This is a genomic window from Novosphingobium sp. HII-3 (assembly GCF_002916655.1).
GTDB lineage: Bacteria > Pseudomonadota > Alphaproteobacteria > Sphingomonadales > Sphingomonadaceae > Novosphingobium > Novosphingobium panipatense.
On sequence record NZ_PPSM01000012.1, the window covers coordinates 1 to 56,697 of the forward strand.

52 protein-coding genes and 1 pseudogene are annotated in these 56,697 nt (G+C 63.1%); 21 read left to right on the top strand and 32 right to left on the bottom strand.

Going from position 1 to position 56,697, the window contains the following annotated elements; translation table 11 throughout:
- Positions 1–525: 525 nt before the first annotated feature.
- The 6 genes from C2R25_RS03205 to C2R25_RS21270 form a co-directional block, all read right to left on the bottom strand.
- Positions 526–2,520 (bottom strand): protein-L-isoaspartate(D-aspartate) O-methyltransferase, encoded by a 1,995-nt coding sequence (locus C2R25_RS03205; protein ID WP_103727852.1) that lies wholly within the window; start codon positions 2,518–2,520, stop codon positions 526–528.
- A gap of 4 nt (positions 2,521–2,524) precedes the next feature.
- Complete coding sequence (locus C2R25_RS03210; RefSeq protein ID WP_103727853.1) at positions 2,525–2,713, bottom strand: DUF3008 family protein; 189 nt, start codon at positions 2,711–2,713, stop codon at positions 2,525–2,527.
- A gap of 258 nt (positions 2,714–2,971) precedes the next feature.
- Positions 2,972–3,469 carry a hypothetical protein gene (locus tag C2R25_RS03215; protein WP_103727854.1) on the bottom strand — a complete coding sequence of 166 codons (498 nt, stop codon included), beginning with the start codon at positions 3,467–3,469 and terminating at the stop codon, positions 2,972–2,974.
- Between the two features lie 3 nt (positions 3,470–3,472).
- The gene (locus C2R25_RS03220; protein WP_233203739.1) at positions 3,473–3,847 is read right to left on the bottom strand and encodes a hypothetical protein; all 375 of its coding nucleotides are present in this window, start codon (positions 3,845–3,847) and stop codon (positions 3,473–3,475) included.
- A gap of 51 nt (positions 3,848–3,898) precedes the next feature.
- Complete coding sequence (locus tag C2R25_RS03225) at positions 3,899–4,288, bottom strand: four-helix bundle copper-binding protein (protein ID WP_103727855.1); 390 nt, start codon at positions 4,286–4,288, stop codon at positions 3,899–3,901.
- 508 nt (positions 4,289–4,796) lie between these two features.
- A complete protein-coding gene (locus tag C2R25_RS21270) occupies positions 4,797–5,099 on the bottom strand; it encodes an integrase core domain-containing protein (RefSeq protein ID WP_146049607.1) in 303 nt (100 codons plus the stop codon).
- A gap of 714 nt (positions 5,100–5,813) precedes the next feature.
- Between C2R25_RS21270 and C2R25_RS03240 the strand changes: the two genes are divergently transcribed.
- From C2R25_RS03240 to C2R25_RS03270, 7 genes are read left to right on the top strand one after another with little or no spacing between them, the layout of a single operon-like run.
- Positions 5,814–6,932: an NAD(P)-dependent alcohol dehydrogenase gene (locus tag C2R25_RS03240; protein ID WP_103727857.1), complete on the top strand. Its 1,119-nt coding sequence runs from the start codon at positions 5,814–5,816 to the stop codon at positions 6,930–6,932.
- A gap of 44 nt (positions 6,933–6,976) precedes the next feature.
- Positions 6,977–8,053 (top strand): L-dopachrome tautomerase-related protein, encoded by a 1,077-nt coding sequence (locus tag C2R25_RS03245; protein WP_233203740.1) that lies wholly within the window; start codon positions 6,977–6,979, stop codon positions 8,051–8,053.
- Positions 8,054–8,075: 22 nt separating this feature from the next.
- Complete coding sequence (locus C2R25_RS03250) at positions 8,076–8,867, top strand: SDR family oxidoreductase (RefSeq protein ID WP_103727858.1); 792 nt, start codon at positions 8,076–8,078, stop codon at positions 8,865–8,867.
- On the top strand, positions 8,864–9,946 hold the full coding sequence (locus tag C2R25_RS03255) for a catalase family protein (protein ID WP_103727859.1): 1,083 nt from the start codon (positions 8,864–8,866) through the stop codon (positions 9,944–9,946). The genes C2R25_RS03250 and C2R25_RS03255 overlap by 4 nt, the downstream gene beginning before the upstream one ends.
- Positions 9,943–10,476: a (2Fe-2S)-binding protein gene (locus C2R25_RS03260; protein WP_103727860.1), complete on the top strand. Its 534-nt coding sequence runs from the start codon at positions 9,943–9,945 to the stop codon at positions 10,474–10,476. The genes C2R25_RS03255 and C2R25_RS03260 overlap by 4 nt, the downstream gene beginning before the upstream one ends.
- Positions 10,473–11,489, top strand: coding sequence for a xanthine dehydrogenase family protein subunit M (locus C2R25_RS03265; protein WP_103727861.1), 1,017 nt, complete (start codon positions 10,473–10,475; stop codon positions 11,487–11,489). The genes C2R25_RS03260 and C2R25_RS03265 overlap by 4 nt, the downstream gene beginning before the upstream one ends.
- Before the next feature lie 11 nt (positions 11,490–11,500).
- Positions 11,501–13,759 carry a xanthine dehydrogenase family protein molybdopterin-binding subunit gene (locus tag C2R25_RS03270; RefSeq protein ID WP_103727862.1) on the top strand — a complete coding sequence of 753 codons (2,259 nt, stop codon included), beginning with the start codon at positions 11,501–11,503 and terminating at the stop codon, positions 13,757–13,759.
- A 26-nt stretch (positions 13,760–13,785) separates the two neighbouring features.
- Here the strand turns inward: C2R25_RS03270 and C2R25_RS20840 are convergent, their stop codons facing one another.
- The 5 genes from C2R25_RS20840 to C2R25_RS03290 all read right to left on the bottom strand — a co-directional run bounded on the left by C2R25_RS20840 (position 13,786) and on the right by C2R25_RS03290 (position 16,597).
- A complete protein-coding gene (locus C2R25_RS20840; RefSeq protein WP_103727863.1) occupies positions 13,786–13,926 on the bottom strand; it encodes an S-adenosylmethionine decarboxylase in 141 nt (46 codons plus the stop codon).
- Positions 13,868–14,080: a hypothetical protein gene (locus tag C2R25_RS20845; RefSeq protein ID WP_233203741.1), complete on the bottom strand. Its 213-nt coding sequence runs from the start codon at positions 14,078–14,080 to the stop codon at positions 13,868–13,870. Before C2R25_RS20845 ends, C2R25_RS20840 begins: the two co-directional genes overlap by 59 nt.
- The gene (locus C2R25_RS03280) at positions 14,070–14,273 is read right to left on the bottom strand and encodes a hypothetical protein (protein ID WP_103727864.1); all 204 of its coding nucleotides are present in this window, start codon (positions 14,271–14,273) and stop codon (positions 14,070–14,072) included. The genes C2R25_RS20845 and C2R25_RS03280 overlap by 11 nt, the downstream gene beginning before the upstream one ends.
- A 222-nt stretch (positions 14,274–14,495) precedes the next feature.
- Positions 14,496–15,497 (bottom strand): glycosyltransferase family 4 protein, encoded by a 1,002-nt coding sequence (locus C2R25_RS03285; RefSeq protein WP_103727865.1) that lies wholly within the window; start codon positions 15,495–15,497, stop codon positions 14,496–14,498.
- Positions 15,497–16,597 (bottom strand): glycosyltransferase family 2 protein, encoded by a 1,101-nt coding sequence (locus C2R25_RS03290; RefSeq protein WP_103727866.1) that lies wholly within the window; start codon positions 16,595–16,597, stop codon positions 15,497–15,499. The genes C2R25_RS03285 and C2R25_RS03290 overlap by 1 nt, the downstream gene beginning before the upstream one ends.
- Positions 16,598–16,818: 221 nt before the next feature.
- Between C2R25_RS03290 and C2R25_RS03295 the strand changes: the two genes are divergently transcribed.
- Entirely contained in the window at positions 16,819–18,159 is a 1,341-nt protein-coding gene (locus C2R25_RS03295; protein WP_103727867.1) for an MFS transporter, read from the top strand.
- On the opposite strand, the gene C2R25_RS03300 is transcribed toward C2R25_RS03295, so the two are convergent.
- The gene (locus C2R25_RS03300) at positions 18,148–19,407 is read right to left on the bottom strand and encodes an O-antigen ligase (protein ID WP_158250608.1); all 1,260 of its coding nucleotides are present in this window, start codon (positions 19,405–19,407) and stop codon (positions 18,148–18,150) included. The genes C2R25_RS03295 and C2R25_RS03300 overlap by 12 nt on opposite strands.
- Positions 19,404–19,802, bottom strand: coding sequence for a hypothetical protein (locus tag C2R25_RS03305; protein WP_146049608.1), 399 nt, complete (start codon positions 19,800–19,802; stop codon positions 19,404–19,406). Before C2R25_RS03305 ends, C2R25_RS03300 begins: the two co-directional genes overlap by 4 nt.
- Before the next feature lie 359 nt (positions 19,803–20,161).
- Between C2R25_RS03305 and C2R25_RS03310 the strand changes: the two genes are divergently transcribed.
- Positions 20,162–20,926, top strand: a complete 765-nt coding sequence (locus C2R25_RS03310; protein WP_158250609.1) for a Crp/Fnr family transcriptional regulator — start codon at positions 20,162–20,164, stop codon at positions 20,924–20,926.
- Here the strand turns inward: C2R25_RS03310 and C2R25_RS03315 are convergent.
- Positions 20,919–21,155, bottom strand: a complete 237-nt coding sequence (locus C2R25_RS03315) for a hypothetical protein (RefSeq protein WP_103727871.1) — start codon at positions 21,153–21,155, stop codon at positions 20,919–20,921. The genes C2R25_RS03310 and C2R25_RS03315 overlap by 8 nt on opposite strands.
- Positions 21,156–21,354: 199 nt before the next feature.
- On the opposite strand from C2R25_RS03315, the gene C2R25_RS03320 reads away from it, so the two are divergent.
- The 3 genes from C2R25_RS03320 to C2R25_RS03330 all read left to right on the top strand — a co-directional run bounded on the left by C2R25_RS03320 (position 21,355) and on the right by C2R25_RS03330 (position 24,420).
- On the top strand, positions 21,355–22,959 hold the full coding sequence (locus C2R25_RS03320; protein ID WP_103727872.1) for a sensor histidine kinase: 1,605 nt from the start codon (positions 21,355–21,357) through the stop codon (positions 22,957–22,959).
- Entirely contained in the window at positions 22,956–23,546 is a 591-nt protein-coding gene (locus C2R25_RS03325) for a response regulator transcription factor (RefSeq protein ID WP_103727873.1), read from the top strand. Before C2R25_RS03320 ends, C2R25_RS03325 begins: the two co-directional genes overlap by 4 nt.
- A gap of 349 nt (positions 23,547–23,895) precedes the next feature.
- Positions 23,896–24,420: a hypothetical protein gene (locus tag C2R25_RS03330; RefSeq protein ID WP_103727874.1), complete on the top strand. Its 525-nt coding sequence runs from the start codon at positions 23,896–23,898 to the stop codon at positions 24,418–24,420.
- 110 nt (positions 24,421–24,530) lie between these two features.
- On the opposite strand, the gene C2R25_RS03335 is transcribed toward C2R25_RS03330, so the two are convergent.
- From C2R25_RS03335 to C2R25_RS03405, 14 genes are all read right to left on the bottom strand, one after another.
- A complete protein-coding gene (locus tag C2R25_RS03335) occupies positions 24,531–25,196 on the bottom strand; it encodes a hypothetical protein (protein WP_103727875.1) in 666 nt (221 codons plus the stop codon).
- A 102-nt stretch (positions 25,197–25,298) separates the two neighbouring features.
- Complete coding sequence (locus C2R25_RS03340) at positions 25,299–26,279, bottom strand: sterol desaturase family protein (RefSeq protein ID WP_103727876.1); 981 nt, start codon at positions 26,277–26,279, stop codon at positions 25,299–25,301.
- A 471-nt stretch (positions 26,280–26,750) separates the two neighbouring features.
- A complete protein-coding gene (locus C2R25_RS03345; RefSeq protein ID WP_103727877.1) occupies positions 26,751–27,083 on the bottom strand; it encodes a UrcA family protein in 333 nt (110 codons plus the stop codon).
- Positions 27,084–27,838: 755 nt separating this feature from the next.
- The gene (locus C2R25_RS03355; RefSeq protein WP_103727878.1) at positions 27,839–28,777 is read right to left on the bottom strand and encodes a LysR family transcriptional regulator; all 939 of its coding nucleotides are present in this window, start codon (positions 28,775–28,777) and stop codon (positions 27,839–27,841) included.
- Positions 28,778–28,881: 104 nt separating this feature from the next.
- Positions 28,882–29,817: a YncE family protein gene (locus tag C2R25_RS03360; RefSeq protein WP_103727879.1), complete on the bottom strand. Its 936-nt coding sequence runs from the start codon at positions 29,815–29,817 to the stop codon at positions 28,882–28,884.
- Between the two features lie 33 nt (positions 29,818–29,850).
- The gene (atzF, locus tag C2R25_RS03365; RefSeq protein WP_103727880.1) at positions 29,851–31,632 is read right to left on the bottom strand and encodes an allophanate hydrolase; all 1,782 of its coding nucleotides are present in this window, start codon (positions 31,630–31,632) and stop codon (positions 29,851–29,853) included.
- Positions 31,629–35,225: an urea carboxylase gene (gene uca / locus C2R25_RS03370; RefSeq protein ID WP_103727881.1), complete on the bottom strand. Its 3,597-nt coding sequence runs from the start codon at positions 35,223–35,225 to the stop codon at positions 31,629–31,631. Before uca ends, atzF begins: the two co-directional genes overlap by 4 nt.
- Positions 35,222–35,857 carry an urea amidolyase associated protein UAAP2 gene (locus C2R25_RS03375; RefSeq protein ID WP_103727882.1) on the bottom strand — a complete coding sequence of 212 codons (636 nt, stop codon included), beginning with the start codon at positions 35,855–35,857 and terminating at the stop codon, positions 35,222–35,224. Before C2R25_RS03375 ends, uca begins: the two co-directional genes overlap by 4 nt.
- Before the next feature lie 13 nt (positions 35,858–35,870).
- Positions 35,871–36,695, bottom strand: coding sequence for an urea amidolyase associated protein UAAP1 (locus C2R25_RS03380; RefSeq protein WP_103727883.1), 825 nt, complete (start codon positions 36,693–36,695; stop codon positions 35,871–35,873).
- Complete coding sequence (locus C2R25_RS03385; RefSeq protein WP_103727884.1) at positions 36,692–37,171, bottom strand: CopG family ribbon-helix-helix protein; 480 nt, start codon at positions 37,169–37,171, stop codon at positions 36,692–36,694. The genes C2R25_RS03380 and C2R25_RS03385 overlap by 4 nt, the downstream gene beginning before the upstream one ends.
- Positions 37,172–37,183: 12 nt before the next feature.
- Positions 37,184–37,957, bottom strand: a complete 774-nt coding sequence (locus tag C2R25_RS03390; protein WP_103727885.1) for an ABC transporter ATP-binding protein — start codon at positions 37,955–37,957, stop codon at positions 37,184–37,186.
- Complete coding sequence (locus C2R25_RS03395) at positions 37,954–38,769, bottom strand: ABC transporter permease (protein ID WP_103727886.1); 816 nt, start codon at positions 38,767–38,769, stop codon at positions 37,954–37,956. The genes C2R25_RS03390 and C2R25_RS03395 overlap by 4 nt, the downstream gene beginning before the upstream one ends.
- Before the next feature lie 40 nt (positions 38,770–38,809).
- On the bottom strand, positions 38,810–39,889 hold the full coding sequence (locus C2R25_RS03400) for a putative urea ABC transporter substrate-binding protein (RefSeq protein ID WP_103727887.1): 1,080 nt from the start codon (positions 39,887–39,889) through the stop codon (positions 38,810–38,812).
- Positions 39,890–40,029: 140 nt separating this feature from the next.
- The gene (locus tag C2R25_RS03405) at positions 40,030–40,494 is read right to left on the bottom strand and encodes a CopG family ribbon-helix-helix protein (RefSeq protein WP_369825687.1); all 465 of its coding nucleotides are present in this window, start codon (positions 40,492–40,494) and stop codon (positions 40,030–40,032) included.
- 511 nt (positions 40,495–41,005) lie between these two features.
- Between C2R25_RS03405 and C2R25_RS03410 the strand changes: the two genes are divergently transcribed.
- Together C2R25_RS03410 and C2R25_RS03415 are read left to right on the top strand one after the other, a co-directional pair.
- Complete coding sequence (locus C2R25_RS03410; protein ID WP_103727901.1) at positions 41,006–41,965, top strand: sterol desaturase family protein; 960 nt, start codon at positions 41,006–41,008, stop codon at positions 41,963–41,965.
- A 184-nt stretch (positions 41,966–42,149) separates the two neighbouring features.
- Positions 42,150–44,558 (top strand): TonB-dependent receptor, encoded by a 2,409-nt coding sequence (locus C2R25_RS03415; RefSeq protein WP_103727889.1) that lies wholly within the window; start codon positions 42,150–42,152, stop codon positions 44,556–44,558.
- A 37-nt stretch (positions 44,559–44,595) separates the two neighbouring features.
- On the opposite strand, the gene C2R25_RS03420 is transcribed toward C2R25_RS03415, so the two are convergent.
- A complete protein-coding gene (locus C2R25_RS03420; RefSeq protein ID WP_103727890.1) occupies positions 44,596–46,173 on the bottom strand; it encodes a sulfotransferase in 1,578 nt (525 codons plus the stop codon).
- A 239-nt stretch (positions 46,174–46,412) separates the two neighbouring features.
- Between C2R25_RS03420 and C2R25_RS03425 the strand changes: the two genes are divergently transcribed.
- The gene (locus tag C2R25_RS03425; protein ID WP_103727891.1) at positions 46,413–46,847 is read left to right on the top strand and encodes an MgtC/SapB family protein; all 435 of its coding nucleotides are present in this window, start codon (positions 46,413–46,415) and stop codon (positions 46,845–46,847) included.
- A gap of 75 nt (positions 46,848–46,922) precedes the next feature.
- Here C2R25_RS03425 and C2R25_RS03430 read toward each other — a convergent pair whose 3' ends face one another.
- From C2R25_RS03430 to C2R25_RS03440, 3 genes are all read right to left on the bottom strand, one after another.
- Complete coding sequence (locus C2R25_RS03430; protein ID WP_103727892.1) at positions 46,923–49,718, bottom strand: EAL domain-containing protein; 2,796 nt, start codon at positions 49,716–49,718, stop codon at positions 46,923–46,925.
- A 104-nt stretch (positions 49,719–49,822) separates the two neighbouring features.
- The gene (locus tag C2R25_RS03435) at positions 49,823–50,821 is read right to left on the bottom strand and encodes a 2-hydroxyacid dehydrogenase (RefSeq protein ID WP_103727893.1); all 999 of its coding nucleotides are present in this window, start codon (positions 50,819–50,821) and stop codon (positions 49,823–49,825) included.
- 112 nt (positions 50,822–50,933) lie between these two features.
- Positions 50,934–51,737 (bottom strand): DUF1206 domain-containing protein, encoded by an 804-nt coding sequence (locus C2R25_RS03440; RefSeq protein ID WP_158250610.1) that lies wholly within the window; start codon positions 51,735–51,737, stop codon positions 50,934–50,936.
- A gap of 198 nt (positions 51,738–51,935) precedes the next feature.
- Between C2R25_RS03440 and C2R25_RS03445 the strand changes: the two genes are divergently transcribed.
- The 6 genes and pseudogenes from C2R25_RS03445 to C2R25_RS03470 form a co-directional block, all read left to right on the top strand.
- Entirely contained in the window at positions 51,936–52,295 is a 360-nt protein-coding gene (locus tag C2R25_RS03445; protein WP_103727895.1) for a DUF4440 domain-containing protein, read from the top strand.
- Positions 52,296–52,444: 149 nt separating this feature from the next.
- Entirely contained in the window at positions 52,445–52,696 is a 252-nt protein-coding gene (locus C2R25_RS03450) for a hypothetical protein (protein WP_103727896.1), read from the top strand.
- Positions 52,697–52,891: 195 nt separating this feature from the next.
- Positions 52,892–53,515 (top strand): TetR/AcrR family transcriptional regulator, encoded by a 624-nt coding sequence (locus C2R25_RS03455; RefSeq protein WP_103727897.1) that lies wholly within the window; start codon positions 52,892–52,894, stop codon positions 53,513–53,515.
- A gap of 369 nt (positions 53,516–53,884) precedes the next feature.
- Positions 53,885–54,265: a hypothetical protein gene (locus C2R25_RS03460; RefSeq protein ID WP_103727898.1), complete on the top strand. Its 381-nt coding sequence runs from the start codon at positions 53,885–53,887 to the stop codon at positions 54,263–54,265.
- Positions 54,266–54,552: 287 nt separating this feature from the next.
- Positions 54,553–56,139, top strand: coding sequence for a mechanosensitive ion channel family protein (locus C2R25_RS03465; RefSeq protein ID WP_103727899.1), 1,587 nt, complete (start codon positions 54,553–54,555; stop codon positions 56,137–56,139).
- A gap of 78 nt (positions 56,140–56,217) precedes the next feature.
- Positions 56,218–56,571: pseudogene (locus C2R25_RS03470) on the top strand (HD domain-containing protein); the annotation flags it as partial.
- Between the last annotated feature and the right edge of the window lie 126 nt (positions 56,572–56,697).

Here is a 56,697-nt window from a genome sequence, read left to right on the forward strand (position 1 = left end):
TTCTGATAAAGCTCCACTCTCTTCATCCTTCCACCTCCGCACAAAAGCGAAGGTCTAACAGGACTGGCCCTTTTTTATCCCGGTGCTCCGGTCCGGTCCGTGGCCCCTTTTATTCCCGGTGTTCTCAGCAGGCGTTCAGCCGACTCGGCAGTCTCTCAACGAGGATCGTCTGGGACGCCGCGCCCGTTTGGGCAATCCGATCTCTCCTGATGCCTCGCCTCGCGGTGAACGATTTCGGCTAAGGTGTTCGCCCAAGCTTGCGACGGAAAGCACGAACAGCGCAATACCGGATGCAAGCACGAGCAGGCGATCTGGCCGGGGCCGGCCGTAATGGCGGCATTGCGCTCGAACGCGTGGTCTTGCGCGATCAACAAGGCCGAGATTGTACTGGCGGCTGAACTTAGGGCAACCAGCGCGTGCGTGCTCAGCCCCGCATGATGCCCCCCGGCACTCGCGTTCGAAACTCAGCAAATCCGAGGCATGCGGCAATCGCGTACCAGTCTCCTGCCGTGAGTTCCGGCACGCTCATTGCCCGAAGGGATAGGTCTCGGGCACACCGCGGTGATGCTCCGGGCCGAGTGGCGTCACTGCCTCAGTCTCGTCGAACCACACGTAGGCATCGAGCTGCTCAGGCAGGATCGCTTCGCTGTAGTGGCTCCAGCGCTCTGTTTCTGGACGATAAATCACGCCGATGAACCGCTCCAGCCGCGGCTCCATCAGTGCGCGACGCAGCGCCTCGTGCTTGCCCGGCCCAAGATCGAGCAGGAAGTGCTCGACGCCGCTGTCGTGGCAAAGTCGCTCATAGCTGTCGCGCCGTGACGGATTGACTCGCTTCACTTCCATGTCGCCATCCCAATCGGTGGCGGCCGCGACCGTCCCGGTGTGGGTACCAAATCCGATCAGGGCCGCTTGATCGCCGAACGTCTCGCGGCAGAGCTGGCCGATATTCAGTTCGTCGCGGGTTTGCCCCATGTCTGTCGCGCGCGCATCGCCGATGTGGCTGTTGTGCGCCCAGACGATCGCTTTGGCGTTTGGTCCCATAGCGTCAAGCAGATGCTGAAGGGTCTCGAACATGTGCGTATCGCGCAGATTCCAGCTCTCCGCGCCGCCGTAATACATGATCCGGTAATAGCGCTCGGCCGACGCGATCAGCCGGGCGTTTTGCGCCGCGTCGAGGAAGGCCTCGCCGTCGCGCTCTGCATATTCGAGCCGCTTCTGAAGCAGCGCCTGGCATTGCTCGATCACCGCTTGCTCGCACTCGGCATAGCCTCGGTTCAGTGCGGAGCGACCGTAAGTGGCGGGGTTCTTTTGCCACGGGGTCAGACAGCCGTAGCGCTCACGGGCGACCTTTGCCGCTTCCGGATCGACCCGGTCGAGATAGTCGAGCACGGCACCAATCGACGCCGACATGTTGTAGATGTCGAGCCCGTAGAAGCCGACGCGGCGGCTCATTTCGGCGACGCCCGCGTTGTGCTCGTGCATCCAGTGGATCAGTGCCTGAACATCGGTGTTGCGCCACATCCAGGTCGGAAATCGCTCGAACGGCTTCTCGGCGCCCGCGCGCGGCTCGCGGTGGCGGACATAGCGGTCCACCGTCGCCGCATCGGGCCAATCCGCTTCAACCGCCACGATGGTAAAGCCATGATGCGCGACGAGATGGCGGGTGATCGCCGCGCGCGCCCGGTAGAACTCGCTCGTCCCGTGACTCGCCTCACCAAGCAGCACGACGCGCCGATCGGCGTAGCGGTCGAACAGGCGACCGAAGGCAGGATCGTCGAAGTCGGGCAGAGGCTCCGCCGCCTCGCCGATCATCTCCGGCAACGTGAGCTTGCGCGATGCGCCGGGACGGTGGTCGCTCGCCGTGCGGCGGCCGTCTTCGGGCCAACCCTGCGCGCCGATCAGCGGCACGAATTTGACTGCACCCAGGCTCTCCTGCTCAAAGCGATCTTTCGCCACGCGCGTCACCTTGCAAAGCGTCTGAACGTCCGGCCCTCCGACCGGCATGACAAGCCGCCCGCCGATCTTAAGCTGCCGCTGAAGCGCGTCCGGCACTTCCAATCCGCCGGCCGCGACAAGAATCGCGTCGAACGGTGCCTCTTCCGGCAGCCCGAGCGTCCCGTCCCCCTCGCGCACATCGACATTGTCATAGCCGAGATCGGACATCCGCGCACACGCGGATCGCGCCAACTCTCGGTGTCGCTCAATCGCGACGACACGACCGGCCACCTGCCCCAGCACCGCTGCCGCGTAACCGGACCCGGCGCCGACCTCGAGCACATGGCTTCCCGGTTCGATCTCGGCAGCCTCGACCATGGCAGCAACGATATAGGGTTGGGAGATGGTCTGCCCCGCCTCGATCGGCAGCGGGCCATCCTCATACGCGAACTCTGCGAGCCCATCGGGCACAAACCGCTCTCGCGGCACGGTGCGCATTGCATCGAGCAACGCGGCGTCGCGGACGCCGCGTCGGGCGATCTGGACGTCGACCATCCGTCGTCGCGTCTCCTGATAGTCGGTCACGACGCTAACTCTTCGACTTGTGCTCCGGCTTGTCCTTGCGCTTGGTGTGAGCAAGCTCCTCGAGCTGCTTCTCGCTCATGGATTTCTCCATGCTCTTGGACGCGCCCTTGAGCTTTGCCTTGGGTTGATCGCCACGCTTCGCGCTGAGCGCGGCGCCGGCGGCCTTCTGTTGCGCGGCGGATTTGGCAGGCATCTTGGCTTCTCCTCTTCTTAAAGGCAACGCGTCAGTGGCAAGGCGGTGCCCGGGGCTGATCCAGGTAGGTCAACTCGCGAAAGCTTCGGAGATCCGTCCAGCCGTCCGGACAACGGATTTGCCGGGTGCTGCCTAGGAGCGATCGACGCCGCGCAAAGTGCCACCTCGGATCCGGGAACGAGCAGGTATGACCGACATGATCGCCCTGCCGCGCCGGGCAAGCTGGACTTCGACCTCCCGACCCACTGTTCCGCAAAATCAGCCATGGGTCGCCTCCTCCGGTGGAACCCTCACCGGCACGCCGAGCGCGCTCAGTTCGAAGAGGGTCTGCTCGGCGCTGCGGTGATGAACGAAAGTACCGCCCGCGCCCTGCCAGAGATGGGCGTGCTTCAGTTGATCGTCGACCAGGATGTCGCCGGACTGGCAGTGGTTGCGCTTGTCGACCGCCATTACCGTCAGGATGCGGGTGCCCGGAAAATGCTCGGCCGCCCAGCGCACCTTCTGCGGGGCGGCCCATTGGCCTCGCGGCAAGCCAGTCAAAATGATGGGATCGAGGTGCCGCACCGCCTCGAACAGGACCATCGCGTCATCCATCAGCGGCAGGGTACCGTAGAAGTCAGGATGGCGGGCGATCTCCCGCCAAAAGGCCGGGAGGCCACGCCGTTTCTCGAAGACACGCGGCGGCATGCCGAGCAGCTCGGTTGCGCCGTGATCGAAGTCGGCCAGTACGCCGTCGCAGTCGAGATAGAGCTGCATCGGCTAGAACCTTGCCGGCTCGATTTCGACCTGGACCGGCACAGGCAATGGCTCCCAACCCCGTTCAGCTATCACGTCATTGCTTTGAACAGCCTTGCGGCCGCGGCTTCGGTCAAGCGACCAGGTGATGTGGTAGGTGCTGCCATCGGGCCGGTCCGTGCTGCCGCCGATTGAGACGATCAACGCCTGCAGACCTTCGCCGTCGTCGACGCTCCCGACGATTTCGGCAGCCTTCTGCAGGGGCAGCGGCTCTTTGGACGAAGCATGTGCCTTGAGCGTGACATGATCGGCGATTACGTCAGGCCAGGTCGGCGGAAATTGGTCGAGCAACTGCGCCCGCTCATCGGGCTTCAGTTTCCATCCTATCACAGGCATCATTCAGACCTTCAAGCAAGGAGACAAGGGCCGCAAGTCGTCTCCCTTGTTCTGTCACTGCACGGTGGGAAGAGCCTTCCGGCAATCGCTGGCGCATTCGCGGCACATCTCAGCGCAGAGCCGGCAATGCTCGTGCTCGTGGCGTGCGCATTCTTCCGCGCACAGTTCGCATGCCCTGGCGCAAGTCTCGAGCATCAGCCGCAACATCTCGACATTTTGCGCGGTGCGCCGGATCGCCAGCCGACCCGTCGCCGCACACACATCTGCGCAATCGAGGCATGAGCGGATGCACTGCGCCATGTCCATCTTCTCGGCAACGCAAGCGTCGGCACAGTAGGTGCACATCTCCGCGCAGAACATCGCGTGACGCGCCGCAGTCGCGAGCGCTTCGTTGAAGTCGTCGCCCACATCGGGATGAAGAGAGATCATTTTGTGAATGGACATGGCAACCTCCTAGATGATCGGCTTTGCCGCCGCAGGCTCCTTGGGCTGCCCTGGCCGCCCGAACGGCGCGTTTTTTTCCGAACTCCTCCACCTGGTCTGGTGACAGGGGGGGCGGAAGCAGCGGGGTCCAGACCAGCCGCGGGGCGCCGCAGTTGACGCGGATCTTCTTCTCGCCGAGCAGCTGCGCCAAGCCGCCGATGAAGTTCTGCATCGCGCTTTGCCCACAATCCGCTGTTGCTGCTCCAGAAGAGGAGATTCTACCGCTTTGCGGGCTTCATCGCTCATGGCCAGGATACTCCTTGGACGCTCTGCGAAGAAGCGGCTTTCGAGCGGCTCAGTTCCCTCGCAAGGAGCTCAGACAGATTGATTGCAGCCGAACCGTGCCCCTTACGTGATCATTGACGCTACTGGATCACATGGATCAGTAGAACGCTCGTCTGGCGACCTTGCTCCGTAATTGTCACCGGCCGGAAGTGGACTTCCGGCCATGAAGCAAGTTCGTCCGGTGTCATGACCCTGGAGATGTGTGAAGTCGGGCCTTGTTGAAGTCCGTCCGCCACGCCTTGATCTTGCTCCTGGCGTCATCTGAAGACAAGAACCAGTGCGTGTTCAGGCATTCATCGCGCGGCCGTCCGTTGAAGCTTTCACATAAGCATTGTCCGTCGACTTCCGAGCCAATCCACGACATCAACCACCTGTTCGCCTTTGATCCCCTGAGCGATGCGGATCGCCAGGCACTGGCGCGTATATGCATCGACGTCAGGGCGCGGAATCGCTTGCCGTTGAACAGGGCATCGGACACAGAGTCCATCGCCCAGATCTTATCCCTGCGCGAAGGCAGCGGCCGCTCCACCGGCCATTGAGTGGTTTTCGTCTTTACAAGCTGGCTGAACGATCGGCTACTTCGACACCCCAGTCGAAAACCTGCCAATCGGCTCCCGACCCGCCTTCTGTCATTCTGCGATGACGGTCAGGCCACCATCGAATGCCAGCTATCGACAGAAGCTGCCGTTCGACCGTCCGCTTCTCTAATCTGCATGAAATCTTTGACAAGCGTAAGCCTGCGGAAACGTGCAACTGTTGCTGGTGTGAGAACCCTTAGGTCATGCCCAGGAGGACGACCGGCTTCCAAGAATTTCGCTCGCCCGGTCGAGGTCCAAAACGCTGTCGAGGTGATTTGCATCAATCATCAGACGTCGCGGGAACAGCATTGCGCCTGCAAACATTATGAACTGTCCGCTTGTGACCCACGGGCCGGCTTGCAGCCTTTTCAGGGTTCATCACCTTTCGGGAGAAATTCATGCCAGCACCACCGTGCGCAATAGCGATACTATCGAAAAGCCGATCAAAAATGAGGAGCAGGTCCACTGTGATCTGATCGACACGTTGCGCTGATCGCCGAGACGACGTCGAAGGACTAATGTTCACGCGGTCCGCAGCGTTCACGCCAAGGCACCGGTTATTGCCTGCCTCGGCAGACGAGTGAAGCGCTCGCGATCCATCTGCGCGCCCTTCTGGAGGGAGAATGCTCGTGAAGATCACCGCCGCCGTGATGGAAAAGGCAGACGGACTGGTAACCCGCCGCTCGATCGCGCTCGAAGAGGTCGAACTCGAGGGACCGCGCGAGGACGAGGTGCTGGTGCGCGTCACCAGCTGCGGGGTATGCGGCACCGACCGCGGCTGCCTGCACGGGCAGGAGCCATATCCCACACCCGGCGTGCTCGGCCACGAGGGCGCCGGCACCATCGAGGCAGTTGGCAGGCTGGTCGACAATGTTCGCGTCGGCGATCGCGTGATGATGGGCTTTCCTTTCTGCGGAACCTGCAGGAGCTGTCGCCGCGGCCAGCAGCGTTATTGCATACATGGCGGGGCGCTGATGTTCTCCGGCCACCGGCTCGATGGCTCCTCGCCAATGCAGAAAGCGGACGGCACGCCGCTCGCCGGACGGTTCTTCCAGCAATCTTCCTGGGCTACCCATACCATCGCGCTTGCGCGTCAGGTGGTGAAGGTGCCGGACGGCATCGACGCCGACCTGATGGGGCCGCTCGGTTGTTCGATCACGACCGGCGCGGGAACGGTGTTCAACGAGTTGAAGCCTCGGCCGGACAGCTCCATCGCGGTGTTCGGCGCAGGCAATGTCGGGCTGGCGGCGATCATGGCGGCGAAGCTCTCCCCGGCGACCCGCATCATCGCCATCGACACCGAACAGAGCCGGCTCGCTCTGGCGCGTGAACTCGGCGCGACCGACGTGATCGAACATGGGCGCGACACGGTACAGGCCGTGCGGGATCTCACCGACGGCGCGCTCGACTACGCAATCGAGGCGACCGACGGCTCCAACCTCGTGTCCGAGGCGGTTGAGAGCCTGGGCCAGCTCGGTGTCTGCGCGATGGTCGGCGGCGCGAAGGCGAGCGCGTCGGTGTCGTTCAACCACACCGGCGTCCTTACCACCGGAAAGACGATTAAGGGCGTGCTGGGCGGCGGCGGCACTACGCCCGACTTCCACCTGGCGCTCATGCGTCTTCACGCAAACGGCCGTTTCCCGCTCGACCGGCTCGTCCGCCGCTATCCCTTCGCCGAGATCAACCAGGCGATCGACGACAGCGATGCGGGCACCACGATCAAGCCCATCCTGATGATGTGAGAGGATCCATGAGGAAAAACCCCTTTTTGCTCGGAATTGGCGCCGTGACGGCGGTCGCCGCATTGGCAGGTACCGCGGCGCTCGCGCAGCGTGCCGGATCGGCCCTCACGCAGGTCGCTCAGTTCGACCATCAGGTCACCGGAGTTGCCGTGACGCCAGACGGACGGCGCTTCGTCAACTTCCCTCGCTGGACTGACGATGCGCCGATATCTGTGGCAGAGGTGATGAAGGACGGCTCGCTGCGGCCCTATCCCGATGCCAGGTGGAACGAATGGCGCAACGCGCGGGCGAACGAATTGTCAGTCGCTGACCATTTCGTCTGCGTCCAGTCCGTCGTCGCCGATGGCCGCGGGAATCTCTGGGTGCTGGATCCCGGCGCGCCGGGAAACGAGAAGATCCTGCCGGGCGCACCAAAGCTTGTGAAGATCGATCTGAAGACCAATGCCGTCGCCAAGATCATCCCCGTGCCTGAGGATGTCGCGCTACAGGGTACCTATCTCAACGACATCCGCTTCTCGCCCGATGGGAACCTCGGTTACATCACCGACAGCGGCACGCGCGGCGCGATCATCGTCGTCGATCTGGAAAGCGGCAAGAGCTGGCGGACGCTTGATGGCCATCCCTCGACGCAGGTCGACAAGACTGTCAACGTTATGCTGGATGGCAAGCCGCTGCGCCGCCCCGATGGCCGACAGCCGATGTTCGCATCCGACGGCATCGCCATTTCGCAGGACGGTAAGACGCTCTTCTACCAGGCGCTGACCGGAAAGACGCTGTACTCGATCAATACCGACCTGCTGCGACCGGACGTGCCGGAGAACCAGCGCGCCGCAGCCGTGAAGACAGTCGCGCAGACGCATGTCGCGGATGGCTTGTGGATGAGCAGGACGGGCGTGCTCTATCTCACCTCGCCCACGGATTACTCGATCAAGCGGCTGAACGGCGCGGCGATCGAGACCGTGCTGACTGATCGTCGCCTGCGCTGGCCCGACACCTTCAGCGAAGGGCCGGATGGCCGGATGTATGTCACCGCCAGCCACATTCAGGATACGCAATGGTTCACGCCAGGCGCGCCGCCCTCGATCAAGACACAGCTCTTCTCCTTCCCGCCCGTTCGCTGACCGGCACGACAAGGATCATCCCATGACCGACCCTATTCATCGCCCCTTCGCCGTCATCACCGGCGGCTCCAACGGCATCGGGCTCGAGCTTGCCCGACAATTCGCCGATCACGGCTATGACCTCCTTATTGCTGCCCAGGACGAGCAGCACCTGCGCGATGCAGCGCTGACGCTTGGCGCCGGCGGCGTGCAGGTGGACACCTATGCCGCCGACCTCGGCCAGGCGGAGGGCGTGGACGGGCTCTACCGCGCCATCGCGGGGCGACCGGTCGATGCTTTGTGCGTCAACGCCGGGATTGGTCTTGGCGGACCTTTCGTCGAGACCGATCTCGCGACCGAACTCCAGATGATCGATCTTAATGTCCGCGGCGCGGTGCAGCTGACCAAGCTGGTGCTCAAGGACATGGTCGCGCGCGACAGCGGCAAGATCCTCTTCACCTCTTCGATTTCCGCGACCATGCCCGACCCTTTTGAAGCGGTCTATGGCGGCACCAAGGTATTCCTGCGCTGGTTCGGCGAAGCGCTGCGAAACGAGCTGAAGGACACCGGCGTGACCGTCACCGTGCTGATGCCGAGCATGACCGAGACCAACTTCTTCCACCGAGCCGACATGGACGACACCCGCGCCGGTCAGGCGAACAAGGACGATCCGGCCGTCGTCGCCAAGGCGGGGTTCGATGCCTTGATGGCCGGCGACGACAAGGTCGTGCCCACGTTCAAGAACAAGGTGATGGGAGCAATCGCCGACGCGCTGCCCGACAAGGTGGCCGCGCAGGTTCATCGCGGCCTGTCAGAGCCGGGTTCCGGCCAATGACTTATCTGCGCTACAATCCCGGCGTCGAGCAGCCGGAGGCCGACGAGCAAGCCACGATCGACAATATCATTCAAGCCATGACCCGCCAGAGCGAGACGGTCGAAACGCGCGAGCAGCATGCGGTCCGCGCCAGCCACGCCAAGAGCACGGCCTGCGCGACCGGCGAATTGGTCATCCCCGATGATCTGCCGGAAGAGCTCGCCCAGGGGCTGTTCGCCAGGTCCGGCACTTATCCGGTCGCGGTCCGCTTCGCGCAAGGCCCCGGTGAGACGCTCGGCGACCGCGTTTCGACCCATCGCGGCATGTCGATCAAGGTCTTCGGCGTGGAGGGGGAGAAGCTGCCGGGGCATCATGCGCCCACGCAGGACTTCGTGCTGGCGACCGGGCCGACCTTCCCCTCCGGCACGGCCAAGGGCTTTTTACGGGACGGAAGCCTGATCGGCAAGTCGGCGGGCTTGCCGGAAAGGGCCAAGAGCGCAGTCTCCAGCCTGGCCCGCAACCTCAACAAGGTGCTGAACACCGTCGGCAAGCCGAGCGCCGTGGCCGACTTCTTCGGTCATCCGTTCAGCCATCCGCTCGGCGACAGCTATTTCAGCCAGGCGCCGATGCGCTGGGGCGATTACATCGCCAAGGTCGCGGCCTTTCCCTCCTCGGTCTACCAGGACCAGCTTCGCGACTGGCAGCTCGATCCCCATGCCGATGAGGACGGCTTCCGACACGCAGCCGTCGCCTTCTTCGACGAGCACGACGTGCTGTTCGACCTCAAGGTGCAGCTCCGCGCCAATGCCGAAACCCAACCCATCGAGGATGCCTCCGTCGAATGGCCGGCGCAGGACAGCCAGTACCGCACCGTCGCCACGCTCCGCCTGCCGCGCCAGCGGGCCTATTCGCCCGAGCGAGTGCGCTATTTCGACGAGGTGATGACCTTCCGGCCGGCACACAGCCTCGCTGCGCATCGTCCACTCGGATCGGTGATGCGGGCGCGGCTGCAGGTCTATCAGGCGCTCAGCGCATTTCGGCATCGCGAGAACGGTGTCGCCGAAGCCAACCCCGTCAGCATTGAGGAGATACCGGCATGAACCCTGCCGTCACGCTCGACCGCACCTCCGGCCGCCGGGTCGCCGCCGAGCCCATCGCCTCGCTCACGCTGCGGCTCACGGTGAACGGCGAGGAGCGGGTGCTTCAGGTGGAGCCCTGGACCACATTGCTCGACCTTTTGCGCGACAAGCTCGACCTGACCGGCACGAAAAAGGGTTGCGATCATGGCCAATGCGGCGCCTGCACCGTACTAATAGACGGCAGGCGGATTAACGCCTGCCTGAAGCTCGCAGTGACGCTGGAGGGCCAGGAGGTCACGACGATCGAGGGGCTGGGGCAGCCGGGGAACCTCCATCCGCTCCAAGCGGCGTTCATCGAACACGATGCGTTCCAGTGCGGCTATTGCACGCCGGGACAGATCTGCTCGGCACAGGGGCTGATCAACGAGGGGCACGCCCGTAACCGCGCCGATGTGCGTGAACAGATGAGCGGCAATATCTGCCGTTGCGGCGCTTATACCAACATCGCCGACGCCGTGCTTGAGGTGCTCGAACAGGGGAAACAGCCATGATCCGCTTCGACTATGCCCGGCCGGCAGATGTAAGCGAGGCGGTTCGCGCCGGCAGCGGCGAGCACGCCGCCTTTCTTGCCGGCGGTACGAACCTTGTCGATGTGATGAAGGAAAACGTGGCGCGGCCGCTGCAGGTCGTCGACATCAATCGCCTCCCGCTCACGGACATCGAGGCCCGGGAGGACGGCGGCCTTCGGCTTGGCGCACTCGTGACCAATGCCGCCACTGCCTATGACCCGCGGGTCCAGCAACGCTACCCGCTGCTCGCCTCGGCGATCCTCGCCGGCGCCTCACCGCAACTGCGCAATGCCGCGACCAACGGTGGCAACCTCAACCAGCGGACCCGCTGTTACTATTTCTATGACGTCGACACGCCGTGCAATAAGCGGAACCCAGGTGAGGGCTGCGGCGCGATCGGTGGGGTCAATCGCATCCACGCGATCCTCGGCGCGAGCGACCAGTGCATCGCGACGCATCCGTCGGATATGTGCGTGGCGCTCGCGGCCCTCGAGGCGCATGTGCAAGTGACAGGGCCGGACGGCGATCGCGCGATCGCCTTTTCCGACTACCACCGGCTACCCGGCGACGAGCCCTGGCGCGACAACACGCTGCGCTCCGGCGAGCTCGTCACCGCGATCGATCTGCCGGCGGAGAATTTCTCCACGCACTACACTTATCTCAAGCTCCGGGACCGTCTTTCCTACGCCTTTGCACTGGTCTCGGTCGCGGTCGCCCTGCGCCTGAGCGAGGACGGGCGGATCGAGGTGGCTCGCATCGCTTTAGGCGGCGTGGCGCACAAGCCGTGGCGCGTGCCGGCTGCTGAAAGCCTGCTGCAGGGCGAACAGCCGGGCGAGCGCGTCTTCCAGGCCGCAGCCCATGCCATCACCGAAGGCGCCGTCGGCCAAGGCCAGAACAGTTTCAAGATCGAGCTCGCCCGTCGGGCTGTCGTGCGGGCGCTTGGACAGGCTGCCGCCGGCACGCCGCAGTCCCAGACCGACAAGCGCATCGCCTGAGGAGCCATACCATGACCGCAACCACGAAGATCGGCATCGGCACGTCCCTCTCCCGCGTCGACGGCGCCGAGAAGGTGACCGGCAAGGCGAAATATGCTGCCGAGTACAATGTCCCTGGCCTGCTTTACGGCGTGACGGTGTCTGCTCGGATCGCCAAGGGGCGCATCACGCAACTCGAAGAGAACGCCGCGCGCGCCGTGCCGGGCGTGGTCGACATTGTCAGCCACCTGAACCGGCCGAAGCAGGCGTGGCTCGACCACAGCTGGAAGGACGAGCTCGGCATTCCCGGCGAACCGTTCAAGGCATTCCACGACGATCGTATCCTGTTCGCAGGGCAACCGATCGCCGTTGTCATCGCCGAGACGTTCGAGGCCGCCCGCTTCGCCGCCAGCTTGGTTGAGGTGGCTTACGAGGAGGAGCCGCATAACATCGATTTCACCGCCTCGCTGGCCGAGAAATTCACGCCGTCCTATTTCAAGCGCCGCAACACCTACCATCCGCCAAAGAAGCGCGGCGATCCCGACACTGCCTTTGCCAATGCCACCCTCAAGCTTGAGGCCGAGTATCATCTCGCCACCGAGCACCACAACCCGATGGAAATGCATGCCTCCACCGTCGAGTGGCACGGCGACGGCAGCATCACCGTCTATGACAAGATCCAGGGCTCGCAGGGCGACCAGGCCTATCTCGCCAGCGCGTTCGGGCTCGGCAAGAAGAACGTCCGCGTGGTCAACGCCTACGTGGGCGGCGGCTTCGGATCGGGTCTCAGGCCGCAGTGGCAGGTGCAGGTCGCGGTGATGGCCGCGATCCACCTCGAGCGCTCGGTGCGTGTGGTCATGACCCGTGCGCAGATGTTCACTCACGTGCACCGCCCGGAATGCACCTATTCGATCAGGCTGGGCGCCGAGCACACCGGCAAGCTCAGCGCGATGATCAACGATGCCACGACCTCCACGTCACGCTTCGAGAACAACATGGAGGACATCGTCGTCTGGGGCATGATGAATTACGATTGCCCCAACGCCTCGGGCGAGTACACGATCGCCCCGCGCGATACCTACACGTCCGCAGACATGCGCGCGCCGGGCGCCGCCACCGGCATGACCCTGTTCGAAATCGCCATCGACGAGATGGCGTACAAGGCCAAGGTCGATCCGCTCGAATTCCGCCTCATCAACTATTCGGAAGTGGACGCGATGAACGAGACGCCGTTCACCTCCAAGGCTCTGCGCGAAGCGTATCGGGAAGGCGCCGACCGCTTCGGCTGGGAAAAACGTTCCCCCCAGCCGCGCTCCATGCGGGAAGGACGCGAGCTGATCGGCTGGGGTGTCGCCACCGGCATGTGGGACGCGCAATTCTCCAAGACGGCGGCCCGCGCGGTGCTCACCGCGGACGGCAGGCTGGAAGTGGCATCGGCCACATCCGACATCGGCACGGGCACCTACACGGTGATGACGCTGGTCGCCGCTGACACGCTCGGGCTTGCGCCCGAGCAGATCACGGCCCGGCTTGGCGACAGCGATCTGCCAACCGCTCCCGTGGAGGGCGGATCCTGGGCAGCAGCGTCGACCGGCGCGGCGGTGCAGCTCGCCTGCCAATCGATCGCGAAGCGGCTGCTGAAGGCGGCCGAGAAGATGGAGGACAAGCCGCTCCACGGCGCCAAATCGATCGACGATCTCGTGTTCGCCGATGGTGCCATGGCACTGAAGAGCGATCCTTCACGCCGCGTAGCGATCACCGAGGTTATGACCGCAGCCGGGCTCGACCGGATCGAGGTAGAGGAAACCGCCTCCCCCGGAATCGGCGGCATGATCTCCATGGCACAAAAATCGCGCAACACTCACAGCGCGATCTTCTGCGAGGTGCGGGTCGACGAAGAGCTCAACCAGGTCCGCGTCACTCGCGTGGTCAGCGCCGTTGCAGCCGGCCGTATCATCAATCCCAAGACGGCGCGCAGCCAGATACTGGGCGGCGTGGTAATGGGGATCGGGATGGCGCTGCACGAGGAGACCTTCGCGGACAAAGCGCTGGGCCGCTGGATGAACCACAACTATGCCGAATATCACGTGCCTGCGCACGCCGATATCGAGGATATCGACGTCATCTTCGTCGACGAGCCTGATCCCGAGGTTACGCCGCTGGGTGTTAAGGGGCTGGGCGAGATCGGCATCGTCGGCACTGCCGCCGCCGTCGCCAACGCAATCTATCATGCGACGGGTAAGCGTGTCCGCCAGCTGCCTGTCACCATCGACAAACTGTTGCATCCCTGATGCTGCCCCGATCACAAGTGAGGCCCCTAATCACCCGCCCTCCAAAATGCCTGCAGATGACCGTCAAGGCGCTCTCGGGAGCAGCCATTTTTTCCGCAAACGAAGATATCAACTGCCGCGAACCTCTGTTCGGGCCAGGTATGGATCGAAATATGCGTTTCCGCCAACGGCGCGGCGCCGGCTGTGCCCTTGCCGGGGGCCGAAGTGGTGGAGCCGAACGTCCAGCACCGTCAGCCGCGCCTCTACGAGCGGCAGGTCGTCCAGCCCCAACTCGGCAAGATCCGCTAGGAGGTCAATGCTTGTTCCGGCGTTATGAGGCATGGCGCGGCCGGGCTGTCATGTGTGCATGGCGCAGATGCGCCAGTGCCGTCTCCGCCGCGATCATACCGTGATAATGCGGTTCTACGAACAGCGACAGGCCCGACAGCTCAGAGTGGGAGAACAGAACTGGCGTCGCCGAGGCGCGCGCCCAGCCGCGCAGGATCGCCGGAAAATGGGGTGTCGGCCGAACCATGGCATGCCTCCACCGCCGCACGTCTAGCTGCTTGATACCACAAGCGCGACGACAACTTCCTCGCATCAGCCCAACTCGCCAGCATTTGCATCTGACTCCGACATTGACAACGCTGTTGCCGCGAGCTTCTTCTCGTCGCTCAAGGCGCGAGGACCGCACCCACACATCCCCCCGGGAAGCTAGCGGCTACTCAGAACGGCCACAGTCCACGCCGTGCGGTTTTCAACGAGGCTCCGGATGGGACGGGCCACAAAGAACTTTGGCAGCACCCTTCAAGCGCTGCAAGGCCGACGGTCTTCGCCCCTCCCACAGGTCTTCTATATCTCTTTCCGCTGGGCCTGCCACTTCGAAGAAGCGTTGTATCTCCGACAAGAGGATGGAAAGACGGCCTGTCACTTGTTGAGTGGTGTAGGGGTGAAACAAACTATCCGGCGAACATGGGCCGCCGTTTCGGATCGCATCTAGTATCGCAGCGACGTCCCATTGAAGGGAGTGCACCCGAAGTTTGCGGCAGTTGAAGCCCGGGTCGAGGTAGTCCGCAAGCGCATCGTTAACACCGGAAAACACCATACAGCCGTTAGCAAGCGCTTCCAGAGGCGGGAGCCCGAAACCTTCGGTCGCGCCCACGTCAATCCAATGCTCAAGTGAGTCGTAGAGATAAACCTTGGAACGCTGAAACCAGGTTGTCAGGTCATCAACCCAGCCGTCGATCACCGTGACACGGCAACGGTCCTGAAGAGCCGGAACCAACTGCTCAAGAAGATAATGGGACGACTTACGAACCTGAACCAGAACATCGATATCCCGCGCCGATGCTGTGGAAACTTTTTCAACTTCGACTATGTTCGGAACATGGGCAATGTAGGAGTTCGGGGCGTAACGCCCCCAATACGCCATTGTGTGTCGACTTACGCAAAGGATGGGAACGTAGGACGGAAGCCGCATACGCCAGCCCGTGCTGTGCGCAAAGTAGATGACGTCCTTGCCATTCAGCGCCGCCAAGAGTTGCGGTACGTCCGGCCCCCAGTGAATGACGTAGATTGGTTCACTCCCATTGGAACGGACGAAATCCTGAGAGTTGATCTTGCCGCGGCGATCGACGCTGTACTGTACGGCTGTAACGGCACGGGAATGGCCACATGCTTCCATGAAGCGCATTTGAGCAGAATTGCCACCAATGTCCATGCGGTTGTTCGGAAATAGGAATACCAAAGGTCGCTTCATCAGCTAATCTCGGGACTGCGCTTTGACGCGGCAAGATCTTCGGCCAGTTGCCGTAGCTGGAGGGCATTGAATAGACTTTTCCGGCGTTTGCCGCCGACCGGCTCTAGCTCTCGTCTAGAGGGAAGGCCAGTACGTTTGCGCATACTCTCGTGCAGGCTCGACATCAGGAGCCTGATCGCTTCCGGATGAGGAGCAATCAGTTTGAAGGCTTCCAAGACACGGTGACGCCTTAGGGCCTCCAGCGCCAGAACCTGGCGCCGTGCTCCTTCAAGATTGCGCAACCTTCTTGCAAATAGATTGTCCAAGGCTGTACCACTTGTACAATAATCCCGGGTAGCTTGAGCGAGGCCTTCAAGATCCGAGGCGGCTAGTCGATACGAGGTCGAAAAATCATGGCGTCGGTAGTAGTAACTTGGTTCTGGAGTGAAATGTAGCCGGGCACCAGCCAGCATCGCCCGCATGACAAGATCGAAGTCTTCACCGATACGAAGGCGTGGATCATAGGCTATGCATTTCCGACGCAGAAAATCGACCTCAAAGAGAGGCTTGAAATAGCCCAAAGAGACATTCTTTCCCCCGATCATACCGCCGCGGACGAAATCCTCCACCGTGATATAGCGAGCCTTACGCCACTCCCTTCCAGACGCGAACAGACGGACCTGAAGGCCTTGATCATCACTGAACATGATTATGTTGGAAGAGCAGATTTCTGCACCGCTTCGCTGCTGAGAAGCCAGTAACCTCTCCAGATGATCGGCTTGCAGCAAATCGTCGCTATCAAGTATCGCCACGAAGCGGCCCCGCGCCTCAGCGAGGCTGACATTGCGGACGGCGGCCAGTCCTCGCCGGGGTCCAGGGAGCACCCGCACCCTGCTGTCTGCAATGGCGTGCTCTTGGGCTATTCTGGCCGTCCCGTCCGTCGATCCGTCGTCGACAATCAGAATTTCGATATCCTCCACTGTCTGCCTGCGTGCAGAAAGCAAGGCTGAGTGAATGAAGGAGGCGCTGTTTTGGGCCACCATCAGGACGGAGACGAGCGGTTGCGGCCGCTGGTTCGTAGACACACACATGCAGATATCAGGTCCATCGAAGATGCGCATGCACCCTTAGCTGCTTGAGGTAAGCCGACGAAACTCAATGATCTCCATTCTGGAGGTGAAACTTGCCGCGTCTCTTCCAGGTCCTTGAGCCTGGTTTTTCCACAGCGGCCGCAGTTCTACGTAGTCTCCACTTGAGCTCTCGGCGGGAATGCGCTGCAATACGGGAAATTTGCCGGATGCATGCGCTTGCGAAATAAGTCCGGCAGTGAAGGGATTGAGAGATGCAGCACGAGGAAGCAGCCAATCTGCCTTACCTGCGCAAGGTCGTAGGCGCTTCGATGGCGGGAACGGTGGTGGAATGGTACGAGTTTTTCCTGTACGGAACGGCAGCCACGCTTATATTCGGCAAGCTGTTTTTCCCCGCCACCGGCAATGAACTGGATGGGGTGATCGCTGCCTTTGCGACGTACGCGGTCGGTTTCATCGCGCGGCCGTTGGGCGGGATTATTTTCGGCCACATCGGTGACAAGGTGGGCCGCAAGTCTCTGCTGCAGTTCAGCCTTGTGCTCATCGGCGCATCCACGTTCCTCATGGGCTGTCTTCCGGATTTTCGTTCCATTGGATATTGGGCTCCGGTTCTTCTGGTACTGCTGCGGTTTATCCAAGGTTTTGCATTGGGTGGCGAGTGGGGGGGCGCGGTGTTGCTCGTGGCCGAACATAGCCCCAACAGAAGCCGGGCGTTCTGGGGGAGCTTCCCTCAAGCGGGTGTCCCGCTGGGCAATCTGCTGGCGACCGTCGTCCTGCTTATCCTCTCCGCCATTCTGTCGGAGATTGAATTCCTGGCGTGGGGCTGGCGAATCGGCTTCTGGCTCTCTGCAGTGATCGTAGGCATCGGGTACTACATACGCACTCAAATCGCGGACTCGCCCATTTTCGAGGCAGCTAAAGCTGAGGCGGAGCAGCGGGCCGACGACAGTTACGGCCTCGTCGAGGTGTTCCGTCGCTATCCGCGCAGCGTGTTTAGCGCAATGGGCCTGAGGGTGGGCGAAAACATCCTGTATTACATGGTGGTCACGTTCTCGATCACATACCTCGCCCACATCGGTGTGGACACCACTCGTATTCTGACACTGCTGTTCTGCGCCCATATTCTGCAGGCAGCGCTTATTCCGCTGTTTGGAGCGGCAGCTGATAGGGTTGGGCGAAAGCCGGTCTATATCCTTGGTGCAGCGCTGGCGATGGTCTGGCCTTTTGCAGCCTTCCCCATGTTCGGTAGTGCGCATACGGAGGTCGTACTTGGGGGAATTTTGATCGGGATGTTCGTACATGCCCTGATGTATGCGTCACAGCCGGCAATCATGGCTGAAATGTTTCCCACCAGAATGCGCTATTCGGGTGTTTCGCTTGGCTACCAGGTCACGGCAATCGTTGCGGGATCTTGGGCGCCTCTGATTGGAACGAGCTTGCTGCGCGAGTACAACGACTGGCGACCGATTGCATATTATGTGATGGCGGCGGGTGCAATAAGCCTGATTTCCGCCTTGGCCATGAGAGAGACGAAGGGCGTTTCCCTGATTGCCATCGACCGTGAGGATGAGCGCCGGTTGGGTTCATCCTCTTGAGAGGCGCTGCCCAACTACAGGAAAGCCCGCAAACCCCAATCCGGTGAACAGCATGATGGTTGTTGGGACAAGCGCTGCAGGACGAACGAGTTCCACCGGAGACTTGCTCAACTGAAGGGCAAGATAGGAAAGCCAAAAGCAAGTCGGCAAGGACGGCGTCAGGACGAAGCGCCGCAGCAGACCGATGATTCCCACGCCCCAACTCATCACAAGAACCGCCAGGCCCAGATATCCGGTTTCAACGATGGTTTGTATGTAGCTGTTGTGGAACGAGAAGGCGGTGCCTTCCTGGCGGATATGAAAGTACCGCCAGAACCCGACGGCATCAGGATTTTCGGGTATCCAGAAGCCGAAATATCCGGTTCCAAGCCATGGGCTCTCCTCGATGATGAAGGCAGCGCGATACCACAGATAGCCCCTCCCCGTCAGGCCTGCATCCTTGGCGGAGAGTTCTTGTACAAGGGTCAGGAGAGGCTGGAAAAAGGCCGCACCGAGGATCAGCACAATGAGCATGGCTATGGTGAGCCCTGCCTTCAAGCCTGGCGTTCGCCTGCGTAAGGCCAGAAGGGGCAGAAGCAGCGCCACTGCGAGCGCAAGGGAAGCCACAGCCCCGGCAGAGTGCGCCCGGACTGTCGCGACGAGGCAGGCGCTCGCTATGGAGAGGGAGACAAGAGCTAGTCCTCTGGCCCGCTTTTCAAGGCAGGCAACTGCCATGATAAGGGCCAGTAGCACGCCCGTGGCAGCACTATTCGAGAAGTAGTTTTTGGCCTCCCCGCCGATTCCAACCAGCGCCGGTATGCCTTCGATGCCATCAAGCTGTGTGTTGCCCACCATGAGTGAAAGCACTGTGTAGCCACTGTAGACAATAAAGAGAGCCACCAGCACCGCTCTGGGTCGATCCGCTTGAGAAAAGACCAGCCCGGTAAACGCTGTCAGTATCATCTGTACCGCGGCGCGGGAGGTGACTTCCGGATGGATTGCCCAGATAGTGGAAAGCAGCGCGAACAATGGATATGCAAGCTGTGGGCGGCACCGCTGGAACACGTCCCTGCATTGATCAAGGCGCAGGCCGAGGTAGAGACACATCAGTGCCACCCCGATAGTTGCTCCCGCAGTCCCGGCGTTAGCGGGGATACGCGCCATCAGGATCAACGCGACGAAGCCGCCGTCCTGCACATCGCGACGCTGGAACAATGCGCCCAGGCGACTGGAGCCGGGCGACGTCGTGCCCGTGGCAGCCGAATTCATCCCCGTTCCTCCTTCAAGGACACGGGTTCCGCCGAAGAACATACGCCTTCTGAAAGCCACAATGTGTCATGCTCCATCGTTCCGAGTGGCTTTTCGACCCAGGAATAGACGAGCCAGGCCGCCGCAATGAAACCGCCGATCACATCAATTCCCACAGCTGCCGCACTGCAGAGGTCAGTCAGGTCCAGTTCGATCGAATTCAAGATCGCGGCCTGCGTAACGAAGGGATGTAGGAGGTAACGCGCGTAGCTGGCGTCACCCAGAACGAACACCGGCGAGCGTTTCAGCGGCAGGCCGCCTTTCTCTGCCACTAAAGATGCACCCACCGCTATGGTAGCCGTGAACATCGACAGCGACCAGCCACCCGGCATTGCCCGTTGATGGACGGCAATCATAAGTGGCAACGCAAGAGCGAAAGGAGCGGCCCGGGTGCGACACGAAGCACCTGAAGACGGGCAAACGCCACCAGCAAGGCTGCTACTGCACGCAGAGCCTGTATGTTGAGCGGCATGCAGTGGCCTCTAGATCGAAGATCGGATTGAACCTGTTCCGAATACACGTCAGGCTCTCGGAGGTCGATGCCGGCGCACTCCTGACAAACTCTGATATGGAGCAATCTTTCGCAGCGATTGCTGCCGCCGCACAACCGCACCGCCACCGCTCGTCTCGGCGGCAACGATCTATGCGGTTATTCGTTTTCCACCTGAGGGCGGCTCTGTTCTGGCCGTCGTATGTTGAATGGAAGGCTTGTTGTTTGTCGCGCTTGCTTGATGAGGGTCTGAACCGCTTCCTTGCCAGGTTGCTCCTGCGTTCGGAACTGTCGGTGGCGGAGCGCGACGCCATCCTTCGTCTGCGCGGGCGGGTCGCGGAAGTGCCGCGCGGGCGCGAACTGGTCCTGCCGGAGCGGCCGGTGGAGCAGGCAATCCTTGTGATCGAGGGCCTGATTGCCCGCTTTGACCAGATGAATGACGGCCGCCGGCAAATAACCGCGCTCCACATCGCGGGCGATGTGTCAGATCTTCATTCCGTACCGGTCCCGGTTCCCGCGTGGGGTATAGAAGCTGCAGCCAATTCCACTATCGCCCTGATAAGCCATGACGATATACGTGCGGCCGCCGTGAAGTTTCCAGCGCTGGCATTCGCCTTCTGGCGCGATACGGTTGTTGATGCCTCCATTCTCGCCAAGTGGACCGCCAATCTGGGCCGGGCTGACGCCGCCACGCGTCTGGCCCATCTTCTGTGCGAGATCGGAACGCGAATGGAAGTTGCCGGCGTAGGCGGACGGGATGATTTCTCCCTCGGCCTAACCCAGGCGCAACTCGCTGACACGCTTGGGCTTACCACGGTGCATGTGAACCGTACGGTTATGGCGCTGAGAAATCTTGTCGGCCTGTCGTTTGCCGGCGGCAGGGTCCAGGTCGACAATTGGCCCGCACTGGCTCATATTGGTGCTTACGATGATGGCTATCTTATGCTCGACAAGGATGCCGCTGCGCAGGAGTGGGCTTCCATCAGCTGACGCGCCGATCCTCCACGGCCAAGGTCACGGAAAAGAGTAGCTGCCGATCCTCCCTGCTGACTTCGACGCGCCAGCATGAGTTGCGCTCGATGACGTCCGCCTTCTCCAGCAGGACCTGCCCCAGGAAGCGAACCGCCATCACCCTGGCTTCTTGAACGTTGCCCAGTTCAGTGCCCGTGAGATCGGGAGCAGCCTCGCCATTGTAGATATCGAAATAGTAGGTTGGCATAGCTGCCCTCCATACCTGCCCGATTAGGGGAACCAGAAATCACCGATGATTCAATGCGTAACGCGCGCTTGAGGTTCCGCCGAACGGCTGACGCATGATCTGGGTTCCGAACGTCTGCACTCCCCGTTGCGCGAGGGAAATGGTTCTCCATGAATTTTCCGGCTTCCACTTCGGTCCCTGACGAGCCACAGCGGCGCCGATGAGCGCGCCCGCTATGCCTGCCCGCGCTGCCCCCAGGCGGCAGCTGTCTCTTGCGCCGCGCGCCAAGGATCTGCCACTGCTGCTCGTCTACGGGTTCGCCTTCGGATTGCTCAACTGGGCGGCTCATCTTTGGGGCGGACCCGGGTTCTTTTCGCTTTGGTATCCCGCAGCCGGTCTGCGCTTGGCAGTACTGTGGCACTGCGGGTTACGCCTCACCCCGTGGCTGATCGTCACCGAACTGGTTACAGACTGTGTCACCGGTGCCATCCCCCTGACGGGGTCAGCGACCCTGTCAAGCGTCATAGGTGCAGCGCGTCCCGGAGTGACATGCGGCGTGGCCCTTGCGGCCACTGGCGCCCTCCTGCGCGGAAAGGCCGGTGTTCTGACACAACCCCCTATGCCGCTGGGGCTTGCCGCCATTGCCGCTCCCATATTCAACGCGCTGGCGGTGCCGCCACTCGAATTTCTCTTTTGGAAAACATCGTCGTATCGCAGCGGGGTCGATGTTGTCATCTCTCTCACGGGGCTGGCGGTGGGCGACGTCCTGGGCATCCTGATCCTCGCGCCGCCGATCCTCTGGCTTGCAGGAGCGATCGACGGTGGCACGCTCACGAAGCCCAGGCTACCCCGCGGCCGTCTGCTGGCCGATGCCCTGCCGCTGGTCGCAAGCCTTCTTCTTACCGCCGCACTCGCGCGCGCGGGGCTTGGAGTTCAGGCCGCGCCTTCCCTTCTCGGAGGGGCATGGATCGGTCTGCGTCACGGCCGGGCAGCGGCATGGCTTGCCATTTCGGCACAGGCCTTCGTGTTTCTCACCTACTCCGCTTCCGCCGGTTCCATGACTGCAGCGGATCGTCTCGAATTGCACATCGGACTTGCAGCCGTGGTGCTGGTCACATGGCTGGCGGGCAGCTTCGCCGACACACAGACCGCCTCGCAGGCCCTGCTGGACAGGCGCAACCGCCTTCTTTTCCAAGCTGAACGCCTGAAAACCCTGCGGGCAATGTCCGTGGCCGTGATCCATGAGGTCAGCCAGCCCCTTTCAACGCTTGCCATCGAGGCGGCACACCTGCGAAAGCTGACGGAGGGGCAGGATACAGATCTCGCAGAAAGCGCGGCACTGATCGATCGGAAGGCACAGGCTTTGTCCGAAATGGTGCGCCGGCTTCGTCGGTTCGGAGGGCGGGACGTCGACGAGCCATCCCTTGTTCCCCTGGCGATGCTGGTAAAGACTGCCTGCCAGATCGTGGCCGCGGAAGCCGGCAGTCAGGGCCGAACAGTTGACCTTGCTGCTCTTCCGCCTGATCTTGTTGTACAGGTTCAGGAAATTGAACTCGTCCAGGCGCTCGTAAATCTCCTGCGCAATGCCCTTGCCGCAAGCCCGCAGGGAACCGCCAGCGTGGCGGCTGCAACAGCAGGCGAGTTCGTCAAGATCATCATCGCAAATCCGCGTCCTGTCAGACGAACGCAAGGTGCTGGCATGGGCGTCGGCCTCATCATCGCTCGAACCATCGTCGAGGCGCACGGAGGGACCATCGTGAGGGACGATGACGCAGCAGAGACCCGCTTCGTTCTGTCCCTGCCACTTTCCGGAGTGCTGCCATGACCACCGAGAAGCCTGTCGTAGGCGTTCTTGACGACGACGGGGACCTCGCGGCGACCGTCGCGCGGCTGCTGCGACGCCATGGCCTTGAAGCCCGCCCGTTCGATAGCCCGGCAGCCTTGCTGAACGATCTGGCGTCATGCTCCTTCGGATGCGTCATCAGTGACATCCAGATGGGGGAGATGGATGGTTTCGCGTTTGCCGATGCATTGCGCAGCAGGGATCCAGGTGTTGCTCTGGTCTTCATGACGGCTTGGCCGACCACGGCTCACGCCGTAGATGCCGTTCGGCGGCACGGCGGGCTAGACTACCTGGAGAAGCCGATCGACGAGCAGCGGCTGCTCGCAGCCGTCGAGGAAGGCGTGGCGTGGTCCGTGCGGGAACGGCGTATCGCCAGCGTCACCGCCTCCTTCACCCGACGAGAACGACATGTGTTCGACCTGCTCGTCCGTGGTCACTCGAACAAGGAGATCGCCGAGAGGCTGGCGATTTCGGCCCGCACTGTGGAGGATCACAGGGCCTCGATCGTAACCAAGACTCGCACGAATGGATTGGCACAGCTTGTCGCCCTCAGCCGGGGTGAGCCATAGTGACCGTCAATACCGGGAATTACCCGGATGGACTAGCTCGTCCCTCAGCACCATAAAGCGCGAAAATTTGCGCCGCTTCACGAGTTTCCGGAGCCATGGCTCCATCGATCTTCACCAGGCGACCCGAAGGGCTGTCCGCATTTCTGGACATGTCCTGAGACCTGCCGGCGGGAGCTACGTTCTCCCGCCGGCTCCTTTTCCCTCTCGGTTCGCCTGGCCCCCGAAGCATCGTTCACGGCGCCCGCCTGAGCGCAAACGTGCTAACCTAGCTTGAGGCGCGGAACTTGAGCCCCTGCTCGTCGCCTAATGATCGTCGTCCTTGCACAAAGGATTGCTCAAGGAGAGGAACATGCGAAAATTCAAGATCATCATGGCGATATCGGCATTGACCCTGCCATTAGCGGCTCAGGCGCAGGTAGGGACAGGAACTGCCGGATCGGGCACCACTTCGGGCTCGACCACCGGGACCGATACAACCACTCGCGGCTCCCGTACAGGCGGTCAGAACGACGGCACGGCGGCGCAGCGTGGCAGTACTGAGCGCTCCACCACCAGCACGCGCTCGCGCAATCAGAACACAACAACGTCTCCTCGCCGGACCGGTCCGCAAACCGACAGCAGCACCACGACCACCGGCCGGTCAGGTTCCGACAGCCGCACTGGCATGGGCACCGGGGCTGAGGGCGGTATCGGAAGCGGCACCACTGGCGCAGGCACGGACACCGGGACCTGGGGCACGGGCGATACGCCCCCGGGAACGGCAGGTTCGACCGGCTCTTCCTCGACCTCCGGCGGCACCAGCGGCGGCGGAACGGGCATGAGCGGGTCGGGCACCGGGTCCGGGACAGGCATGTCCGACGGTACAACGCCCTGACGTGCTACTATGGCCGGCCCTCCAGGAGCGCCGGCCATAGATAAACGTAACGATTGAGCGGGCGCGCGTAGTCCGGTTCCTCACTTGCCAACCTCCACTTGAGGTCCGCGTCAGGTCGATGCCGAGAACTGCTCTGGTCCGCGCGTCGCTTCGATTGTGTCCTCGCCGGAGAGTGTCTTCCTGAAAAGCGACTTTACCAGTCTCTCTTCAAGTATTCTTCCGGCCACGTAGAGAGCGGCGAAGATGCCGGCAAAGACATAGCCCGGCTTCGGCGATGGCCCCTTGCTTTCGCTCTTGTCCTTGGCATCCTTTTTCTTCTCCGGCTCGGGCGCACCAAGAGCCTTGTCTATCCAGTGCATTGGCACATCGGCCGACTTCTTGGCGTCCTCGCCCTTCGACTTCGCAGCTTCTTTCGCCGCGCTGGCCGAGGACTTTTCCCATTGCCCGAGCATGACGCTGAGTTGCGCGAAGCCGAGGAACAGCAGCGGTGCAAGGAAGCAATACAAGAGGGCGCGACTTACAAGATGATAGCGGAGCACCAGTCCGCCCGTCCCCCGTTCGATTTCCAGAACGCCGCCGTCGAAGATCGACATCTTGTCCTGCGCGACCGGATCCTTCTTGCGAAATGTCAGTGTACCGTGACCACGCTCATGACTGGTGCCGGTCTGACGAAACAAGGGGGCGAGCCTGTCGAGAGCCTCCTCGCTCGTTTGACCGGGAGAAAGCGTCAGGCTTCCCTTGATGTGCCAGATCCACTCGAAAAGACGCGAGTTCATAAGATCTCCTGTCCGACGCAGCTTGCCGGAGGCAATGCTGCCTCGGGTCACCCGGACGAAGTCGCCCGGGCTTGGGGAATGTAGCGGTTCAGGCCGCCTCGATCACTCGGCCGGCACCGGCATCGCTCGACCGAAGCGCTCCTTGAGAGTCTTCCAGCCTTCGGTGAAGGGGAATGTCATCTGCTCGGAGATGGACATGCGCCGACCACCTTCCATACCGAGCAACTCCGCCTCACCATCGACGCACGTACCGAACATGCGGTCGATGAAGATGTAAGTTCCGGAATAGTTGCTCCGGCTCGCCTCGAAGTCCTGGGAATGATGCACGCTGTGGTGTTCCGTCGTGTTGAACACATAGCGCCACCAGCGCGGCGTGTTGAAGCGCACGTTGATGTGCTGATACGTTCCGACCGCCATGCCGATTGCGCCTGCAAGAAGAGCCGCGCGGGGCAGGAAGTCGAAGAAGCCACCGATGCCGAGCCCAATCAGGAAAAGTTCGACCGGATTACCGACAGCGCCCTTGTTGATGTTCAACTGCGTGATGTAGTGGTGAACCGAATGCGTGAGCCACAGCGGGTACCAGTTGTGCATCCCGCGATGCATCCAGTACTGACCGAAATCGAAGATGAACGAGATCAGGAAAGCCTGCAGCAGTAAGGGCATGCTCAGGAACCAGGTGAACTTGTCCAGATCGAAGTAACCCTGGATCGCCTCGATCATGGCGCCGTCGCCGATGTAATGCTCGACGGCGCGAAGGATCGTGTAGCCTAGCCCGACATAGAAGAGGTCCGTCGTCAGCTCCTTCCAGGTCAGACGCCAGCTCTCATGGCGCGGAAAGAACCACTCAAGCGCCAGCAGGAAGACCTTGAAGGCGATGCCGATCCCGATCGCCGTCGAAGCCTTCGCGATGGAATCCGGCGCGTAGTACCAGAACGCAATCAGCGCAAAGAGCACCGTCGGCTGAAACCAGGTGAAGATGAACTGCTTAACCGGACCGCCTTCGACGCGCGGTATGTTCTCCCACCCCACCGTTACGGGTGATTGAGACCCGATTATCCTGTTACCGACCCGCACTCCGTTCATACGACTGCCCTCGTAATATCTGACCCGTAGTCTAAGTGATACGCATGTTCTGCGACGCGATAGGACTTTAACGTGGCGCCTTCGGCCACTTGCGGCCGCATCCATAAGATGTCCGGCGCGCCCCGCGACATCCGCTGTTCCTGCGGAGTTCCGCGTACTGTCGTGTAATGGGAAGCATCGTCCGCTTGCCGGAGACCCCGTCCGGCTGCGCCTATGGCGGTTCGCGGAATCGCGATCGACGCGATACGAAGCGCAGCGACGGCGCCAGCGAGCATCATCGTGGCAAAATCACGTCGCCAGCCGGGACGGCCGCTTTCGACGACCCTTGCAAAGGAGGGAAATGTTGGCCTGGCAGGCCAAGCCGGTCCATGGAACCGGGAAGACGGCACGGCCGCCGTCGAAGTAGCCTTTCGGCGGCACCGCCGTTCGGACAGGAACGACGGCGCCGCGAGGCATGTAACCGCAGCTAGCTTAGCGCGCGAGCGCCAACTGTACCGTCGAAGAGCGTGTCGCGTCAGCCCGCCGGGTTTCGATCTGGCTTCGGATGTCGGCAAGCACAGCGGTGCGACAATCCTGCGCCTTGCGTTCGGCGGCAAGGTGCAGGCTCGCCACCCGATCGCCACAGACTGAGCGCGCCGCCCGGTCCATGCGAATGGCAAGCCGCTGCTGTCCCTCCGCTGTTGCAAGATCAAGCCCCTTTAATTGCAGGACGGCCTTGTCCTGCGCGAACGGGTTATCGCCGGTGGCTGCAGTGGCGGACGTGGCAAAAGCCAGCGACGCCAGTGCAAGGACGCCAATCTTCATCATCGTCTCCTAAGCGCAAGTAGAGCCGCCACTCTAAGGTGACTGCCACTCATATAGCGCTTACGTGGAGAATTGACAATCGATCACGTCATGAGAAAATCCTCTATCGCGCTAGTATTACCAGGGATGCCAGCTCTGTAATACTTCCCAACATGCCGACGGGAAGTTTCAGTGCGCTAGTCACCGAATTTCCGGCAACTTCAGCCGACGTCGTGACGTCGATACTCCGGGCTCCGGGCATCGACCATGCGCGCACAGTCTCGACCGGGAGAAGAACCTTCCAATGCCGCCCGCCCTGCGCCTGCACGAGATGTCCGTTGATGAACACCGGCAGGTCCGCATCAGCACGGCGCCCGGAAACGAGGAGGCAGTCGGTCGGTGCGCAAGACACCAGCCGTGCGTTCTGGCGAGGCGCAGCGACTGCCCCCGTCGCGGAAAAGGCTACGACGGCGCTCGCTGCAACGAGGACGCGTGCGAAGCCGTTCCAGCGCCTCGAGCCAGAGCGCATTACCGCCCCCTCGCGCCGTTTGCGCTGACGCTGCGGATTGCTTCTGCGCGAACTTCCAAGCCCGCACGGAGCACCTGCAGCATCATCGTTGCAAGCCGCCTGGCTAAGCCGTGACGTCCGGACGATGTGTTGGGAAAAACAGTCCTGACACTCATTGCGGCCCTCACCTTGCGTCTTGATGAGGAGACTGAACCCTGGAGGGTCATCAAGGCAGAGGCAAAATGTCGATGCCGCCCATAGCTGCGGTCTATGATCTGGGCTGTGCCCGGATACGCCGGAAGACTTCATCGATGAACAGCTGGGTTGCCGTATTCCGCTCGGGCTCCGCACGAGCCAGAAGGAAGATGTCGTAGGACGGCTCAAAGTCGGTGTGCAGCAGCGGCCAGAGAGCGCCACGCTCGATCTCGGCGCTTACGACCGGCGTGGGCAGGAAACCCATGCCGACACCGCACAGGATAAGCCGCCGCGCCTCGTTCATGTCTCCGGCCAAGCCAGCCACGCGAGTGCCGAGTCGGTATCTTCGACGCAACTGCGTCACGGCTTCTATTTCATCGTCGCCCATGAGAACGAAAGGCTCGTCGGCCAGTTCTTTGGGCTGCGTGATGCGATACCCGAACAGCGGGTGGCTGCGCGCGCAGTAGAGCTGCTGACGTTCCACGAAAAGAGGCTCGTAGACGAGACTTCCGCGCACGCTGTTGTCATAGCCGATCCCGACTTCGACCTCGCCCGCTTCGAGCGCCTCCAGCACCTGGCGCCATGCGGACACGCGAATTTCGATCTGAATGTCCGGATTGCGCCGATGAAAGCTCGCTATCGCCTCGTCGAACTCGGGGGAAACTATCGCGGAGACGATCTGGATGCGGACCAGTCCCTCCACCCGCTTGATGGCCTGGGCCACCTGATGAGGCATCAGGCGCGCGGATTCGAGCATATCCTCGCACAGAGCCATCATGGCCTTGCCGGCGGCCGTCATCTCGACACCGCTCGCCGAGCGATGGAGCAGGGTGGCCCCGACATGGTCCTCAAGCCGCTTGAGCGCGGCGCTGATGCTTGGCTGCTGCTTGTTGAGCTGCCGCGCAGCCGCGCCGATGCCCCCTGCCCGCACGATATCGACGAACGTGCGCATCAGGTTCCAGTCCACCCGGCTTGCGAATTTCCGGTCGGTCGGCGGTGTGCGGTCGCTCATTCGTCTTCTGTCCATCGGCTTCGCCGGCGTGATAGAACAGAGTGCTGCCGCATAGCGAGAGAGTATCACCTCATTGCGATGCGGCGATGCACCTGCTTTTCGAGTCAGGGGTTTGGCTGCCCTGCCTTCTTCAGTTCGCCCTGCGGCCACCAGGTAAGCCTGTGGGCATCATGCGCCGTAGTCCACACGCCAGCTGGCGTGTATCGCAGGGCGCCGCTGCCTGCGGCCTTGCCGAAGCGCCCCTCTACTGCAGAGGTCCGGGCATCGATGACGGCGAATTCCTGGTCGTCCGTGGTTCGTAACCAGACCTTGCCATCACCGGTATCGATGTCCCCCCACTTCAGGTTCGCACCGACCTTCACGCGTCCCACGATCGCGAGCGTTTTCGGATCCACCCGGGCCACGGTGCCGTCACCCTGCTCCTGGACCCAGACCGCTCCCTCGCCAGCGGCAAGGAAGCCGGGCTGCGCACCCAGCGCCACGCGGCCAACGACGCGGTTGCTTCCGGGGTCAATACGCTGGAGCGACTGCCTCTCAGAACTCACCGCCCACAACGCTCCCTGGCCGAAGGCAAGGTACCAGGTGCCCGGATCCACCGCGACCTTGGCGATCACCTTGTTGGTTGCCGGGTCGATACGCGAGACCACGCCCTTGTCATCGCTGGCCACCCAGACCGAACCGGCCCCCGCCACTACGTTGAGCTCACCTTGCGGGTTGGCGATCCCGGTAGGAACAGCGGCGATGACTTTCGCGGAGCGGGTATCGACGCGCTTGACGGCCCCTTCCTTGCAGTCCGCCACCCAGAGAGACCCATCCGCAAGCGCCATGACGCCACAAGGCCGCGCCATCGGCACCTCCGCCAGCTTGCCATCGCGAGACCACCGCTCGACCCGACCTTGGTTCGTGGACCAGACGGTTTCGCCGTCTACCGCGAGAAAGTCGGCATATCCGGGCACATCGATGACCTGCTCGGCGTGAGCGGCGACAGCTCCCGTCGCTGCTGAACCGGCCAAGGCTGCAATCACCATCCACTTGCGCATGATTTCCCCCTTTGCGAGATGTCGAGCTGCTCCTCAGGCCGCACGTGCCATGAAGGCCCGCCAGCCACCCAGGCTGGTGATGTCCTCCGCCCCGTTCACAGCGCGCGGTTCGGCCACGAAGCCTTTCACGCTGCTGCCGTCTGCCAGAGTGACCGTACCGATTGCCAGGGGCGCCGGTACTTCGGCGACGAAGCTGCCGAATTCCGCCACGCCCAGTTCATAGACCTCGACCGCGATAGCGGCGCCGTCCTCACTGTGGACGAGCGCCGGCTTCGCCGGCACGCTATCCGCCATCGCGTAGAGGCGGTAAGTCGGCGCTGTTTCGAAGGCACCGACGAATTCGGCGTCGCGCGAGGTCAGCTGCCAGTGAAGCGGCATGTCCTTGAGATGGGCGCCGACGACGGCGAGCTTAACGGTCTGCATCTTTCCCTCCAGGTCGAGTGGCGGCGCCGCGGGTAGATCCGCAACCCCAAGGTAAGCGTCGGCTGCGTTTAGCAGCGCGCGGTCGGTATCCGCTGGCCCGATCAAGGTGATCCCGAAGCCGGTGCCGTTGCTGCGAACGCCCGCAGGAACGGCAAGAGCCGCCATGTCCAGCAGATTGACGAAATTGGTGTAGAGCCCGAGATTGCTGTTCAGCGCCACAGGAGCCGCCAGCATCTCGGTGACCCGGTACGTCGTACCGGTCGTGGGGAATGCGAGAATGTCGACGGAGTGCCACATCAGGTCCGCATGGCGTTTCAGTTCGGCCATGCGGTAAATGCCGTTGAAGAGATCCACTGCGCTCATGTCGGCACCCGGTTCGACGACGGCCCGGACCGTGGGATCAACCGCGAGAGGGTTGGTCGCAAGGATTTCGGCCATGGCTGCTGTCCGCTCGGCCACCCACGGCCCGCCGTAGAGCAGTTGAGCGGCTTCCAGCAGCGGCGCCAGATCGATCTCGACGATCTCTCCCAGCGTCGCGAGATTTCGTAGAGCTTCGTCGTAGAGAAACTCGGATTCCGGATCGCCGAACCACACCCGCTGATCCCGCCGGGGCACGCCGATGCGTTTCGCCGTGACGGGACGGTCCGCCAGGGCCTTGGAATAGGGGTCCGCGACATCGAAGGCTGCCACCACCTGATCCACCAGACGAGCATCGGCGGTGTCGTCGGTGAACACAGTGATGCAGTCGATGGTGCGGCATGCCGGGACGAGGCCCCGCGTGCTCCAGCGTCCCTTCGTGGGCTTGAACCCCACAAGATGGTTGAATGCCGCCGGCACCCGGCCGGAACCCGCCGTGTCCGTTCCGAGCGCGAAAGCCACGAGACCCGCCGCCACCGCGACCGAGGAGCCCGAGCTTGATCCCCCGCTGACGTACGCCAGGTTCGACGTATTGCGGGGAATGCCGTAGGGGCTGCGCGAGCCGTTCAGCCCGGTGGCAAACTGGTCGAGGTTGGTCTTGCCGACACACACGGCGCCTGCCGCGAGCAGGCGTTCGATCACCCCGGCGTCGGCTTCGGGCTCATAGGCGAACGCGGGACAGGCCGCCGTTGTCTCGAACCCGGCCACGTCGATGTTGTCCTTCACTGCGAAGGGAACACCCGCCAGCGGCAAGGTCTCCCCGGCTGCGAGGCGCGCATCGACCGCGCGAGCCGCGGCGAGAAGCGTTTCCCTGTCCGCGCGGCTGATCCAGATCTGAGGCTGGACGGCGTCGTACGCCTCGATCCGGGCGAGCGTCTCCGTGGCGACGGCCACGGCCGTCGTGTCACCCGCGTTCACCGCAGCGGCGATGCCCTTCGCGCTCAGGCGCATGGGGAATGCAACGGCCGCACTCATGCGTTCCGCCTCAGGGCCAGCATGGGGGCGCCGGGGTGTAAAGCCTGGCCTTCCCTGATGTAGAGCGCCTCAACGGTGCCCGCCCCCGGGCTTTCCACCGAACATTCCATTTTCATTGCCTCTATGACGGCGATCCTGTCGCCGGCTTCTACAAGGTCTCCGGCGCCGACCAGCAGCCGGGTCACGCTTCCACCGTATGGCGCTTCCACCAGGTCGGAGCCCTCCGGCAGGAGGATTGCGTCGTCGGCAGGAATGTCGGCCTGCCCCGCAGCCTCCGCCTGGTCGAACTCGCCCCGGCGCTGCCAGTCGGCGCGCTCCTCGTCGAATGCCGTTTGTCGGCGCGCCTCGAACTCGGCAATTTCCTGCGCATTTTCAGCAAGGAACGCGCGGTAGTCCGCGAGCCGGAACTCCGAAGGCTCGATACGCAGCGCTCGCCGACCCGCCGGAAACTCCCTCCGCCAGTCCGCCAGTTCATCCGCACTGACCGGATAGAAGCGGATCTGGTCGAAGAAGCGCAGCAGCCAGGGCTTGCCCTCGGTGAAGGCCTCGGTCTGCCGATAGGTGTTCCAAACCTGCACGGTACGCCCGAACAACTGGTAACCGCCCGGCCCTTCCATGCCGTAGATGCACATGTAAGCCCCGCCGATGCCCACCACGTTAGGCGGCGTCCAGGTTCTTGCGGGGTTGTACTTGGTGGTGACCAGACGATGGCGCGGATCTACCGGTGTCGCCACCGGGGCGCCCAGATAGACGTCGCCAAGCCCCATGACGAGGTAGTTAGCCTCGAAAATCAGGTTTTCGACAGCGGCCTGGTCGGGCATGCCGTTGATGCGGCGAATGAACTCGATGTTGTCGGGGCACCAGGGCGCGTCGTCGCGCACGGTCGCCATGTACTTCTCGATCGTCTCGATCGTCGCGGGATCCCGCCAACTGAGAGGCAGGTGGACGATACGCGAGGGGATCGTGAAATCCTCCAGATCCCCCAGCCGCTCCTCGGCGGCGACCAGCACGGCGAGGGCCGCCTCCTGGTCCATCGCCACACCGTCGAAGTGCAACTGGAGCGACCGGATGCCGGGTACGATATCGACGATGCCCGACAAGTTCTGTCGCTCGAGTTCGGTCATCAGCGCGTGAACGCGGATGCGAAGCTCGATATCGAGGACGATCGGGCCATACTCGACCAGGATGTTGCGATCGCCCTGCTGCCGGTAGACCGTGCGGGGACGACCGGGCGTTTCCGCGATCTCAGCCAGTACCGGCGACAACGTCGTCAGCGCCCGTTCCGGTGTGGGCGGCGGTAGTGTGCCGTCCGCCACGAGACGGCGCTGCATTGCGTCGGCCGTTGCCGCGTCCGCGATGGTCACGGGCGCGAAGCGCAAGGTATCCCCGGGCGCGAGTTGGCCGATCTTCCAGCGATCCGCCGCAATCACCACGAAGGGGCATACAAAGCCGCCAAGTGACGGCCCGTCCGGACCGAGGATAATCGGCATGTCGCCTGTGAAGTCGACGGCCCCGATGGCATACGGATTGTCATGGATGTTCGACGGGTGAAGCCCTGCCTCACCGCCGTCGGTGCGCGCCCATCGCGGCTTGGGGCCGACGAGACGCACGCCGGTGCGGTTGGAATTGTAATGGACCTTCCATTCCGCCCCCAAGAATGTCTCCACGTCGTCGGGAGTGAAGAAGTCGGGCGCGCCGTGCGGGCCGTAGAGCACGCGCAGTGTCCAGTCGTTACTGACCGGAGGCAGCGCGACCGGGGGCAGCTCCGAACCCACCGGCTGACTGCCGAGATGCACCGTATCCCCTGCAAGCAGCCGCCGCGCTGCGTGTCCGCCGAACTGACCCAGCTCGAAGGTGCTGCAACTGTCCAGATACGGTGCGATATCGAGACCGCCGGCGAACAGGATATAGCCCCGCATCCCGCCTCGGGACGCACGCCCGAGAGCCAGCGTCTGACCCGAACCGATGTCAAAGGGCACGCCGCGTTCGACGGGAACGCCGTCAAGCGTCGCCTCAAAGTCGGCGCCCATCAGGCACACCCGAGCCGGGGCGATGAATGCCAGTGTGGGCCCGGTGACGGTGACCTCAAGACCCGCCAGCCCTTCCGGGTTGCCGAGCAGGCGATTGCCTAATCGGAAAGACTGGTCATCCATCGGCCCGGACGGAGGGACTCCGACGGCCCAGAGCTTCTGGCGCCCAGGCCAGTCCTGCACGGTCGTCGAAGTGCCGCCGCTCACTACACGGAAGGCCCGGGGCTCGTACAAAATCGTGTCCAGCACGCGTGTGGACACCTCACCGCTCACGAAGGCGGGCGAACGCACCACCTCGCGCAGCCAGCGCAGGTTGGTCTCCATCCCGTCGGCACGACTGGCGTCAAGTGCGCGCTGCGCCGCCTCCACCGCTTCGGCCCGGGTAGGGGCATGAACGATCAGCTTGGCCAGCATCGGATCGTACCAGGCGCTGACGGTGGTACCGGCCGTGCACCAGGTTTCCACACGAATGTCGGCCGGAAACTCAAGGCAGGTCAGTGTTCCCGAGGTGGGACGGTAATCCAGCGACGGGTCTTCGGCATAGAGCCGCATCTGGACCGAATGGCCCTGCGGTTCGGGCGTACCGACATCGAGGAAGCCATAGTCTCCCGCCGCTCCACGCACCATCCATTCGACCAAGTCGATGCCCATCACCGCTTCGGTGACGCCGTGCTCCACCTGGAGGCGCGTGTTCATCTCAAGGAAGAAGAATTCCTCGCGGTCGGCGTCGTAGAGGTACTCGACCGTGCCGGCGGAACGATACTGCGCCGCTTCACCCAGGCGGATGGCAGAGGCAATCAGCTCTGCGCGGACGCTGGCGGGCAGCGACGGTGCAGGTGCCTCCTCGACCACTTTCTGGTTTCGTCGCTGCAACGAGCAGTCCCGCTCTCCCAGCGCCATGACCCGGCCCTGCCCGTCGCCGAACAGTTGCACCTCGATATGGCGGGCCCTGCGGATGTAGCGTTCAAGGAAGACGCTGGCGTCGCCGAAGTTGCTGAGGCCCTGGCGCGCCACGGCTTCGAAGGCATCGCGCAGCGCCACCTCGTCCTCGCAGACCCGCATGCCGATGCCGCCGCCACCTGCAGTGGCCTTCAGCATGACCGGGTATCCCACTTCCCCGGCTGCGCGAACCGCTGCCTCCTCGTCGCTGAGAAGGCCGGTGCCCGGCGCGAGGGGAACGTCATGGGCCGCCGCCAGCGCTCTGGCGCTGTGCTTCAGCCCGAATGTGCGGATGTTCTGCGTCGTGGGTCCGATAAAGACGATGCCGGCTTCGGCGCAGGCTTCGGCGAACTCCACGTTTTCTGCCAGGAACCCGTAGCCCGGGTGGATTGCTCCTGCGCCGGTCCGGCGTGCAGCATCGAGGATCGCCGCGATGTTGAGATAGCTGTCGGACGCCTTGGCCCCGCCGATGCATACCGCCTCATCGGCAAGCGTCACATGGCTCGATCCTTCATCGGCCTCCGAATAGACGGCGACAGAGCGCAGCCCCATGGTGCGCAACGTGCGGATGATACGGGTGGCGATCGCGCCGCGGTTCGCGATGAGGACGGTGTCGAAGCTCATGCGGCAACGATCATGCGCACGGGGGTCGGGTTGAAGCCGTTGCATGGATTGTTCACCTGCGGGCAGTTGGAAACGACAACGATCACGTCCATCTCGGCGCGAAGATCGACCGTGAGGCCCGGCGCGGAAATCCCGTCCACGATGCCAAGCGAGCCATCCGGCTCGACCGGCACGTTCATGAAGAAGTTGATGTTGGAGACGATGTCGCGCTTGCCCCGTCCTTCCATGAGATTGGCCTCCAGGAAGTTCTCGACGCAGGCGTGCTCGGCCTTGGTGTGATGGCCGTAGCGCAAGGTGTTGGACTCGCACGAGCAGGCGCCGCCGATCGTGTCGTGGTAATCCACGGACGTGGCGGCGATTGTCATCATCGGACGCCCTTCGTTCGACAGCAGTGTGGTGCCTTCCCGAAGAAACAGATTGCCCTGAGCCGCCACGGTGTCTTGCGCGCTATAGCGCTCCGCGTCGTCCGCCGCCGCATAGAGCAGGAAGTCGACGGCCTGGTTACCTTCCAGGTCGACGATACGCAGCGTCTGCCCTGCGTCGATGTGATGCAGCCAGGGCGCGCGCGCGGGGACGACAGCATCGTGGATCACGGTGCCGGTGAGACCGGAAAGGTGGGAATCGGTGCTCATAGCCTTGGCCCTTTCAGCGGCGGAAATAGTCTTCGACGTTCTTGAAGGCGCGCAGGCCCTCTGGCGTGGCGGTGCGAACGGGATCATCCTCGCGCGTCACCGGTCCACGCCAGGCGGTGACGCGCAGGGGCGTGACCGAATAGCTCTCCCGCGGATCGAGGACGTGAGGTACGTTGGCAAGGACGACGATCACGTCCATCTCGGCGCGCAGCAGAACCGTACGACCAGCCTCGAACGGGCCGACTTCAACCGCTATGGCGCCATCCGCCGCGATCCGTGTGCCCTTGAACAGGTTTATGCAGGGGTGGACGTCGCGCCGCCCCAGACCATGCTTCGCCGCGCCGAGGAGGAAGCGGTCACGCCCGTTCGGAAAGGCGCCGCTGTTGCGACCCTCACCATACTTGGCGGTGTTGGTTCCGGCGTTCGATGTCCCGCAGAACGTGTCGTGCGTACCCGCATCGTCCTGCAGGATACTGAACAGCACTCGCCCCATGTCCGAAAGCAGCAGCTTGCCTTGTCCAAGGTACGCGTTCCATTGCACCTTTACCGTGTCGGCGACGTTGAGCCGCTCTGCAGGCGCTTCGGCATTGAACACCAGAAGCGATGCGCAGGCGTCACCCTTCAGATCGACGAGGCGCAGGCGGGTGCCACGCGACAGCCGACGTGTGGCGTATCCACCGGCGGCCACGGTTTCCTCCCAGAGCAGGTCCTGCTCAGTCACATCACGCGGCAGATCGTCGGCATGGGGAGGCAGCACCGGCATGGCTTCGACCACGGTGCCTTCCATTGCGCGCGCATGATCACGCGCGGCAAGCGGGTTCGCTAGAATTGCGGTCATGAATTGGCTCCGATGGAGGGAAAGGGAGTGACGCCCTGGTCGTGCAGCGGCGGTAGCAGCGATGTCGTGGTCACGAGTTCCAGCTGCTGCACACCGCGCACACGGCGGATGGCATCGCAAAGTTCCTTCAGCCGTATAGCCGGGCCCTGCACGAGAAGAACTTCGAGTGACTGGTCATCTTCGAGCACGACATGCTGAGAAGAGATGACTTCCTTCAAGTAGTTCGCCTGGGTCTGCGACAGCTGGTGGCGCACGCGCCCCCTTTCGCCCCTGTAAACGAGCGTGATCGTGCCGGCGAGCATCTCATCCGGGCGGATGAGGGATTCATGTTCGGCCAGCGCGTGCCGGATCAGCTCGGCGATCAGCTGCGAGCGTGACGGGAGGCCGCGTTCCGCAACCATCAGGTCCAACTGTCTGAAAAGGCCGGCGGGGAGGCTCATGCTCAGCCGTGCCAGGCCTGCGGATTCGGAGCTCATGGAAACCTCTTCTCAGTTATTACCTATTGCGTCAATAGTAATACTTGGAGGGGTGGGCTCGGTTCGGTTGCGCAGCGGAAGGTCGTAGATCGCCGTAGCGCCGAAGCGGTGCGGCGCGTGCGGATCGTGGCGGCGCTTGTCGAGCGCGAGGACGCGTGTCCCCAGCGTGAAGGCCTCCCGGATGTCGTGCGTCACCATTACGATGGTCAGCGCATACTCCTGCCACAGACCGCGTATGAGCGCGTGCATGTCAGCCCGGATGCCGGGATCGAGCGCGCCGAACGGCTCGTCCAGCAGCAGGATGCGCGGCCGCTTCACGAGAGCCTGCGCGATCGCCAGTCGTTGCTGCATTCCGCCTGACATCTGGGCGGGGTAGAGATGGAGGCTGTGCCCCAGCCCCACTGCCTCGAGCATGGCGGTTGCCTCTTCCTCGGCCTTGCGCCGCGACTCGCCGAACAGACGCGCGGTGAACGGTGACTGCGCGCATTCGAGGCCCAGCATGGTGTTGCGCAGCGCAGAGAGATGAGGGAACACGGAATAGCGTTGGAACACCACCCCGCGGTCGGGTCCGCACTCCGGCTTCAACGGAACACCATCGAGCAGGATGCTGCCTCGGGTGGGGGCTTCCTGGCCCAGGATCAGGCGCAGGAAACTGCTCTTGCCCGCTCCCGAGGGGCCGACCACCGATACGAAGGAGCCTGCGGCTATGTCGAGGTCGAGTTTTTCGATGATGATCCGGTCGCCATATTCGACCCAGACGTCGCGGAAGCTGAGGAGCGTGCTCAATGGCGTTCTCCATGTGCCCAGGGGAACAGTCGCCGGCTCAGCACGGTGAGCGCGACATCCATGAGGATCGCAAGAAGTGCGATCCATGCGACATAAGGGATGATGACATCCATCGAGAGATAGCGTCGCACCAGAAAGATGCGGTAGCCGAGCCCTACATCCGAGGCGATCGCTTCGGCCGAGATCAGGAACACCCATGCCGGTCCCAGCGCCAGGCGAATGGCGTGGATCAGGCGCGGCATGGCCTGCGGCAGTGCAACGCGGATGATGACCTGCCAGCTGCTGGCGCCAAGCGTCTGCGCCTTAATGATCTGCTCACGCGGCAGCGAAGCGACATGGGCCGCTATGTCCCGGATCATCACCGGAGCAACGCCGATGACGATAAGGGCAACCTTGGCGGTCTCGCCCAGGCCCAGGGCGATGAAGAGGATGGGCAGCAAGGCGATCGGCGGAATGACGGCGATGCCCGTGACCAGCGGCCCGAGTGTCGCGCGCACCGGCGGCAGGGCGCCAAGAGCGATCCCGACGACTAGTGTGCAGAGCGTGGAAATGCCCAGCCCGATGCCAAGCCGCTGCAGGCTGGCGAGCGTGTCCGCCCAGAAGACCAGCTGGCCGGAGAGAGGATCCGGCTGAAACAGCAGGACGGACATACTCTCCACCATGCTGCCGGGCAGCGGCAGGATCTTGTCCAGAGGATTGGCCGCGTGGCGATTGGCTGCCATCACGAGGTAGACCAGGGCCAGGACCACGATCGGGGCGGCGCCGAGGAGCAGCCGGTCCCCTCGCCGAACTTGACGATTTACCCAACGCATTGTCATGTATCCCCTATCGGGTGGAGCCGCAGTAGCGGAGTCAGAGCTTGCCTTCGGCTGCCATCTTCATGAAGCTTTCGTCGAAGCGCAGTGTGACGCGCGCAGGGTCGCCAAGCGTTTTGCCGCCCGGGAACGCGATGCCCACTGCGTCTGCGGTTGCGGCCCCCTTGAACAAGCCCTTCGAAAAGCTGAAGTCACGGACGCGCGTCATCGTGGTCACCAGCGCGGGGGAAGCGGTGGCCGTCACGGCTGCCTTTGGATCCGCGTAGAGGTGCGTGGTGCTCAGCTGCCGGTCGAAAGCCTCCGGTGTAGCGCCCGCAAGCTTTGCCATCGCCGCCCGCGCCTGCCGGCCCTGTTCGTCCTGTCGCGTCATCAGGGCCGTAGTCTCGTACCATATGCCCGCAAGCGCCTTGCCCAGCTTCGGGTTGGTCTTGAGAGTGGCGGTGTCGACGCAAAGAAGATCCAGGATCTCACCGGGGATATCGGCGGAACTGAAGACCTGCTTGGCCCCTGGCTGGCCCTTTATGGCGGTAAGCTGCGGATTCCAAGCAACGGCGACCTTCACGTCCGGGCTTGCGAATGCTCCCACGATGTCCGCATCTGCGGTGTTTACCGTCTTCACGTCATTAGGCGCGAGGTGAACCGTATCCAGCGCCCGCGCCAGCAGGTAGTGCGACACCGAAAGCTCGACGAGGTTGACTGGCTGTCCCTTGATGGACCCAAGGTCGCCCGCCCCCTTCATCACGATGCCGTCGTTGCCGTTGGAGTAATCGCCGACGATGATCGCACTGGTGTCTTTGCCGCCGGCTGCGGGAATGGTCAGCGCGTCCATGTTGGCGACCGTCACGCCGTCCAGCTTGCCTGCGGTGAACTGATTCACTGACTCGACATAGTCATTGACCTGAACGATGTTGATCTTGAGGCCGTACTTGTCGCCCCACTTCTTCACGATACCCGCCTGCTGAGCGTAGGGCCAGGGCATCCAGCCCGCGTAGATCGACCAACCGATGTTGAACTCGGTGCGCGGCTGCGGCGCTTGTGCGGTCTGCGAGCAGGCGGTCGTGAGCAGCGCCCCCGCAACCAGTGCTACCCCGGCCATCCGACGGATAGGTGCGATCATGAATCAGTCCCCTTTCGCACTGCAGCATTGCTGCGAAAGGGAGCCTTGTCCATCACAAAAATATTACTCGATCCAAATTTTGTAATACCATGCGATGCGTCGGGCCGCGCAGTTCAGGAGCCGGGCGATTCTCTCGCCGGTTACCGCGCCCGGCCCGCCTGCTTGCGCGACCGCACACGACCACGTGTTCCGGGGACGGCATGGTCGTGCAAAGGAGGCAGGAGCGCGGTCGTCGTGACCAGCTTGAGCTGGTGCACGCCTCGAATGGCTCTGAGGGCGTCGCACAGCGCCTTCAATCGCCCTGCGGGCCCTTGGACGAGCAGCACTTCCAGAGACTGATCATCCTCGAGGAAGACGTGCTGGGAGGAAATCACTTCCTTCAGATAATCAGCCTGGCTTTCCGCAAGCTGTTGGCGCACGCGCCCGCGATCACCACGATAGACAAGGGTGATGGTGCCCGCGAGCATCTCCTCCGGCCGGGTGAGCGCCTCATGTTCAGCCAGCGCATGGCGGATCAGCTCGGCCATGAGCTGCGATCGGGAAGGCAGGCCCCGCTCCTCAACCATCATATCCAGTTGCCGGAACAATTCGGCAGGAAGGCTCATGCTGAGACGCGCCAGACTGGCGGAATCCGCGCTCACGCTGTGTTCCCTCTGGCCACGGTCACACTCCTCACGTCCGGCATCTCCATTCACCGGCAGGCAATCGCCGGGTGACCTGTCCGGATGACGCTGGGAGGAGAGGGGTACAGAAGTCAAGGCCGTGGACGCTTCCATGCCCGGCGATCATGCGCCATCCCACGCCAACATGACGCCGAAGCCCTCCTGGCGCCGCTCCAGCTTCGCCCGCAAACCTTGTCGTCATCGACGAATCAGCAGGCCTACTGCCATCGCCGGCGCCTGCGTGCCGTACCTGCGGGTGTTACCAATGGATCCGCTGAATGGCCGTTTTCCGCAACTTCCGCTTACAAGCCAGCAAAACGAAAGAGCTCACGATTAATACGCTTGACGAGAAACGTAATATCCATAGCGTGTACATAGTCGCCTGGCAGAGCGACGACATCGGGAGGGCATCTGCAAACAACAGGCTGGCGCGCCAGCCTGAATGGGGGTTTCGATGGAACAACTGCCACTCTCCTGTACAGCCATTCCCGAGACCGGGCGGACGGGCGAGCATGACCGCACCGTCAGCCGTGTGAAGCAGACCGTGTTCGACCTGCTGCCGCCCGCTTACCTGGTGCTGATCACCTGCTTCTGGGCCCTCGCGCCGGCCTGGTTGACCGGCGCCGCATGGACTCTCCCGGTGACCTCGCTGGTGATCACACTCAGCGTGCTGGGGCTGGAGTGGGTGAACGAACGGCATGCCGGCTGGCGCCTGAACACCCGCGAATTTCTGACTGACATGTTTTACGTAGCGCTGGGGGCTACGGCGATCGCCTGGGCCAACGCCGAACTGGCAGAAGGCCCGCTGAAGGCGCTGAAGGAGACGCTTGGCCTGACGACACCCTGGGCGATGCAACTGCCCTTCCTGGTCCAGGTCGCCATGGTGGTCCTGGTCATCGAGTTTGGCCAGTACTGGATGCACAGGCTGATGCACAACGTCACACCGCTTTGGCTGACCCATGCGCCGCATCACCACCTGACGCAGCTCAATGCGGCGAAGGGCTATGTCGGAAACCCTATCGAGTTGTTCCTGATCAGCCTCAGCGTACTGGCCCTGTTCGATCTACCCGCGACTGCAATCTTCTGCGGCATCAACATTCTTGGCGCGATCTCCACCTTCGCACATGCCAATGTTCGTGCCGACCCGCCGCCGTTCTATTCGTTCTTCTTCACGACGATACGGCATCACAGCCTTCATCACTCCACCGACTACGAAAGCACCCGCTGCAATTACGCCAATTCGCTGATCCTCTTGGACCGCCTGTTCGACACATACCGCGAGGGTGAAGCGAGCGTCGTGGGCCAGGACGATCTCCGGCGCCTTTCCATCCGGGAGCAGTTCGTGTTTCCATTCCAGCCCGTCATCGCCTGGATCAGGGCGAGGCGCGTCGAAAAGGTGCCCATGGTGCGCTGAACCGGCACGATCAGCCTCATAGCACTCAACCAGAACTCAACCCCGCCCAGAAGTCGGGACGAGAGGCGAACCGGCGCAACATCCGCGAAGATGGCCGGGGCGTCATGCCAGGAAAGCGGTAGCCGCGAGCATTGGCGCAGGCAGGCCAAGGCAACCGGAACCTCAATCAAGGACAGGGAAGCACATGAGACATCGCGCGAAATTGAGGGCGGCGCTGCTGTCAGCGACGGTATTCACAGGCACCGTCAACGCACTGCCGGCAGTGGCACAGGACGGCGCCGACGCCATCGCTGCGGAGGGCGACGCCATCGTGGTCACGGGCACACGCCGCGCCACGACCATCATGGACACGCCCATCAACATCTCCGCGATCGGCGCCGACGAGCTCGCGCGGCAGCGGATCGACGATGTTCGTGATCTGGCCGACTTTACACCCGGCCTGACCATCTCGGACACGGGACCCGGATCGACCGGGTCCATCGTACTACGCGGTCTCAATGCATCCGACACCGGTTCGGACGGAGCGAACTACGACGACTCGCTGGGCATCTACCTTGGCGAAGTGCCGCTCTATTATGATTTCAAGCTGCTTGACATCGCACGCGTGGAAACGCTGCTCGGCCCGCAAGGGACCCTCTACGGTCTCGGCACGCTGGCCGGAGCCATCCGCTACATCCCGAACCGACCGAATGTGGGCGCCTTCGAAGCGGACGCACATGGTCGCCTCTACGCCAAGAGCCATTCGGACAACTTCGGCTACCAGGCCGACGGCATGATCAACATTCCCATCGTACGCGATCATGTCGCCTTCCGCTCCGCAACCGGCTACTACTACGATCCGGGATTCATCGATTACCCCCTGCTCTTGCAGACGCCGGGCGTTTCGCTGCCCCAACCGGGCGGCCTCGACGGCCCAACCCCGTCGGAATATGCCGCGAATTTGCGGCGCCGGGAGGATCTCAACTTCGAGAGGACGTTCACCACCCGCAACCAGCTGATGGCGCAGACGAGCGAGGATCTGAAGGTCATCTTCACCTACGCTTTCCAGCGCACAAAGACGGACGGCGCACAGTCCAACAGCTACGGCGTGCTCGGAACCGGCCGCTACCAGAACGCCAGCCGCTACGAGGAGCCGGTCAACCGTCGCGCGCACCTGGCGAGCATGGAGATCAACGCGAACATCGCCGACATCGTCGATCTCGTCTCCACGAGCGCATACACCGATGTCCGCAGCCGTTCGCAGAGCGACAACACGGACCTGCTCCTCGACCTCGACTACGACTACGAGCTTTTCCCCGCCTTCTCGAGCTGGAACGAAAGCGATACCCGGCGCAAGCAGTTCAACCAGGAGGTGCGGCTCGTATCGCGGCATGGCGGCCCGTTCAGCTGGGTGCTCGGCGGCTTCTACAATGAGCAGAAGTACAAGAGCGATTATGCCGAACACACGCCCGGCCTTTCGGCGGAACTCGGCGTTCCAGATAATCCGGATGACCTTGAATACGTCAGCTACACCCGCTCCAAGATCACGGAGAAGGCGCTCTTCGGCGAAGGCACCCTGAAGGTCACGCCCGAATGGCAGGTCACTGGCGGAGCGCGCTACTTCAAGTATACCTCCAACATCGAAGGCGCCCTGGTGCTGCCTCTGCTCGGCGATCCTCTCAGCCCGTACGATGTGGAACCGGGCGGTGGCAGAGCCAAGCAGGATGGATGGGTCTGGAAGTTCAACACCTCCTATAACTTCACTCCCGACCTGATGGTATATGGTACCTACAGCAAGGGCTATCGCATCGGCGGCCCCAACAGAGTCGCGCCTTGTCCGGAACCACTTGGAGATACGCAGAACGCCTGTGCCCTGCCGAACGAACTGATGTATGGGCCGGATAAGACCCGCAACGCTGAAATCGGCGTTCGCATGCAGCTATTCGAGCGCAGGGTCTCGTTCAATTTCAACGTCTTCCACATTAAATGGGACGGGATCCAGGTGGATTCCGCCACCATCAATGGTGCGACCGGCATCACCGTGAACGGAGGATCGGCGAAATCGCAGGGCTTCGAAACGTCCTTCCAGCTGCGTCCGATACCGGAGCTGACCATCCAGGGGAGCTACTCCTACACGGATGCGAAGCTCACCGAAGACGTACCCGGCATCATCACCATCCGAACGACGCCGAACAATTACGATGGACGTCCCAAGTTCACGCAGCTCGATGCCCTTGACGGTGACCGGCTGCCAGGATCGGCGAAGAACTCGGGCAGTCTGGGCGCGACGTACACCGTCCCGATGGGCGAAGGCAGCCTGAGCGCGAACTGGACGGCGACATATCGCGGAAACGTGTTGTCCCGTATCGGTTGGGATCGGGGCTACGGGGACAAGATCCCAAGCTACGTGCTGCACCGCGCAACGCTGGCTTATGAGACGGACCGGTACACGGTCAGCCTCTTCGCCAACAACATCTTTGACAAGTACGCGGTCGTCTCCATCGGGCAGGATCGCTCGCGCATCGGCGTGAACGATGGAGTGGCGGTCCGGTTCTACCGTCAGACGGTGGTCAATCCACGCACCGTCGGCGTGGAGGCACGCATCAAGTACTGAAGGCAGCGCCGCCGCCCCGGGTGGGCGGCGGCGCTTGCTAACCGCTTATGCCTTGACCCGCCAGCCACGAACGCGCTGGCTCCAGGGCGGCTTCGTAAGCGCGCCATTTCTCCAGGCCATCCCTGTTCATCGGCCGCCGCACCTGCGCCGCGCTCGGTGTGGCAACGGCCGTGCGGTTCTCATGAAACGAGAGGCATGCCTCATTCCAGTCGAGGCCGCAGTGGGCCAGCAGCCTGCGGGTTTCCCTCTCCTGATCGGCGACAAGACTCTCGTAGGACAACTGAAGCACCCGCCCGGGCCAGAGACGTTCCCACATGGCCATCAACCGATCGAAGCGCGCGAAGTAGCGGGCAGTGTCCATCAGGTCGTAAGAGTAGGCGTAGTAGGCCGACTGGCTGGCGAACAGGTTTTTGTAGTTGCTCCAGATCGTGTCCATCGGATTGCGGCGCAGGCAGACTATCCGCGCTTCAGGCAGAGCCTGGGCGATGTAGCCGATGTAGAGGAAGTTTGCCGGTAGCTTGTCCGTGAAGCGCGGCCTGGTGTGTCGGCGATGGGCATCCGCGCGCACCAGGTACGCCTCGCCAAGACGGCGGTGATCGATGGCGCGGCTTGCTGCGACCGTCGCGGCATCGAGAACCCGGCGCGAAGAGGCGCCGTCGCTGTGGCGGGCGGCCAGTTCCTTGACCGCAAGAGGCATCGCCTGCAACTCACCGGCGGCCTCGACCTCCGGATGGGAGGACAGGATGCGGTCGACCAGGGTCGTCCCTGTCCGCGGCATTCCCACGATGAAGATCGCGTTCGCACCGTCGGCTCCATCAGCGGCGACCGGGGGCGATCGACTGCCGGCGAACGCTGCTTCGATGGCGTCGAAAATCGACTTATCCTGTTCGAAGTCATAGCCTAGGGCCGATTTCTGCGCCGCATTCGCCACAGACAGGTGCCGGAAGGAGGCTGCCGTATCTCCTACATCCTCCAGTTCCTTAGCCAGCGCATAACGAATACGCAGGGCGTCGTCCGGGGCGACCGCCGCCTCGAGGGCCGAGCCCAGCCTCGCCACGTGATTGCGGTCAGCCGATTGGCGAGACAGGATGGCGAGCGCGTAATGCGCGCGCCCGTTAATCGGATCCTTGGTCAGAATGGTTTCGTAGTGGCTGCGCGCCTCGTCCACCCTTCCGGTAAACCCGCAGGCAGCGGCCAGGTTGTAGCGAAAGCTCACGTTGTGCGGATCACCCGACACCGCCGCCCGAAAGGCAGTCAGTGACGCTTCATGGTCGCCGATCCGCGCCAGGACGCAGCCAATCGTGTCACAGGTCAGCGGATCCGTCGGCAGGTTGGCCAGGGCACGGTGCGCCGCCGCAGCGGCTTCACCGTCCCGGCGCGCTAGCGAAAGCAGTTTCGCAAGCTGGGCAAGATGCTCTGATTCACCGCCCCGCTCGACGGCCGCTTGCACCAGCGGAATGGCTCTGGTGATATGGCCTGCCTCCGCCGCAGCCATGCCGAGCAGGAAGAAGCCCTCCGCGTGATCGGGGCTGGCCTCCACCAGACGTCCCGCCGCTTCGACAGCGGCCTGAAGATCGCCTTGGGCAAGCGCGGCGCGCGCATCCTGTACAGGCATCAGCGGAAAGGGTGCACCAAGGGCGCCACAGCAGCTACCATCGTTCCGTCATCACTCCAGAGGCTTGGCCAAAGAAGATCACAGGCATAGCCATGTGTCCAGCCTGTCAGCCCACGCAGAAGGCGCCGCCGGGCAGCACAGGTGCAGCGGGGCAGCGTTGTCATGACCAAAGGCGCATCTCTTATCCGCCGGCATGGCACACTGTGGAGCCAAACCCTGTCCCGTAAGTTGGCTAAGTCATGAATGTCGATCTGCTTCCTCATATGTTCGCGCTCGCAGCGGCCTATGGGCTTGCGCTTCCGATTGGATGGAATCGCGAGAAGGAAGAACGAAGTGCGGGAATCCGGACCTTCCCGCTTGTCGCTCTGGCCAGTTGCGGCCTTATTCAGGCGACGGAGCGGCTGACGGCCGACGATCCGGAAGCGATGGCGCGCATCATCGAAGGCCTCATAACCGGCATGGGCTTCATCGGTGGTGGTGCGATCCTCCGGCTCAAGGATTCTGTCAGGGGGACGGCGACAGCGGCCAGCCTCTGGGTCACAGGCGCGATCGGCGTCGCTGCGGGCGTGGGATCGTTCGACGTGGCGCTGGTTCTCAGCGCGACGACGGTGATGACCTTGTGGCTCCTGACGCCCTTGAAGAAACTGACGAACGCCGATCCGAAGGACGAATGACCGCCGCTCCCGAGACCTCGACGAGAGCGACTGTCGGGGCGCGTGATCGCCAGAGCGTTGGCGTCGCCGTGCCGGCTACGCCGCCACCGGCCCCGCCGCCTGCTTCGCCTCGAAAGTGAGCGACCGCGACGGTTTGCCCCACAGGAAGCCTTGAGCTTCATTGCACCCTTCGCTGCGCAGGAGCCGCAGTTGGTCCTCGCTTTCCAGACCCTCTGCAAGAACGGGAACCTTGAGGCTCCGACCGAGAGCCAGCACTGCCTTGATGATGGCGCGTGCCTGGTGGCTCGTGTCGGATTCCATGAGGAACGACCTGTCGATCTTGATCTTGTCGAAGGGGAAGGAGTTCAAGGTATCAAGCGAGGAATACCCCGTCCCGAAGTCGTCGATGGCGATCGAGACGCCAAGGTTCTTGATCTGGCGCAGTACATGCAGGGCGCGGGACTTATCCGAGATAAACGCCGTTTCGGTGATCTCGAGTTCCAGCCGGCTCGCGGGCAGGCCCGAATTCTCGAGTGAACTTTCAACGATGTCTAGCAGATCGGCCTGCATCAACTGGATCGGCGAGAGGTTGATGGCGACGCGGCATTGCTCGGGCCAGCGTGCTGCTTCCATGCATGCGGTCCTCAGCACCCATTCGCCGATGCGAACGATTTCTCCGCTTTCTTCAGCAATTGGAATGAAGTCTGCCGGAGAGATCCAGCCGTTGCGCGGGTGGTGCCAGCGCAGCAGGGCTTCGTAGCCGACCACCGCCTCGGTCCGAACATCCTTCTGTACCTGAAACGCCAGGCTCAACTCGTTGCGATTGATGGCGTCCCGCAGATCGTTGGCAATGATCCGTCGGGTGCGGGCAAGTTCGTCCATGCCCTGCTCATAATAGCAGACTTGTCTGCCGACCCTTTCCTTGGCGCGGTACATCGCAAGATCGGCATTGTTGACGATCTGCTCCCGCGTCTCTCCATCCATCGGGTAGATGGCGACGCCGAGGCTGGCTCCGGGAAAGATGGTGGCGTCATCGAATTCCAGTGGTTCAGCCAGCGCCTTTTCCAGCCGCGCAACGAATTCGGAAAGCTCGCTCTCCTCAGTGTAGAACTTCAAGGCTGCGAATTCGTCGCCTCCGAAGCGGGCGACAAGCTCACCGGACTCCAGGGAATGGCTCATGCGCGTCGCCAGGGACGTCAGCACGGCATCACCCATCGCGTGGCCGTGGAGGTCATTGATTTCCTTGAAGCGGTCCAGATCGATGCCGATCACCGCCACCCGCGCGTTGTTCCGCATGGCGCGCGTCAGTTCCTGGTCGAGCCGCTCTGTGTAGCTGATCCGGTTGGGCAGGCCGGTAAGGGCATCATGAAGAGCCATGTGCGCGATGCGCTGCTCGGCTTCGCGGCGCTCCGTTATGTCGTCCAGGGTCGTGACCCAGCCGCCGCCGGGCATCGGACTGTGGGCGATCGCCAGAGTGCAGCCATCAGCCATCATCGCGATCAGCATGCCTCCGTCTGGTTCCGCGATGCACGCCCGATGACGCTCCAGAGCCCCGTCGACGGCGTCGTCCGACGGCTCCTGTGCTGTGCTGCGCTGCACGCCGCGACGAACCCACTCATCGAAGGAGAGCCCGAGCAGGTCCTCCTCCGTCGCGAAATCGAAGGCCGATGCGGCCCTTGCGTTGGCAAGGATAAGGCGCTCGTCCGCGTCGAACATGCACAGGCCCTGATGCATGTTCGACAGCGCTGCGTTCAGCTTGCGGGACATCGCCTCGAGCGACTCCTGATGCTCTTTCATCCGCGTCATGTCGCGCGTGATCTTGGCAAACCCCTGCAACCCGCCCTGCTCGTCGAATATGGCCTCGACAGTGACGTGAGCCCAGAATCGGGTGCCGTCCTTGCGGTGACGCCACCCCTCGACGTTGAACTTGCCTTCCCGCCGCGCCATTTCGATCGCCTTGGCTGGCACGCCGGCTTCGCGCTCCTCCGCTGAGTAGAAGCAGGCGACATCAAGGCCGATCGCTTCATCGCGCGAGTAGCCTTTCAGACGGGCGGCACCGGCATTCCAGGTGACCACCTTCCCGTCCTGGCTCAACATGTAGATGGCACAGTCGCTGATGCCTTCGACGAGCGCCTTGAACTCGCGCTCGCTGGCGTCGATGACGGCGCGCGTGCGCTGGCTCATCCACGCCGTGACGAGACAGAGCGTCATGATGCTGAAGGCCATGCTGGCGACCGTGACGCCAAGTTGAATCGAAGAAAGGATCGCCGTTGCCGAGGCGTCGGCCTGCTGCGGGACGACGCTCATGCCGGCCATTCCGGTGAAGTGCGTCAGCACAATAGCCGTGACGATCAGAACGGCGCCCGCAATGGCGCTGCGTGTCGTCCGCCCGTCGACAATGAGGTAAAGCGCCGGCACGATCGGCAGCACCGCGAAGAGCATCGACGCAAGGACGAACGTGCGCGACCAGATCAGGTGCACGTTAAACTCGACGGCCAGCATTCCCATATAGTGCATGCAGACCACGCCGATGCCGAAGACGGCTGCGGCGACAAGACGGTGCTTGAGAGCGCTTTTCCGGAGCGCCAGCGAAAAGCCCAACATGGTCGAGAGGATGGCAGTGGCCAGCGAAAGAAGCGTCGGCGCCGCCTGATAGCCAAGGGTGTAGCCGGGGTCATACCCCATCATGGCGGTGAAATGAGTTGCCCAGATACCAAAGCCGCTTGAGAAACCCGCCGCGACCAGCCAGCGGTGGCGTTCGCCTCCTTCAGCGTCGCGTGCGCGACGGAGCATGGCGACTACGGTCATTGCAGCGGCGATACAGATGAACGCCGCCAACAGGACCAGCCAGTGATCATGCTCGTTCCGGACGCAGCGATAGAGCTCAAACACGTGCCATACTCCCTGAGGATGGCACGTGTTTAGCTGCAATCATTTAACAGGTTCTAACTCGCTCATGCTTCGGCACCCCGGAACGACAGCCGCTTCGGCACCGATCAGGGCCCGACCGGATGGAGCGGACGGCCCTCCCTCTCGAAAGCCGTCAGGTTCGCCATCGTCGTGCTTGCGATGGCGCTTAACGCTTCCACGGTAAAGAACGCCTGATGCCCGGTGATCAGGACGTTAGGGAACGTCAGTAGACGCGCGAAGACATCGTCGTGCAGGATCCGGTCGGAATGGTTCTCGAAAAAGAGGTCGCCCTCCTCCTCGTAGACATCAAGGCCGAGATACCCGACCCTCCCGAACTTGAGCCCCTCAATCAGGGCGCGGGTGTCGACCAGGGCACCGCGCCCCGTGTTGATGAGCATGACGCCCTTCTTCATCTGCTCCAGGGCGGCTTCGTCGATCAGGTGATACGTTGCGGCGGTAAGAGGGCAATGGAGGGAGATGATGTCCGACTCGCGGAAAAGCTGTTCCAGCGGACAGGGCTCCGCGCCGATCATCGCCAGTTCGGGTGGGGGCGCCGGGTCGTGGGCAAGGATACGACAGCCGAACCCCGAAAGGATGCCGGCGACGGCGACCCCGATCTTTCCGGTCCCGACGATCCCCACGGTACGCCCCTTGAGGTCGAAACCCAGCAGGCCGTCGAGCGCGAAGTTGCCCTCGCGCACACGGACATACGCCTTGTGGATCTTGCGGCTGAGTGCGAGTATCAGCCCGACGGTATGTTCGGCCACCGAGACCGGCGAATAGGCCGGGACCCTGCCCACAACCATGCCGAATTCTGCCGCGGCCTTCAGATCCACGTTGTTGTACCCAGCGCTGCGCAGCGCGATCATCCGGGTATTGCCGCCGGCAAGCTCCTGCAGGACAGGGCGGTCCAGCACGTCGTTGACGAACGCACATATGGCCGGTGCATCCCGGGCCAGCATCGCGCTTTGGGCGGTGAGCCGCGCCTCTATGTAACGCAGGGTGTGCGGCGTACCCGCCCGTACGTTGGCTTCGCCCAGGAACTGACGATCGTAACCCTTCGTGCTGAATACCGCGACATCCATAGTTCACTCCCTGCTCGGGCATGTCCGCGATCGCCACGCGCTATAGCGCCCAAGTTTCGGCTGCACCATCAGAGCTGCTCTTCCCGCCGCCGGGGCAGCCGGGCAGTCGGCGTCAGAAGGGCGAACGTACGGTGAGCACACGATACCGTGCCTCGACGAGGCTGAAGGCACCGAACAGCCCCAGACCGACACCCATCAGGGCGAGCAGCAACGCTCCTCCCGGCTGGCTGCCCAGCCTGTCGAGCGCCTCACCGAGACCACCGGCACGGCTTCCATCATGTGCCAGGGCCGCCGAGATGATCAGCCACCCCGTGATCGCAAAGACCACGGCGCGAGCGGCATAGCCGGCCCGTCCCAGCCACTGCACATAATCTGGCGCGGGCACGTCGCCACCCAGATCGTCGAAGTCCGCCTTGTAGGCCTTCAGTCCCTGAGCGATTGCCACGCCAAACAGGCCGATGCCCACCGCAATCAGGAGAGCGACGCCCCCCGGCTGCTCCATCAGCCACGCCGACCAGCTCTGCGCGCTTTCATCCCCGGGGCTGCCTTCGCGGGCGGGTGCCTGCCCCAGTGCTATTCGTGCTGCGGAAAACGCGAGCACGGCGTGAGCGATCGCACTCAGAGCATAACCGGCACGCTCCACCCGGCCCTTCAGGCTTTCGCTCCTGCGTTCAGGGTCGAGAGCGGCCTCCGTGAACCGCCAGATCGCGTAACCGGCGAAACCGGCCGCGCACACCGCTAGAAGGAAGCGGCCGAACGGCGCGTCCGCGATCGTCCCGAGCGCACCCTGGTTGTCAGTGGGGTTCCCGCCCTTCCACGCCGCATTCACCGCCAGCGCACCGATCAGGATGTAAACGATGCCTCGGGCGGCGAAGCCGAGCCGTGCCAGAAGCGTCAATCGATCACTTGCGATCATGCCAATTCCTTCCAGTGCCCCAACCCGCGTATTTCGCGAGTGTTCCTGTTGCTTGCTCAACCTCCGGTGAGTGAAGCCTGCGTATTCCGCTGGCGGTCCTGCCATCCTGTATCGCGCCCGTTCTGCCGGCCGCCTGTGCGATTTCGGGAACGCCGCGCGCGCCTTCGCAATCTTCAGGGACAACTTGAGGAGTTCTGCATGGAAGACGAACGAATCTGGGACTTCGAGCGGAGTCTCTGGTTGGGAGGCGAAACTCACTATCGCGACCTCGTTGACGAGGGCTGCGTCATGGTCCTGCCGCAGCCCCCCTATGTATTTTCCGGCAGCGGAGCGAAGGAGCGGTTGAGCGACACGCCACGCTGGCAGAAGGTCGCCTTCTCCGACCAGACGGTAAGCCGACCGCAGGGCGGCCTGATCGTCATCGGGTACACTGCGCGCGCGCAGCATAGCGACCGCGCAGGCTACGTTGCGCACTGCACCTCCACACTGAGGCGGCTGGCGCACGAGGAGTGGAGGGTCATTCAGCATCAACAGACCCTGACCCCCACTGCCCGGTAAGCGCTTTCCGAGCCACGATGGCGCGAATGGGCCCCCCCGCGTGCCGCACACAAGTCGAACGGCACGATCGTGGTTCCGGGAGGTGCGGCACATCGAAGTGGAACCATCCCGGCGGTGTGCCCTTGTTAAGGGTACAAGGAGAATTCAAAATGATTGGCAAGATTATCGGAGCTGTCGCTGGAAGCCACGCCGCCAAACACGTGCGCGGCATCGACGGACCAGGCGGCGCGCTGCTGGGAATGGCGGCACCGGCGCTGCTGCGTCGGCTTGGCCCGGCGACCCTGATCGCAGCAGCCGCTGGCGGCTATGCCTACAAGACGTACAAGGATCGCAAGGAGGCCGAAAGGCTGAGAGCGTCTGCAGCACGCAGGCCCTCCGAACCGACCCGCACGCAAGCCTGACGAAGGAGCGCCCTTCGGGAGAAGGTGCAACCAGGTATCCCGATGTCCTCCAGCCAGGACTTCGCATGACCCCGTCGGCGGCAAGGTCTCCGGCGGGGTTGGCGTGAGGCAGCGCTCCGCATGCTTCGGTGCCGGCTCCATGACAGCCGCGTCACACTGGACTCTGCACGCGCGCGCACCTATCTACCGCCTGGTATGAAATGCTCCGCTTCCACTGCGGCACCCCCTTCCGTCCGGGGCCGTCCCCGCGAGTTCGATCCTGACGAGGCTCTTGCAGCCGCGCTGCGGGTCTTCTGGGCGCGCGGCTACGAAGGCGCGTCCATGGCGGAACTGACGGAGGCCATGGGCATCACGAAGCCCAGCCTCTATGCCTGCTTCGGCAACAAGGAGGCTCTCTTCAAGAAAGCGCTCGACCTCTACGAGCGGGACAAGCTGGCCTACATCGGCAAGGCCCTTGAGGCTCCGACCGCCCGCGGCGTGGCCGAACGCCTGCTCAACGGGGCGGTGGCGACACACTGCGGGGACAGCGATCCCCACGGTTGCCTCGGCGTCATCAGCACCGTCGTCTGCGCGGCCGAAGCCGACCCGATCCGCGCAGACGTGATCAAGCGCCGTGCGTCCTCCGAGGCCGCCGTCGTGAAGCGCTTCGAGCAGGCGCGGCGGGATGGCGATCTTCCCGACAGCGTCTGTCCCACAAAGTTGGCAAGCTGCCTCACCACGCTCCTGCAGGGACTCGCGGTCAAGGCACAGGGCGGTGCGCAACCGGAAGAGCTGCAAGGCAGCATCGACACATTCCTCGCCATGTGGCCGGGGCGCTGAACGGCACCTGATCCCGGCTATCCTGCCGGGCGCTGCCCTTCGACCGTGTAATTTACCAGGCGGTACAGAAAACCTGCTTGACGCCTCGTGCGGCCGAATATATACCGGTCAGTACAGAACATCTTCCACCTGTCCGGCTTTCATCGGCCGCCGCCGCTCTACGGCTGCGAACCCGCCCGGGTCGTGGCGTGATGCACACATCCGGCTCCTGCCGCCGATAGGACATTCCTGTGTCCGGTACGCGCCAGAGCCCTGACCATTCGCCTTCCGGCTACCCCTAGCCGGAAGGCCGCCCCGGCGCGCGCCCTTCCCCCTTCCCGGGTCGCGCGCCGGGGCATGCCTAACGCAAAGGACGCAGGAGCAACGTACATGGCCTTCATCGACTTCTCCGATGCCGCGCTCCAGGTGCTGCCGAATCCGGTCGATTACCCCTTGTCTTCGCTCACCGAGATGGAGCAGCGGATCGTTGCCCTGGCGCGCGCAGATGGCCTGCAATCGCTGAAGCCGGTGCGCAAGCGTGGCTGGCTCGCCCGCCTCATCCTGGGGCCGACGCCGCCATCCCCCATGCTGGCGAACGAGCAGATGGAGGCGCTGCGCCGGCTCGCCGTACGCGCCTGGCATCACGGCTACACCCTCCCCGCCTCCGCGCTGGCAGAGGCTCGCGAGGCCGGCTACTCCGATGCCAAGATAGGCGCCGTCATCGACGCGATCGGGCGCAGCCGCGAACCCTTTCGGAGCATCGCCGCCTGAGCGTCAGGATCGGAGCCCTTGCCCCGATAGATTGTACCTCTTTCGCGCCTGAGGGCCGCGTCTCAGGCGACACCGGCCTTCCGTAGAGTCCGGCCTGTCGCGCCTGTCATCCAGGCGCGGGACCACGCCTTGCCGCCACGATGGAACTGCGCCAAGAGCGCCGAGTTGAGTCCGGACAGCCCCGGCCGCTCGGCTCGAAGAGGGCCGCCACGGTTACCGGCCCGCCGCTCCGCTCCCGCAGCTGCGCATGAGGACAGGTTTTGCACCCAAGGCTTCTAACTCACTGGATGGCATTCTTTGCCGCGCTGTTCCTTGCCGTGTCTCCGGCCCGTGCACAGCTCGTCCCCGAGCCGGCAGCCTCGGCCTCAGCAGTCCCTGTCGATCCCTTTGGCCGTGGAACCCCGCGTTCGACTATTACGGGTCTGATCAACGCGCTGGCGCAGCAGGATTACGACCGCGCGGCCTTCTACTTCGACCTGCCGGTCGAGACCAATCCGCATGCGCAACGAAGCGCTGCCGAGTTCGCCCGGCGGTTGCAGGCGCTGCTTGATTCAGGCGGATCACTGACGCCCTTCAGCGGATTGTCGAACGACACGCCGGGCAGCCTCGACGATGATCTGCCGCTCAACCGGGAGCGGGTCGGGACGATCACGGTCAACGGCAAGCCCAATCCTGTGCTTCTCGGCAGGAAGGAAGTGGACGGGCACACTGTGTGGCGTGTTCCTGTCGAGACCATGCGCGTGCTCGCAGTTGCGAAAGTGCCCCAGCCCGGCACCCAGGCCACGGAGGGGGCGGAAGCAATAGCCGTTGCGGGTGCCCCGGTTCAGGACTGGATGGTGCTGGCCGGTCTTGCCATCCTGAGCTTCGGCGGCCTCTGGATACTGTCGGCCGTCATCCTCGCGGGGGGGCGGCGCTTCGTCCCTAAGGCCGACAGCAACGGCTGGTATCGGTTCCTGTCCGCCGCCCTGCCTCCACTGAACCTGATCATCGCCGTGGCAGCGTTCTATATCTGGGCGGAGAAACTTCCCGTGGCGATCGTCGCGCGGCAGACCCTGCTGCGCTACATCGGCATCTTCGCCGTGGTCGGCTTCGTATGGCTCGGCTTGCGACTGGTTGACGCGATTTCCGACATCGCCATCGCTCGCATGCGCCGACAGGCGCGCCGGCAGGTAGTTTCCGTCGTCACGCTGATCCGACGCGGGGCCAAGATCCTGCTGCTTGCCTTCTCGGCCATTGGCATCCTGGACACCTTTGGCATCGACGTCACAACAGGTATCGCCGCGCTGGGTATCGGTGGTATCGCGCTGGCTCTTGGCGCTCAGAAGACCGTGGAGAACCTCGTCGGCAGCGTCACCGTCATCGCCGACCGGCCGGCACAGGTGGGCGACTTCGTCCGCGTGGGCGACGTCGTCGGCACGGTGGAGGACGTCGGGATACGCTCCACCCGTATCCGGACCAACGACCGCACGATCGTCACCATACCCAACGGCGACTTCTCGGCCCGACAGATCGAGAATTTTTCAAGCCGCGACCGCTTCCTGTTCAATCCGGTCATTCACCTCGACCTGGGCTTGCCGTCGGCGAAGCTGAAGGAGGCGATTACCATCGTTCAGACCGTCCTCGCGGAAAATGCCCATATTGCCGAAGGCGCGCGCGCACGGCTGGCGACCCTTGGCGAGGCTTCGCTCCAGATCGAGGTTTTCAGCTACATCGCGGTGAGTGACTTCGATCACAGTGTCATCATCCGGGAAGAACTGCTTCTGGCGATCGTCGAACGCTTCGAGGCCGCGGCAATCAGCCTCGTCACTCCTGTGCGCAACGTCCTGCTGTCTTCGGACGCCAGGGAACCGGAAAACGCAACCGAACCGTCCTGACGGGTATACGGCGCTGTCTGGCTATTGCCGGGACATGGCAAGTGAGGCATCTGGGCGCGTCAACGGTCAAGGGTCGATATGAGCTGGTTTGCGCGACGGGAGGGGTGGTCCGCCCAGGCGGAAGATGCCCGGGAGGACGGCGACGTCGATTACGCCCGCGTCATTCACTCCGCCTCCTTTCGACAGTTGCAGGGCAAGACGCAGATCCTCAGCCTGGGCGACAGCGACTTCTATCGCACGAGGCTGACTCACTCCCTGGAAGTTGCGCAGATCGCAGGCGGTCTGGCCCGGCAGCTGGCGAAGCTGTTTCCGGGCCATCCCGCCACGCGGCATCTCCCGGACCGGGGAATGATCCAGGCGATCGGCTGCACGCACGACCTCGGGCACCCGCCCTTCGGGCATGGCGGGGAAGTCGCCCTCAACTACTGCATGTGTGGAGCGGCGTGCAAAATTGACCCCCTTAGCGGGGTGATCGGCGTCTAAAATTGACCCCCTTCATCTCATCATGAGAAGCGCCGCCGTTTGGGTTCCGGACGGCGGGTACAGGGATGTTGGTTG

What these genes read in the sequence shown, in the direction of transcription:
- C2R25_RS03210 (WP_103727853.1), bottom strand. Translation starts at nt 2,713, where the DNA reads ATGCCTGCCAAATCCGCCGCGCAACAGAAGGCCGCCGGCGCCGCGCTC.
- C2R25_RS03215 (WP_103727854.1), bottom strand. Translation starts at nt 3,469, where the DNA reads ATGCAGCTCTATCTCGACTGCGACGGCGTACTGGCCGACTTCGATCAC.
- C2R25_RS03220 (WP_233203739.1), bottom strand. Translation starts at nt 3,847, where the DNA reads ATGATGCCTGTGATAGGATGGAAACTGAAGCCCGATGAGCGGGCGCAG.
- C2R25_RS03225 (WP_103727855.1), bottom strand. Translation starts at nt 4,288, where the DNA reads ATGTCCATTCACAAAATGATCTCTCTTCATCCCGATGTGGGCGACGAC.
- C2R25_RS21270 (WP_146049607.1), bottom strand. Translation starts at nt 5,099, where the DNA reads ATGGACTCTGTGTCCGATGCCCTGTTCAACGGCAAGCGATTCCGCGCC.
- C2R25_RS03240 (WP_103727857.1), top strand. Translation starts at nt 5,814, where the DNA reads ATGCTCGTGAAGATCACCGCCGCCGTGATGGAAAAGGCAGACGGACTG.
- C2R25_RS03250 (WP_103727858.1), top strand. Translation starts at nt 8,076, where the DNA reads ATGACCGACCCTATTCATCGCCCCTTCGCCGTCATCACCGGCGGCTCC.
- C2R25_RS03255 (WP_103727859.1), top strand. Translation starts at nt 8,864, where the DNA reads ATGACTTATCTGCGCTACAATCCCGGCGTCGAGCAGCCGGAGGCCGAC.
- C2R25_RS03260 (WP_103727860.1), top strand. Translation starts at nt 9,943, where the DNA reads ATGAACCCTGCCGTCACGCTCGACCGCACCTCCGGCCGCCGGGTCGCC.
- C2R25_RS03265 (WP_103727861.1), top strand. Translation starts at nt 10,473, where the DNA reads ATGATCCGCTTCGACTATGCCCGGCCGGCAGATGTAAGCGAGGCGGTT.
- C2R25_RS03270 (WP_103727862.1), top strand. Translation starts at nt 11,501, where the DNA reads ATGACCGCAACCACGAAGATCGGCATCGGCACGTCCCTCTCCCGCGTC.
- C2R25_RS20845 (WP_233203741.1), bottom strand. Translation starts at nt 14,080, where the DNA reads ATGCCTCATAACGCCGGAACAAGCATTGACCTCCTAGCGGATCTTGCC.
- C2R25_RS03280 (WP_103727864.1), bottom strand. Translation starts at nt 14,273, where the DNA reads ATGGTTCGGCCGACACCCCATTTTCCGGCGATCCTGCGCGGCTGGGCG.
- C2R25_RS03285 (WP_103727865.1), bottom strand. Translation starts at nt 15,497, where the DNA reads ATGAAGCGACCTTTGGTATTCCTATTTCCGAACAACCGCATGGACATT.
- C2R25_RS03290 (WP_103727866.1), bottom strand. Translation starts at nt 16,597, where the DNA reads ATGCGCATCTTCGATGGACCTGATATCTGCATGTGTGTGTCTACGAAC.
- C2R25_RS03295 (WP_103727867.1), top strand. Translation starts at nt 16,819, where the DNA reads ATGCAGCACGAGGAAGCAGCCAATCTGCCTTACCTGCGCAAGGTCGTA.
- C2R25_RS03300 (WP_158250608.1), bottom strand. Translation starts at nt 19,407, where the DNA reads ATGAATTCGGCTGCCACGGGCACGACGTCGCCCGGCTCCAGTCGCCTG.
- C2R25_RS03305 (WP_146049608.1), bottom strand. Translation starts at nt 19,802, where the DNA reads ATGATTGCCGTCCATCAACGGGCAATGCCGGGTGGCTGGTCGCTGTCG.
- C2R25_RS03315 (WP_103727871.1), bottom strand. Translation starts at nt 21,155, where the DNA reads ATGCCAACCTACTATTTCGATATCTACAATGGCGAGGCTGCTCCCGAT.
- C2R25_RS03320 (WP_103727872.1), top strand. Translation starts at nt 21,355, where the DNA reads ATGAGCGCGCCCGCTATGCCTGCCCGCGCTGCCCCCAGGCGGCAGCTG.
- C2R25_RS03325 (WP_103727873.1), top strand. Translation starts at nt 22,956, where the DNA reads ATGACCACCGAGAAGCCTGTCGTAGGCGTTCTTGACGACGACGGGGAC.
- C2R25_RS03330 (WP_103727874.1), top strand. Translation starts at nt 23,896, where the DNA reads ATGCGAAAATTCAAGATCATCATGGCGATATCGGCATTGACCCTGCCA.
- C2R25_RS03335 (WP_103727875.1), bottom strand. Translation starts at nt 25,196, where the DNA reads ATGAACTCGCGTCTTTTCGAGTGGATCTGGCACATCAAGGGAAGCCTG.
- C2R25_RS03340 (WP_103727876.1), bottom strand. Translation starts at nt 26,279, where the DNA reads ATGAACGGAGTGCGGGTCGGTAACAGGATAATCGGGTCTCAATCACCC.
- C2R25_RS03345 (WP_103727877.1), bottom strand. Translation starts at nt 27,083, where the DNA reads ATGAAGATTGGCGTCCTTGCACTGGCGTCGCTGGCTTTTGCCACGTCC.
- C2R25_RS03355 (WP_103727878.1), bottom strand. Translation starts at nt 28,777, where the DNA reads ATGAGCGACCGCACACCGCCGACCGACCGGAAATTCGCAAGCCGGGTG.
- C2R25_RS03360 (WP_103727879.1), bottom strand. Translation starts at nt 29,817, where the DNA reads ATGCGCAAGTGGATGGTGATTGCAGCCTTGGCCGGTTCAGCAGCGACG.
- atzF (WP_103727880.1), bottom strand. Translation starts at nt 31,632, where the DNA reads ATGAGTGCGGCCGTTGCATTCCCCATGCGCCTGAGCGCGAAGGGCATC.
- uca (WP_103727881.1), bottom strand. Translation starts at nt 35,225, where the DNA reads ATGAGCTTCGACACCGTCCTCATCGCGAACCGCGGCGCGATCGCCACC.
- C2R25_RS03375 (WP_103727882.1), bottom strand. Translation starts at nt 35,857, where the DNA reads ATGAGCACCGATTCCCACCTTTCCGGTCTCACCGGCACCGTGATCCAC.
- C2R25_RS03380 (WP_103727883.1), bottom strand. Translation starts at nt 36,695, where the DNA reads ATGACCGCAATTCTAGCGAACCCGCTTGCCGCGCGTGATCATGCGCGC.
- C2R25_RS03385 (WP_103727884.1), bottom strand. Translation starts at nt 37,171, where the DNA reads ATGAGCTCCGAATCCGCAGGCCTGGCACGGCTGAGCATGAGCCTCCCC.
- C2R25_RS03395 (WP_103727886.1), bottom strand. Translation starts at nt 38,769, where the DNA reads ATGCGTTGGGTAAATCGTCAAGTTCGGCGAGGGGACCGGCTGCTCCTC.
- C2R25_RS03400 (WP_103727887.1), bottom strand. Translation starts at nt 39,889, where the DNA reads ATGATCGCACCTATCCGTCGGATGGCCGGGGTAGCACTGGTTGCGGGG.
- C2R25_RS03405 (WP_369825687.1), bottom strand. Translation starts at nt 40,494, where the DNA reads ATGAGCCTTCCTGCCGAATTGTTCCGGCAACTGGATATGATGGTTGAG.
- C2R25_RS03410 (WP_103727901.1), top strand. Translation starts at nt 41,006, where the DNA reads ATGGAACAACTGCCACTCTCCTGTACAGCCATTCCCGAGACCGGGCGG.
- C2R25_RS03415 (WP_103727889.1), top strand. Translation starts at nt 42,150, where the DNA reads ATGAGACATCGCGCGAAATTGAGGGCGGCGCTGCTGTCAGCGACGGTA.
- C2R25_RS03420 (WP_103727890.1), bottom strand. Translation starts at nt 46,173, where the DNA reads ATGCCTGTACAGGATGCGCGCGCCGCGCTTGCCCAAGGCGATCTTCAG.
- C2R25_RS03425 (WP_103727891.1), top strand. Translation starts at nt 46,413, where the DNA reads ATGAATGTCGATCTGCTTCCTCATATGTTCGCGCTCGCAGCGGCCTAT.
- C2R25_RS03435 (WP_103727893.1), bottom strand. Translation starts at nt 50,821, where the DNA reads ATGGATGTCGCGGTATTCAGCACGAAGGGTTACGATCGTCAGTTCCTG.
- C2R25_RS03440 (WP_158250610.1), bottom strand. Translation starts at nt 51,737, where the DNA reads ATGATCGCAAGTGATCGATTGACGCTTCTGGCACGGCTCGGCTTCGCC.
- C2R25_RS03445 (WP_103727895.1), top strand. Translation starts at nt 51,936, where the DNA reads ATGGAAGACGAACGAATCTGGGACTTCGAGCGGAGTCTCTGGTTGGGA.
- C2R25_RS03450 (WP_103727896.1), top strand. Translation starts at nt 52,445, where the DNA reads ATGATTGGCAAGATTATCGGAGCTGTCGCTGGAAGCCACGCCGCCAAA.
- C2R25_RS03455 (WP_103727897.1), top strand. Translation starts at nt 52,892, where the DNA reads ATGAAATGCTCCGCTTCCACTGCGGCACCCCCTTCCGTCCGGGGCCGT.
- C2R25_RS03460 (WP_103727898.1), top strand. Translation starts at nt 53,885, where the DNA reads ATGGCCTTCATCGACTTCTCCGATGCCGCGCTCCAGGTGCTGCCGAAT.
- C2R25_RS03465 (WP_103727899.1), top strand. Translation starts at nt 54,553, where the DNA reads ATGGCATTCTTTGCCGCGCTGTTCCTTGCCGTGTCTCCGGCCCGTGCA.